The sequence below is a fragment of the Streptomyces sp. NPDC058685 genome, from assembly GCF_042714725.1.
Classification (GTDB): domain Bacteria; phylum Actinomycetota; class Actinomycetes; order Streptomycetales; family Streptomycetaceae; genus Streptomyces.
In genome coordinates, this window is sequence record NZ_JBHXSL010000024.1 from 57154 (window position 1) to 104459 (window position 47306).

General features: G+C 69.8%; 37 protein-coding genes (1 of these 37 running past the window's edge). 11 read left to right on the forward strand and 26 right to left on the reverse strand.

All coding sequences use genetic code 11. The features are described from left to right. A protein-coding gene (locus tag ACFWU3_RS20445) for a DNA topoisomerase IV subunit B (protein ID WP_327679460.1) crosses the window boundary here: on the reverse strand, positions 1-393 show its 5' end (the start). It extends 1725 nt beyond the left edge of the window; the window shows 393 of its 2118 coding nt (coding positions 1-393); its start codon is at positions 391-393; its stop codon lies beyond the left edge, outside the window. 433 nt (positions 394-826) lie between these two features. On the opposite strand from ACFWU3_RS20445, the gene ACFWU3_RS20450 reads away from it, so the two are divergent. Then, positions 827-1057 (forward strand): hypothetical protein, encoded by a 231-nt coding sequence (locus ACFWU3_RS20450; protein WP_313943672.1) that lies wholly within the window; start codon positions 827-829, stop codon positions 1055-1057. A 130-nt stretch (positions 1058-1187) separates the two neighbouring features. Here the strand turns inward: ACFWU3_RS20450 and ACFWU3_RS20455 are convergent, their stop codons facing one another. The 6 genes from ACFWU3_RS20455 to ACFWU3_RS20480 all read right to left on the reverse strand — a co-directional run bounded on the left by ACFWU3_RS20455 (position 1188) and on the right by ACFWU3_RS20480 (position 10208). Beyond that, positions 1188-2003 carry a S1 family peptidase gene (locus tag ACFWU3_RS20455; RefSeq protein WP_384439242.1) on the reverse strand — a complete coding sequence of 272 codons (816 nt, stop codon included), beginning with the start codon at positions 2001-2003 and terminating at the stop codon, positions 1188-1190. A 137-nt stretch (positions 2004-2140) separates the two neighbouring features. Beyond that, a complete protein-coding gene (locus ACFWU3_RS20460; RefSeq protein WP_352205091.1) occupies positions 2141-3700 on the reverse strand; it encodes an RNA polymerase sigma factor in 1560 nt (519 codons plus the stop codon). A 333-nt stretch (positions 3701-4033) separates the two neighbouring features. Next, positions 4034-4921: a FadR/GntR family transcriptional regulator gene (locus ACFWU3_RS20465; protein ID WP_384439245.1), complete on the reverse strand. Its 888-nt coding sequence runs from the start codon at positions 4919-4921 to the stop codon at positions 4034-4036. Between the two features lie 159 nt (positions 4922-5080). Next, the gene (locus ACFWU3_RS20470; RefSeq protein WP_384439248.1) at positions 5081-6817 is read right to left on the reverse strand and encodes an ATP-binding cassette domain-containing protein; all 1737 of its coding nucleotides are present in this window, start codon (positions 6815-6817) and stop codon (positions 5081-5083) included. 426 nt (positions 6818-7243) lie between these two features. Then, positions 7244-8008, reverse strand: coding sequence for an NUDIX domain-containing protein (locus tag ACFWU3_RS20475; RefSeq protein ID WP_384439251.1), 765 nt, complete (start codon positions 8006-8008; stop codon positions 7244-7246). Between the two features lie 817 nt (positions 8009-8825). Then, a complete protein-coding gene (locus tag ACFWU3_RS20480; RefSeq protein ID WP_384439254.1) occupies positions 8826-10208 on the reverse strand; it encodes a DUF4192 family protein in 1383 nt (460 codons plus the stop codon). A gap of 109 nt (positions 10209-10317) precedes the next feature. Here ACFWU3_RS20480 and ACFWU3_RS20485 point away from each other — a divergent pair, with 109 nt between their 5' ends. Together ACFWU3_RS20485 and ACFWU3_RS20490 are read left to right on the forward strand one after the other, a co-directional pair. Beyond that, positions 10318-12498 carry a RecQ family ATP-dependent DNA helicase gene (locus ACFWU3_RS20485; RefSeq protein ID WP_384439257.1) on the forward strand — a complete coding sequence of 727 codons (2181 nt, stop codon included), beginning with the start codon at positions 10318-10320 and terminating at the stop codon, positions 12496-12498. 217 nt (positions 12499-12715) lie between these two features. Beyond that, a complete protein-coding gene (locus ACFWU3_RS20490; RefSeq protein WP_384439260.1) occupies positions 12716-13345 on the forward strand; it encodes a hypothetical protein in 630 nt (209 codons plus the stop codon). Between the two features lie 365 nt (positions 13346-13710). Here ACFWU3_RS20490 and ACFWU3_RS20495 read toward each other — a convergent pair whose 3' ends face one another. The 3 genes from ACFWU3_RS20495 to ACFWU3_RS20505 all read right to left on the reverse strand — a co-directional run bounded on the left by ACFWU3_RS20495 (position 13711) and on the right by ACFWU3_RS20505 (position 15834). Further along, on the reverse strand, positions 13711-14328 hold the full coding sequence (locus tag ACFWU3_RS20495; protein WP_384439263.1) for a hypothetical protein: 618 nt from the start codon (positions 14326-14328) through the stop codon (positions 13711-13713). 82 nt (positions 14329-14410) lie between these two features. Further along, complete coding sequence (locus tag ACFWU3_RS20500) at positions 14411-15112, reverse strand: ribonuclease HII (RefSeq protein ID WP_384439266.1); 702 nt, start codon at positions 15110-15112, stop codon at positions 14411-14413. A 95-nt stretch (positions 15113-15207) separates the two neighbouring features. Further along, positions 15208-15834, reverse strand: coding sequence for a TetR/AcrR family transcriptional regulator (locus tag ACFWU3_RS20505; RefSeq protein WP_384439337.1), 627 nt, complete (start codon positions 15832-15834; stop codon positions 15208-15210). A gap of 118 nt (positions 15835-15952) precedes the next feature. Between ACFWU3_RS20505 and ACFWU3_RS20510 the strand changes: the two genes are divergently transcribed. Beyond that, positions 15953-17506 carry an MFS transporter gene (locus ACFWU3_RS20510; RefSeq protein ID WP_384439269.1) on the forward strand — a complete coding sequence of 518 codons (1554 nt, stop codon included), beginning with the start codon at positions 15953-15955 and terminating at the stop codon, positions 17504-17506. A gap of 187 nt (positions 17507-17693) precedes the next feature. On the opposite strand, the gene ACFWU3_RS20515 is transcribed toward ACFWU3_RS20510, so the two are convergent. The 3 genes from ACFWU3_RS20515 to ACFWU3_RS20525 form a co-directional block, all read right to left on the reverse strand. Continuing rightward, entirely contained in the window at positions 17694-18602 is a 909-nt protein-coding gene (locus tag ACFWU3_RS20515; RefSeq protein ID WP_384439272.1) for an ADP-ribosylglycohydrolase family protein, read from the reverse strand. Between the two features lie 12 nt (positions 18603-18614). Then, complete coding sequence (locus ACFWU3_RS20520; protein WP_384439275.1) at positions 18615-19274, reverse strand: histidine phosphatase family protein; 660 nt, start codon at positions 19272-19274, stop codon at positions 18615-18617. A gap of 113 nt (positions 19275-19387) precedes the next feature. Next, a complete protein-coding gene (locus ACFWU3_RS20525; RefSeq protein ID WP_327679486.1) occupies positions 19388-19993 on the reverse strand; it encodes a YdbC family protein in 606 nt (201 codons plus the stop codon). A 244-nt stretch (positions 19994-20237) separates the two neighbouring features. Here ACFWU3_RS20525 and ACFWU3_RS20530 point away from each other — a divergent pair, with 244 nt between their 5' ends. From ACFWU3_RS20530 to ACFWU3_RS20540, 3 genes are read left to right on the forward strand one after another with little or no spacing between them, the layout of a single operon-like run. Next, positions 20238-21206, forward strand: a complete 969-nt coding sequence (locus ACFWU3_RS20530) for a DUF1152 domain-containing protein (protein WP_384439278.1) — start codon at positions 20238-20240, stop codon at positions 21204-21206. Between the two features lie 54 nt (positions 21207-21260). Beyond that, positions 21261-21785, forward strand: coding sequence for a TerD family protein (locus ACFWU3_RS20535; protein WP_384439281.1), 525 nt, complete (start codon positions 21261-21263; stop codon positions 21783-21785). Positions 21786-21797: 12 nt separating this feature from the next. Beyond that, on the forward strand, positions 21798-22502 hold the full coding sequence (locus tag ACFWU3_RS20540) for an RraA family protein (protein ID WP_384439284.1): 705 nt from the start codon (positions 21798-21800) through the stop codon (positions 22500-22502). A 92-nt stretch (positions 22503-22594) separates the two neighbouring features. Here ACFWU3_RS20540 and ACFWU3_RS20545 read toward each other — a convergent pair whose 3' ends face one another. Both ACFWU3_RS20545 and nrdR read right to left on the reverse strand, forming a co-directional pair. Further along, positions 22595-25477, reverse strand: a complete 2883-nt coding sequence (locus ACFWU3_RS20545; protein WP_384439287.1) for a vitamin B12-dependent ribonucleotide reductase — start codon at positions 25475-25477, stop codon at positions 22595-22597. 166 nt (positions 25478-25643) lie between these two features. Then, complete coding sequence (gene nrdR, locus ACFWU3_RS20550) at positions 25644-26156, reverse strand: transcriptional regulator NrdR (protein ID WP_384439290.1); 513 nt, start codon at positions 26154-26156, stop codon at positions 25644-25646. 576 nt (positions 26157-26732) lie between these two features. Here nrdR and lexA point away from each other — a divergent pair. Beyond that, on the forward strand, positions 26733-27518 hold the full coding sequence (gene lexA / locus ACFWU3_RS20555) for a transcriptional repressor LexA (RefSeq protein ID WP_313943692.1): 786 nt from the start codon (positions 26733-26735) through the stop codon (positions 27516-27518). 110 nt (positions 27519-27628) lie between these two features. Here lexA and ACFWU3_RS20560 read toward each other — a convergent pair whose 3' ends face one another. The 5 genes from ACFWU3_RS20560 to ACFWU3_RS20580 are packed head-to-tail and all read right to left on the reverse strand — an operon-like array spanning position 27629 to position 35679. Next, entirely contained in the window at positions 27629-29596 is a 1968-nt protein-coding gene (locus ACFWU3_RS20560; RefSeq protein ID WP_384439294.1) for an ATP-dependent DNA helicase, read from the reverse strand. A gap of 43 nt (positions 29597-29639) precedes the next feature. Then, positions 29640-31547 carry an IucA/IucC family protein gene (locus ACFWU3_RS20565; RefSeq protein ID WP_384439297.1) on the reverse strand — a complete coding sequence of 636 codons (1908 nt, stop codon included), beginning with the start codon at positions 31545-31547 and terminating at the stop codon, positions 29640-29642. A 59-nt stretch (positions 31548-31606) separates the two neighbouring features. Beyond that, positions 31607-32344 (reverse strand): GNAT family N-acetyltransferase, encoded by a 738-nt coding sequence (locus ACFWU3_RS20570; RefSeq protein WP_384439300.1) that lies wholly within the window; start codon positions 32342-32344, stop codon positions 31607-31609. Positions 32345-32386: 42 nt separating this feature from the next. Next, positions 32387-34279 carry an IucA/IucC family protein gene (locus tag ACFWU3_RS20575; protein ID WP_384439303.1) on the reverse strand — a complete coding sequence of 631 codons (1893 nt, stop codon included), beginning with the start codon at positions 34277-34279 and terminating at the stop codon, positions 32387-32389. 26 nt (positions 34280-34305) lie between these two features. Further along, entirely contained in the window at positions 34306-35679 is a 1374-nt protein-coding gene (locus tag ACFWU3_RS20580; protein ID WP_384439306.1) for a diaminobutyrate--2-oxoglutarate transaminase family protein, read from the reverse strand. A gap of 316 nt (positions 35680-35995) precedes the next feature. Here ACFWU3_RS20580 and ACFWU3_RS20585 point away from each other — a divergent pair, with 316 nt between their 5' ends. After that, positions 35996-37171: a trypsin-like serine peptidase gene (locus tag ACFWU3_RS20585; RefSeq protein ID WP_384439309.1), complete on the forward strand. Its 1176-nt coding sequence runs from the start codon at positions 35996-35998 to the stop codon at positions 37169-37171. Positions 37172-37522: 351 nt separating this feature from the next. Then, complete coding sequence (locus tag ACFWU3_RS20590; protein WP_384439312.1) at positions 37523-38692, forward strand: trypsin-like serine peptidase; 1170 nt, start codon at positions 37523-37525, stop codon at positions 38690-38692. Positions 38693-38817: 125 nt separating this feature from the next. On the opposite strand, the gene hflX is transcribed toward ACFWU3_RS20590, so the two are convergent. From hflX to miaA, 6 genes are all read right to left on the reverse strand, one after another. Further along, on the reverse strand, positions 38818-40308 hold the full coding sequence (gene hflX, locus ACFWU3_RS20595) for a GTPase HflX (protein ID WP_384439315.1): 1491 nt from the start codon (positions 40306-40308) through the stop codon (positions 38818-38820). A 171-nt stretch (positions 40309-40479) separates the two neighbouring features. Beyond that, positions 40480-41943, reverse strand: a complete 1464-nt coding sequence (locus tag ACFWU3_RS20600) for a M1 family metallopeptidase (protein WP_384439318.1) — start codon at positions 41941-41943, stop codon at positions 40480-40482. Positions 41944-42008: 65 nt separating this feature from the next. Then, positions 42009-44087 (reverse strand): RelA/SpoT family protein, encoded by a 2079-nt coding sequence (locus ACFWU3_RS20605; protein WP_384439321.1) that lies wholly within the window; start codon positions 44085-44087, stop codon positions 42009-42011. 141 nt (positions 44088-44228) lie between these two features. After that, complete coding sequence (gene dapF, locus ACFWU3_RS20610) at positions 44229-45152, reverse strand: diaminopimelate epimerase (RefSeq protein ID WP_384439324.1); 924 nt, start codon at positions 45150-45152, stop codon at positions 44229-44231. Between the two features lie 74 nt (positions 45153-45226). Then, complete coding sequence (locus ACFWU3_RS20615) at positions 45227-45667, reverse strand: hypothetical protein (protein WP_384439340.1); 441 nt, start codon at positions 45665-45667, stop codon at positions 45227-45229. Between the two features lie 105 nt (positions 45668-45772). After that, complete coding sequence (gene miaA / locus ACFWU3_RS20620) at positions 45773-46711, reverse strand: tRNA (adenosine(37)-N6)-dimethylallyltransferase MiaA (RefSeq protein ID WP_384439327.1); 939 nt, start codon at positions 46709-46711, stop codon at positions 45773-45775. A 182-nt stretch (positions 46712-46893) separates the two neighbouring features. On the opposite strand from miaA, the gene ACFWU3_RS20625 reads away from it, so the two are divergent. After that, the gene (locus ACFWU3_RS20625) at positions 46894-47193 is read left to right on the forward strand and encodes a hypothetical protein (protein WP_384439330.1); all 300 of its coding nucleotides are present in this window, start codon (positions 46894-46896) and stop codon (positions 47191-47193) included. Positions 47194-47306 lie beyond the last annotated feature (113 nt).

A 47306-nucleotide genomic window follows, 5' to 3' on the forward strand; every position in this document is an offset into this window, starting at 1 on the left:
CAGACCGCCGGAGGCGGCGTAGGAGCCACCGCCGAACTTGCCGCCGGCGTGCAGCTTGGTCATGACGACCTCGATGCCGGACAGGCCGGTCTTGGGCTCCACGTCGACCGGGATGCCCCGGCCGTTGTCCCGGACCTCCACGGAGCTGTCGTCGTGCAGGATCACTTCGATGTGGTCGCAATAGCCACCGAGAGCCTCGTCGACGGAGTTGTCGATGATCTCCCAGAGGCAGTGCATCAGACCGCGACTGTCGGTCGACCCGATGTACATGCCGGGGCGCTTGCGGACCGCTTCGAGCCCTTCGAGGACGAGCAGGTGCCGCGCGGTGTAGTTGGACCCGTCACGGTCTGCGGTCAGTACCGCACTGGACGGCACGGACGTTTCGGCGGTCACGCGGTTCGCTCCTCGCTGAATTTCAGATGTGGCCAAGTGGGGTAAAGGCCCGGCGTCGGTCGCCGGTCAGAGGGTACCGAGGCCTGGTAGAGCCGATGTAACGCCACCCACCAGATTTTTCATGCTAGTCCAGCCTCGCATACTTGTTCGATCCCTCGATGGAGTGACGCGTACATCACGTTCCCTTCGAGGCATGAACCATTTAGGCTCCGGGCACGTCCTCATCAACAACCGGCAACCCAGCCGGGAGGGCCCATCGAGACAAGCAACGCGAAATCCGTAGAGCGAAGCAATACGGCTCATTCGCCGCCAACCGGCAGCAGACAGCCACCTCGATAAGAAGTTTCGAGGAAAAGCCCCGAGCGGGAACGTTTTCGGGCTGGTTGGATGTTGACCCTGGTACGACAGCTCGTCGAGCTAGAGAAGAGGCGACGTGACTACTGTTCTGACCCCCGCGAGCCCGCTGACGGCTGGTGACCGCTGTGACCGCTGCGGTGCGCAGGCCTATCTGCGTGTCGTCCTGACCAGCGGCGGTGAACTGCTCTTCTGCGCCCACCATGGACGCAAGTTCGAGCCGGAACTCAAGAAGATCGCCGCGGAAATACAGGATGAGACCGACCGACTCACGGCCGTACCGGCCGCCGTCGGTGAAGAGGATCACTGATACCTCACATCCACGACGAGCCAAGGTCGGTCCAGGACCGGCTGACGGGCGGCAACCCCTGAACACCAGGGGCGGCCGCCCGCTCTCGTACCGTGACCGCGTCAGCGGTCCGTTCTGATCCAGGGCCCCTTCAGGACTCGGACACCGCGGAAACCCGCGTGTACACCCCCGGACTGTCGGCCCGCCCACAGCCGCTCCCCCAGGACACCAGCCCGATGAGGCGCCCCTGGGCCACCAGCGGCCCTCCACTGTCCCCCTGGCAGGCGTCGCGGCCCCCTCGCGGGTCTCCGGCGCACAGCATCGTGGAAGCCTCGTAGCGGCCCCCCAGACCGCCGGGATAGGCCTGCTCGCAGGTCCCGTCCGACAGGACGGTCACCGGGGCGGCTCGCAGCGACGAGGCGTAGTGGCCGCTGCCGCTCATGTCGCCCCATCCGTAGACGGTGGCGCTGGTACCGGGCGCGTACGCGGCGTCACCGGCACCCGCCAGCGGCAGGACGAACGACGCCGGGAGGGCCTTCGCCAGCGTCAGCACCGCCATATCCGCACTGTTGGTCGCCGGGTCATAACGGGGCGAGACCCAGCTGCCACTGACGGCGATCTCCTGCCCGCCCGCGCCGGCCAGTGCCGACCGTCCGGCGATGACCCGCAGGTCCGCGACGTCGCTCACCTTCTGGCCCAGCACGGTCCGGCTCAGGCAGTGGGCCGCGGTCATCACCTTGGTCGGCGCCACCACGACGCCGCCGCAGAACTGACCCGCGCGGGTTCCTCCGAACCGGTCACGGCTGGAGAGGGCCACCACCCAGGGACTGTCGGCGGCGCGTACCGGGGAGCCACCCACGACCACGCCGTCGGCGGCTGCCGGGACGGACGCCACCAGGGGCGCGAGGGCAGCCGTGGAAATCAGGGCCAGCGCCCCTGTCAAGGCTCGGACGAGGGGACGACGCATACGGCCTCCTGACTCTCTGTGAATTGAGTCCACTCAGAGTCACGCAGGTCGGCCGCAGCCGCACCCTCACACATGCCGAGGGCCCGGATCCCTGACGGGATCCGGGCCCTCGAACGGCCGAAAATCGACGGTGCCGACTAGTCGAGGTAGTCGCGCAGGACCTGCGAACGCGACGGGTGACGCAGCTTCGACATCGTCTTCGACTCGATCTGGCGAATCCGCTCACGCGTCACGCCGTAGACCTTGCCGATCTCGTCCAGCGTCTTCGGCTGACCGTCGGTGAGACCGAAGCGCATGGAGACCACGCCGGCCTCACGCTCGGAGAGGGTGTCGAGCACCGAGTGGAGCTGCTCCTGCAGCAGGGTGAAGCTGACCGCGTCGGCCGGGACGACCGCCTCGGAGTCCTCGATGAGGTCACCGAACTCGCTGTCGCCGTCCTCGCCCAGCGGGGTGTGCAGGGAGATCGGCTCACGGCCGTACTTCTGGACCTCGATGACCTTCTCGGGGGTCATGTCGAGTTCCTTGGCCAGCTCCTCCGGGGTGGGCTCGCGGCCCAGGTCCTGGAGCATCTGACGCTGCACACGCGCGAGCTTGTTGATGACCTCGACCATGTGCACCGGGATACGGATGGTGCGGGCCTGGTCGGCCATGGCGCGGGTGATCGCCTGACGGATCCACCAGGTGGCGTACGTGGAGAACTTGTAGCCCTTGGTGTAGTCGAACTTCTCGACCGCGCGGATCAGACCGAGGTTGCCCTCCTGGATCAGGTCCAGGAAGAGCATGCCGCGGCCGGTGTAGCGCTTGGCCAGCGAGACGACCAGACGGAGGTTGGCCTCCAGCAGGTGATTCTTGGCGCGGCGGCCGTCCTCGGCGATGATCTCCAGCTCGCGCTTGAGCTTCGGCGCCAGCTTGTCGGAGTTCGCCAGCTTGTCCTCGGCGAACAGGCCGGCCTCGATGCGCTTGGCGAGCTCGACCTCCTGCTCGGCGTTGAGGAGGGGAACCTTGCCGATCTGCTTCAGATAGTCCTTGACCGGGTCGGCGGTGGCGCCGGCGACCGCGACCTGCTGCGCGGGCGCGTCGTCCTCGTCGTCGTCGGACAGGACGAAGCCCTTGCTCTCGCCCTCGGTCTCTTCCTCTTCGCCCTTGGCACCGGGCTGCGCGTCGTCGACGAGCTCCTCGCCCTCGGCGGGCTCGTCGGAGTCCTTCTTCGACGTGGCCTTCTTCGCCACGGTCTTCTTGGCGGCGGTCTTCTTGGCCGCCGTCTTCTTCGCGACCGTCTTCTTGGCGGCCGCCTTCTTGGCAGGCGCGGCCTCCGAGACCTCGTCGTCGGCCTGGACGTCGACGGACTCGGCCGTCGGCGCCGCGGAGGCCGCGACGGTTTTCGCCGTGGCGGTCTTGGCCGCGACGGTCTTGGTGGCGGTGCGCTTTGCCGGGCTCTTCGCAGCGACGCTCTTGCGGGCGCGCTTCGGCGACTCCGCGGCACTGACCATCAGCGTCACACCCTCTTCCTCGAGGATCTGGTTGAGGCTGCGCAGAACATTCTTCCACTGGGTTGGCGGAATCTGGTCAGCCTCGAAGGCCCGACGCACGTCATCGCCGGCGATCTGCCCATCAGCCTTTCCCCGCTCGATGAGCGCCATCACAGACTCGGACTCGGCGATCTCCGGCGGGAGCGTACGGGATGTGCTGGCCGACACGAACAACCTCTCGGAACGATGGAAACGGCTTCCGGCCCCGCCCATGATCGGGCCGGAGCCGACGACCACCTGGCTGCGGATGTGCCGGTGGCGCGGGCGGAACCTTGGAACTGCACAGCGCCGTGAACGGGTGCTGTATTCCTCCTCGGCTGTCACCTCTTAGGTCATCGCACTGTTTCGAGGAGTGTTACGCCCAATCCGCGTGGCCCGAGTCACACCCCATTCTCCGCGAAACGACCAGAACAGGCGTTCACCACACAATCGTGCCGCCGGACCCCCGTGGAATCCGGCGACACGCGGTGCGTACGCCTCTGCGTTCCGGCCGTGACCGGATCAGTGCTCGCGGGGGGCGGGCACGACGCGCTCCACCTCCGGGTGAACCGTCAACAGTTGACGCATGGCGGACTCGGCGGCAGGCGCGTCCCCGGCCGCGAGGGCCTCGACGATACGGCCGTGGTGCGCCAGGGAGGCCTCGTTCGGGCGGTCACAGCCCGTGACCGGACCGCCGGAGACCTGGAGGGCCGCCGAGACGATGCCGGACAGGTGCTCCAGCATCCGGTTCCCGGCGAGCTGGATGAGCAGGGCATGGAATTCGGAGTCGGCCCGCGAGAACGTGATGCCGTCACCCTGAGTAAGGGCATGGCCCATGATCTCGACCATGTCGGAGAGTCGCTGCTGGATGTCCTCACGGCCGTGGCCGGCGGCGAGACGGGCGGCGAGGGGCTCGATGGTCCAGCGCAGCTCGGAGAGCTCGCGACGCTGATCGTCGCGCTGCGGACCGAAAGCGCGCCACTCGATGATGTCGGCGTCCAGAAGATTCCAGTCACTGACGGGCCGGACCCGGGTGCCGACATTGGGGCGGGCGCTGACGAGGCCCTTGGCCTCGAGGACGCGCAGCGACTCACGGACGACGGTGCGGGAGACCTCGAAACGCTGGCCGATCTCCTCGGGGACGAGCGGGCGGTCGGCACCCAGATCCCCGGAAACAATCATCTGGCCGAGCTGTTGCACGAGTTGGCCGTGCAGCCCGCGGCCCCGATTGCCTGCCGCGCGGCGGCCGACGCGGCCCAACTCCGTTTCCGAACCCTCCCAGGAGGGCGGGCCGACCCGGTCGACACCCGGGGACTCCGGGTAGGGGTAGCGGTCGAGTTCGCCCGGTCCTGCGAGGCCAGAATCGGCGGGGCGGGCGGCGGTCATCATGGTGTGCGCAAGGGTACTCACGCATCCTTTGTCGGCGAGGCTCCGGCAGCCCTTGAGGTCTTTGGTGAAAAGCACACGAAAGGGTGATCGGCGCTCGCCCCGCAATTGACGCCTTATCGGAAGGAAACGGGCGCACTCAAGGGAGTTGTGAGCAGAAGACCGCTCCCTGCTCGCTCATGATCACCAAGGAGCCCTACGGCGAAGGCCGGTGACCATATATGCGCAGATCAGGACCGACAACGACAAGACCAGTGCGGCTCCGACGGGTTGGGCGAGGACGCGCATCCCGGCCATGACCAGGTCGTCGGCCTGCCGGGGAAGCCGCACCCAGGTCAGTTCGCGAAGTCTCCCGGAGATTCCGGCGATCGAACGCACAGACGGTCCGATGATCGCCTTCTGCACCAGCGGGGCAATGATGATCGGCACGGCGAGCACGGCGGCCACTCCGGCGGCCGTGACACGGAAGACTCCCGCCGCCAGCAGACCGGCCCAGGCGCAGCCGACGGAGAGGCCGCCCCAACCTGCCGCCAGCGCGGGCCAGTTCCGTGGCAGGTCGGTCGCGTCGCTTCCGTAGACGACGCGCAGAGCCTGTGCGTCGGCCACGACGACGACCAGCGCCAGCAGCAGGGCGGCACCGGCGGTGACCGCGAGTTTGGCGATCAGCAGCCCGAGTCGGCGCGGGACGGTGCCTCGAGCGGTGGCGAGCGCGGGGTGACGGAACTCCTCACCGAAGGACAGGGCGCCGATCAGCCCGGCACCGAAGGCCGCGGGCGGCAGCGGGAAGAACGGCGGCCAGGCGGCGAGCACGACCGGCAGCGGCATGGTCCGGAAACGGGCGAGCAGGATGCAGACCGCGAGGGAGGCAAGGAGGACGACGGCGAGGATGACGGCGGGAGTACGCACGCCGAGGAGCCGCAGCAGCTCGTAACGCAGCGGCCTGACAGGGCTGGTGGCGGGACGGGCGAGTGGCGCAGGGCCCGCGGCGGACGGCGTGGGCCGCGCGCCTGCGGCGACTTCGGCGTCCTCGGCGGCCGGGGACGTGAGACCTGTGTCGCCGATCTCGTCGGTGAGCCGGTGTACGAGTACGCCGTGCCGGAAGGCCGTTTCACCGATCTCGGCGCAGCTGCTGCCGTAGACCGAGAGCCGGTTGCCGGCCTCGGTCACCACCTCGACCGACCGCCGGGCGGCACGCGCCTCGCGCTGCACGACGGCGGCGAGGCGCGCCATGTGCGGGGTGTGGACGGCAACCCGGGGGCGCAGCCGTGTGCGGGAGAACTCGCCGGCGTCCTGGTCGCCGACGAGCCGCCCGGCGTCGATGGTGACGACATGATCCGCGAGGCGGGCAGCCTCCCGGGGGTCGCTCGTCGTGCAGAGCACGGTTCCGCCGTCTTCGGCGTGCTCGCGCAGCAGCGCGTACAGCCAGCCCGTCTCGCGCGGGGCGAGGCCCTTGCCCGGCTCGTCGAGGATGAGGGTCTGCGGGTCGCCCAACAGGGCGGAGGCGAGGCCGAGTCTGCGGTCCATGCCGCGCGAGAGCGTGCCGAGCTGCTGGGCGCCGAGACCCGCGAGTCCGACGACGTCGAGCATCTCGTCGGCGCGGGCCACCGGCACCCCGGCGGCGGCGCAGAGCATTCGGAGCTGGCCCCGGGCGGTGCGCGCGGGGTGGCCGGGCACATCGCCGAGGAGTACCCCGACCTCGCGGGCGGGGTGGGCGATGCGGTGCAGGGGGTTGCCGCGGAAGTAGGTGATGCCGCGGCCGGGTTCGAGTTCGAGCATCAGGCGCAGCGCGGTCGACTTGCCGGAACCGTCCGCGCCGAGAAGGGCCGTGACCTGGCCGGGCCGCGCCTCGAAGGTGAGGTCGTCGACGGCGGGCGGGAGATCCCGCCGATGGGCGCTGGTCAGTCCGATGGCCTGGAGCATCTGTTCTCTCGCGGAGGAGCGGTGGACCGCTCGGCGGCGTGGGCGTGAGGGCTACCGCAGCAAGATAACGCGACATTTTGGACTTTTGGCGCAGGGTGGTGGATCGGCTCGGCGGGTGTCAGACGGCGCGCGGGCGGGACGACGGGGCGGGGGTATGGGGGTGGGGCAGGCTGGGGCGCCCGCCGGTGACCTCGGGGGGCGGCCGCGGGGGCGAGCGCTCGGGGACGGGTCGTCGGGGCGGGCGAGGCGTCAGGCGGTGAGGGGCCCTCGGGGGTGCGGGAAGGGCGTGCGGGAAGGCGTGCGGATCGGGCCAGGGAGGTGCCGGAGCGGGGCTGCAGGAGGGGCGCTCTGACCGGGGGTGCTCAGCCCGCGGGCGTGGGCGGGCGACCCGGGCCGCGCGCGGCGGCTCGGGCGGACGCGTCGTTGTCAGACTTCCGGGCGCAGCATCGGCGGGTTCAGCACGGTGGCTCCGCCCGCCCGGAAGAGCTGCGCGGGCCGGCCGCCCTGACGGGTGGTCGTACCGCCGGCCGGGACCAGGAACCCCGGTGTGCCGGTCACCTTCCGGTGGAAGTTCCTCGGGTCCAGAGCGACACCCCACACCGCCTCGTACACCCTCCGCAGCTCACCGACGGTGAACTCGGGCGGGCAGAAGGCCGTGGCCAGCGACGAGTACTCGATCTTGGAGCGTGCCCGCTCCACCCCGTCGCCCAGAATCCGCGCATGGTCGAACGCCAGCGGAGCCACCGACTCACCCTCGCGCGCGAACCCGCTCTCCTGGCCGAGAAGGTCTTCGACCGGCGTCCATCGCGCGCTGTTCGCGTCCCCGCCGGCCCGGGGTGCCGGCAGGTCGGGAGCCAGCACCAGATGGGCGACGCTGACGACCCGCATCCGCGGGTCCCGCTTCGGATCGCCGTAGGTGGCGAGCTGCTCGAGGTGCGCACCATTGCCGGGGGCCGGCGACAAGGGGTCGTGGACGCACAGGCCGGTTTCCTCGGAGAGCTCACGCGCCGCGGCTGCCGACAGATCCTCGTCCCCGCGGACGAAGCCTCCGGGCAGCGCCCACCGGCCCTGGAACGGCGGCTCACCGCGGCGAACGACCAGTGCGCAGAGCGCATGCCGACGCACGGTGAGCACGACCAGGTCGACGGTGACAGCAAAAGGGGGGTAGGCCGACGGGTCGTAGGGAGGCATGCCGTGATCATAGTCGTCTGCCTGACGATAAACACTCGATTCCTCGGGGAGGTGGCGTGCTTTCTTCCCCCCTCCCCCACCCACCCCGCCTACCCGCTCACACCTCCAGTTGGAGGCCCGGCGCTGCCTCTTCGATCATGCCGAGACCCAGCCTGCTGACGCATACGGCGACGGGCTGACCGGGCCACGCTCAGCCCCGCGATTCCGATCGCGCCGAGCGGAGCGCAATACACCGGGCGCACGGCCACCGTCCGAGCGAGAGCCTCGGGGGGATGGCGGCCGGCATCCGCAGGACCCGTATCCCTGCCGCGGCCGCCACCGCTGCCAGACCTGCAGTTGGCCCGATACGCACGGGTCGGCCGCACCCCGAACACGGCCCGCCCGTTCGCTCCAGTCATGGGCTCCCGGCGGCCGCAGGCCGCCATGGGGTCGGCGTCGAGCACCGCGGCCGGGTGCGCGCGCTTGGGTCTCGGCATGCTGTTGCACGGCGGGGCCGGGTCGGCCAGAAGTCCGTCGCTTCCTGCGGCCTGCCTCAGCAGGTGTGGCAGCGCTCCGCGACCGGCAGCAACCCGGTCGGCTCCTGCTCGGGCAGCCCCAGCGCCAGGCGGCCTCGGCACGAACCGCCCGGAAGGCGGGCGCGGGGCGGTGGGTGCCATGGTCGCTGTGGGGAGCCTTCCGTGGGCTCCCGGGCAGCGGCTCCGGGCAGCCGCTGGCGCGAGGGCACGGGTCGGCTCCGGGCAGCGCTGCGTGCGCGAGGGCGCGGGTCGTACGACCGCGCCCCGGCGGTGAACGGCCGCACAGAGACGGGTCACGGCTGTCATGGTTCGCTCCGCGAGTCCTGCCGGTTGTCGCGCCGACTGTCCGGGCTGCGCTGACCCCCTGCCTTGCTGGGGTGTGTCGGCACGGAAGCCGTCTTCGGCGGGGCGGGTCGGCGGGGCCGGGTACCGATCGGGGCCCGTGCCTGCCGGGTGCGCGGGCGGCCGCGCCTCCCCGCAGGGTCGGGTGTCTGCGGTTGGTCGGGGGTCTCGTGGATACGCCGGCTTTCGCCGTCAGCGGCGTACTTCAGCTCGTCTCGTGAAGTGCGCTCCTTGCGGAGGCAGTTGCGCAGGGTCTCCGGGTCCAGTCCCTCGTTGCAGGCCTGGTGGAGAAGGCGGGCGAAGACGTACTGATCGTCGAGGCGCAGGGCGAGTCCGAGGGCGACACGGGCACTGGGCTCGTCACCGGTGGACCACGCGACCCAGCCCGCGAGGGTGAGGGGTGCTGTGGCGTGCTCCGCATAGGGAGCGACGCATCGCCGGCACAGGGCCCGCCAGAGGCGCAGGGCTGGTTCCGCCTCCGGCCCCTCCATCCATTCCGCCGCGCGGTCCCGGGTCTCCCGGTCCTGAAGCCCGAGAATCATGGCGGCGGCTTCGTCGTGGCCGAGGAGTGCGTCGTCGATGGTGTCCGCCTCCGACCTGCTGGGGGTCCAGGGTGTCTCGGCGATACGCGCCATGAGCGTGCGCGCCAGGGTGAGCGTCTCTGTGGCCACCCGCTTGCGTCCCAATTCATCGAGGATCCTCGGCACGAGTGCCGCTCCCGCCCTGTCGAGGGCTTCGGCCTGGGCGCCGGCCGACGGTCCCGTCGTGGGCGCGAGCCGCGCTTCCATCTCCCGCAGTGATCCGCGCACATGGACCCCGGCGTACGCCGCGGCGGCCGCCATCACCGATGTGCCGGGGATGGCGAGCCCCTTCCCTTCCGGCGGGCAGCAGCGTTCATCGGGGCAGCAGTAGGACCAGAAACGTCCGTCGGAGATGCACAACGCCTCATACACGGGCACGTCGAGGGAGCCGCATGCGGTCCGCAGTCGCTGGGCGAGCGGGCGCAGTCGCTCCATCACGCTTCGGCTCGTCTCGCCTTCGGCCGGATCCTGGCAGAGGTAGACGACGAAGCCGTCGGGACGCGACCCCCGCCGCTCGCTCCCCTCGATCAGGCATTCCGCGAGCTGCTGGGCCACGGGTGACCATTCACGCCGCGAGCGGGGAATCCCGAGCCTCACCCGGCCTCCGAAGCGGCCGCGGCTGCCGTGGAGCGCGACGATCACGATGGAGTCGGTCGGGTGAAACCCCATCATGTACGGGAGTGCGTCGGCCAGTTCGGCTGGGCCGCGCAGGGTGATCTGCTGGTCGTCGGTGCGGTGGACGGGTTCGTGGTGCTTGTTCATGGCATGACGGTCTCGCGGGAGATCACCGTCCGCGACCCCTGTGGATAACGTTATCCACAGGCTGGCAGCCCATTCGCGGTTTGTCGGTGCCATCAGGTTGCATGGGGTCATGACCAACGCAGACCTCGCGGATTCCGCGGACCTCAGGGCCACGGCCGACGCCGTGCTTGCCCGCCTTGTCTCGGACAGCTCAGGCACGGCCCGGCTGCGCGAGGACCAGTGGCGGGCGATCGAGGCGCTCGTCGCCGACAAGCGCCGGGCTCTTGTGGTGCAGCGGACAGGCTGGGGCAAGTCGGCGGTGTATTTCGTCGCCACAGCGCTGCTGCGCGGTCAGGGCAGCGGCCCCACCGTGATCGTCTCTCCGCTGCTCGCCCTCATGCGCAACCAGGTCGACGCGGCGGCCCGGGCGGGCATCCGCGCCCGGACGATCAATTCGTCCAACACGGAGGAGTGGGACACCGTCCAGGAGGAGGTGGCCGCGGGCGAGGTCGACGTGCTGCTCGTCAGCCCCGAGCGGCTCAACAACCCTGACTTCCGCGACCAGGTGCTGCCCAAGCTCGCCGCGGCCACCGGCCTCCTGGTGGTGGACGAAGCCCACTGCATCTCCGACTGGGGCCATGACTTCCGGCCCGACTACCGGCGGCTGCGGACCATGCTGGCGGACCTACCGGCCGGAGTGCCGGTGCTGGCGACCACCGCGACGGCCAATGCCCGGGTGACGGCGGACGTGGCGGAGCAGCTGGGTACGGGCGCGGGGACGGACGCTCTGGTGCTGCGGGGTCCACTGGACCGGGAGAGCCTCAGCCTGAGTGTGCTCCAGCTCCCCGATGCCGCCACCCGTCTTGCGTGGCTGGCCGATCATCTCGGCGAGCTGCCGGGGTCGGGGATCATCTACACCCTCACGGTCGCGGCGGCCGAGGAAGTCACGGCGTATCTGCGCCAGTGCGGGCACACGGTGGCCTCCTACACGGGTCGTACGGAGAACGCGGATCGCCAGCAGGCCGAGGAGGATCTCCTCGCCAACCGCGTCAAGGCCCTGGTGGCCACCTCCGCGCTGGGGATGGGGTTCGACAAACCCGACCTCGGATTCGTGGTCCACCTGGGCTCGCCGTCGTCGCCCATCGCCTACTACCAGCAGGTGGGCCGTGCGGGCCGTGGGGTGCAGCACGCGGAAGTGCTGCTGCTGCCGGGCAAGGAGGACGAGGCGATCTGGCAGTACTTCGCTTCTGTCGCCTTCCCGCCGGAGGAGCTGGTGCGGCGCACGCTCGATGTGCTGGCGCAGGCGGACAGGCCGCTCTCGCTGCCGGCGCTGGAGCCGTTGGTGGAGCTGCGGCGTACGAGGCTGGAGACCATGCTCAAGGTCCTCGACGTGGACGGTGCCGTGCGCCGGGTGAAGGGCGGCTGGACGACCACGGGCCGGCCCTGGCAGTACGACGCCGACCGCTATGCGTGGGTGGCCCGTCAGAGGGACGCCGAGCAGCAGGCGATGCGGGAGTACGCGCGGTCGACGGGTTGCAGGATGGAGTTCCTGCGGCGGCAGCTGGACGACGAGGAAGCCGTACCGTGCGGCCGCTGTGACAACTGTGCGGGCGGCCGGTTCAGCGACAAGGTCTCCGACACGGCGCTGGACGCCGCTCGCGGAGAGTTGAGCAGGCCCGGGGTTGAGCTCGATCCCCGCAAGATGTGGCCGACGGGTCTGTCGGCGGTGGGCATCAATCTCAAGGGTCGGATTCCGGAGGGCGAGCAGGCCTTCACCGGGCGGGCGCTGGGCAGGCTCTCCGACATCGGCTGGGGGAACCGGCTGCGGCCGATGCTGACCGCGCAGGCGCCGGACGCTCCGGTGACGGACGACGTGGTGAACGCGGTGGTGACGGTCCTCGCCGACTGGGCGAAGGGTCCCGGTGGCTGGGCATCGGGGGCGCCGGACGCATCGGCGCGGCCCGTCGGCATCGTGACCGTCGCATCGCGGAGCAGGCCCCAGCTGGTCGGTTCCCTCGGCACCAGGATCGCCGAGGTGGGCCGGATGCCGCTGCTGGGCTCCGTCGAGTACGCGCCCGAGGCCACGGACACCCACATCTCGCGTACGAACAGCGCTCAGCGGGTGCGCGCGCTGCACGAGGCGTTCACCGTGTCGGCCGAGCTGGCCGAAACGCTGACGGCGGCCGACGGGCCCGTGCTGCTGATCGATGATCTTTCGGACAGCGGCTGGACGCTGGCTGTGGCGGCGCGGTTGCTGCGCAGAGCCGGTGCCAAGGGGGTGTTCCCGCTGGTCCTTGCAGTCCAGGCGTGACCTCAGGGGTCAAAGAAGCTGTTGATGGGCAGGGATATCTGAGTCATACCCGCCGAATCCCGCCGGTGGCGTCAAATTGCTCGTTGCCGCATGCCGACACGCCAGCGAGAATTGGAACGCTCCCCGCACGGCCCGTTCGCGGTCCGGAAGAGCCGTGCCGCGGTGCGCCTTCACCCGATCCTGCCCGCACTGTGGGCGCGTATGCGAAGGGAGTTTCGTGACCTTCGGATTCGCTTCGTCCGCAGCCACTTCGATCAACAGCTCGGGCAGCTCCGCCAACCGCCTCGCCAGGCTGCTCGAGCCCGCGGAGTGGGCGGCAGCGGGAATCCCGTTGCTGCGCAATCCGCGAGAAGTGGTGAGCGGTCTGCACGCCCGGCACCGTCCTGCGCCCACGACAGCGGTCGTCGCCGTCCTCGATCACGAGGAACGGCTCGCCGCCAGCGCCTCGTTCGCGCGGCGCTCGGCACCGGTCGACGGCTGGGAGTTCCGGAACGTCCTGCTGGCCCATCTGCGCCGGGTCATCCCGCACGACCTCCGCCGTCGCACACCGGTGCGGACAGCCGTGCTGCTCTATTGCCGGGAGGGCGACGAGCGATGGACGGAGGAGGACGGTGCGTGGATGTGGGGGCTGCGAGACGCCTGCACCCTCCACGGGCTGCGCTGTGGTGCGTACATCACGCTGACCCGAGGCGGTTGGCAGGTCCTCGGCGAGGGCCGGGGTGGCCGCCGGCCGAGTTCCACGTCGACTCCCGGTGATCTGGCGGAGATGGCGGCGGCGGGCGAGCCCTTGGAGCTGCGCACCGCCAGTGGCGCAGTGGACGTCCTGCGCCGCACGGCCGCCCGCTGACATACCTGAGCTGCCGGCGCGGGAAGCCGACGTCAGCCGCCACGGATGTTGTCCACCAGGGGGCATCGGGCGCCCCGCGATGCTGCGAAGACTGGGGCCATAGCCCGATGCCGGACAGGCCGGCCCGGTGGCGTGCCGCGTGTCGGAGACCGGCTCAGGCTCCGCGACGTGCCCCCAACTCACCGTGCGGCCGGCCAACTGACAAGGCCTCATGGAGATGGAGAAGCGCAGAGATACACGCTGCGGCTCCGTCATCGGGCGACGCGCGCACACCGAAGCGCCCTCTGTGCCTTGCCCTTGTCCGGCTGTCCTTCGTCAGGGCAGCCGGACAACGGCACACCGGGAGGTTCCGGGAAGGCTCGCGGTCAGGCCGCCGCACCGAGTGCGGCGTTGATCCACTTCGGGTCACCGCACACGATGAGCAGTGCGCCGGCCTTGGCCATCGCCGCCGGGAGTGCAGTGGCGGCTTCCTCCTCGGTACCACCGTTGAGCGCGACGACTACCACGGAACGGGTGGAGGCCCGGCCCACGGCGGTGGCGGCGGCGTAGAACACGTCGTCGCCGGCGTCGTGCTGGGCCCAATAGGTGGCTTCGCCGAAGGACAGCTCGTGCGCGGCCCACGGGTGCTGTTCGCCCGTGGTGAGCAGCAGGACGTCGCCCGGTGCCCTGCCTGTGTCGAGCAGAAGGTCGATCGCCTCCTCGGCGGCGTCGAGTGCGCCGTCCGCGGGGGCGGGAATCAACTGGATCTGCGGCTGGGAACGGTTCTCCGACCGGGTGGCCTGCGGCTGTCCGGTGGAGGCATGCGTACGCGGCGTCGTCGCGGGCCGGGTGGAACCCGGGCCCGGATGTCCGGGACGCGGCGAGGCCATGGAACGCGGACCGGGTACGGGACGGGGGGTCGGCGCGGTGCGGCCGGCGGCCGGTGTAGCGCGGGGACCCTGGGCGCTCTCGTGAATCTGAGGCTCCTCGGGAATGAGAGGCATGGGTGGATGTCTATCAAATGCCGGTTCGAACGGCATAGGCGGGTGGGCACATGAGTGCGACTGCCCTGCCGGCAGGGCTGGTTCAGAATTCGAAGCCGAGCTGGCCTCCACTCTCCAGTTCCGCCGCCTCCGGAGAGAGTCGAATCTTCTTCAGGTGCCGCCAGGCGGGCAGCGCGTCGAGATAGGCCCACGAGAGCCGGTGGTACGGCGTGGGGCCGAGCTCCCTGAGAGCGGCCTTGTGGACGGGCGAGGGGTAGCCGGCGTTGTCCGCGAAGGCGAAGTCGAGGAACTCCCCCTGCAGTTCGGCCATCATCGCGTCCCTGCGCACCTTGGCGAGCACCGAGGCCGCGGCGACCGCGACACACGACTGGTCTCCCTTGATGACCGTGCGGACGCGCCACGGATCCCCGAGGTAGTCGTGCTTGCCGTCGAGGATGACCGCGTCCGGGCGTACCGGCAGCGCGTCCAACGCGCGGGTGGCCGCCAGCCGAAGGGCCGCGGTCATGCCGAGCTCGTCGATCTCCTCCGGCGAGGCATGCCCCAGGGAGTGGGCCGTGACCCACTTCTCCAGCTGGACCGCCAGCTCCTCGCGGCGCTTCTGGCTCAGCAGCTTGGAATCGGTGAGCCCGACAGGCGGCCGGCGCAGTCCGGTGATCGCGGCGCACACCGTGACGGGACCGGCCCAGGCACCTCGTCCGACCTCGTCGACACCGGCAATGATCTTGGCGCCGGTGGTCGCCCGGATCGAGCGCTCGACTGTGTGGGTGGGTGGTTCGTACGGCATGGCGCCAGCAAGCCTACGCCGACCGACCCCGCCCGGAACAACCGGATTCCCGTCACGGTTCGACCGCAACGGAAGACCTCGTCCGGGAGAGACCGTCAGCCCTTGTGCGGACGGAGCAGCGGCACCATCACCTGGTCGATCATTTCGGCGATGTCTCCGTCAGGCCATTCGCTTCCGCACACCTTGGAGCGGTACATCATCAGGCCCGGAATGACATCGATGACGAGGTCGTGAGCGGCATCGGGACGGACGTCTCCCCGGACCATTCCGCGGCGTACGACGTCACGGAAGAGCTGCGTGGACGGTTCGATCACCTGGCGGACGATCACTGCGAGGAACCGCTCAGCAGCAGCCGAGTCGCACTCGTGAAGCACTGAACGGAGCGCGAAGCCGGATCGCGAGTACATCGCGTCCCGCACTCGACGGCACAGCTGGAAAAGATCCTCACGGATGCTTCCGTGATCATCGGCCTCGACCAACTGAGGCAGGGCGGCCTGCAGGGCATCGGCGACAAGGTCCTCCTTCGAGGGCCAGCGCCGATAGACAGCCGCTTTCCCGGTCTGCGCACCGGCGGCGACCCCTTCCATGGTGAGTCCGCTCCAGCCGACCGTGCTCAGCTGCTCCAGCGCAGCATCGAGGATCGCACGTTCCAGCACCGGCCCTCGACGGCGCAGCGAGACCGGGGATGTCTCGGCAGCGACCGTCCAGCGCGAATTGGCCATCATCTTCTCTCCGTTGGGGACTGGAGTTCAGTGAACGCTTGCGTTCACTGATGGGGACTCTCTACGGTTGACAACAGTGAACGACCGCGTTCACTAACACACTTGTGGGGGGACACCAGTGACAACTTCCGAACTAGCAGCTCCCAGTACGCCCGGGGCCGCTCGCCGACCAGGCCGCCCCGGGATTGCCCTCACTGTCATCGCCGCCCTCCAGCTCATGGTGGTACTCGACACCACGATTGTGAATATCGCGCTCCCCCACATCCAGGGGACACTCGAGTTCACCACGACCCAGCTGTCCTGGGTGGTCAACGCCTACACACTCACCTTCGGCGGACTGCTGCTGCTCGGCGGCAGGGCGGGCGACATACTCGGCCGCCGAAGGGTCTTCATCTTCGGCGTGCTGCTGTTCACCTTCGCCTCGCTGCTGTGCGGCGTCGCCCAGGAGGCATGGCAGATGCTCGCCGCTCGCGCACTCCAGGGTGTCGGTGGCGCGATCGCCTCGCCCACGGCGCTCGCACTCATCACCACCACTTTCCGCGAAGGCCCGGAGCGCAACCGTGCGTTCGGCATCTTCGCGGCCGTCTCGGCCAGCGGCGCGGCCATCGGTCTGCTCGCCGGCGGCATGCTCACCGAGTGGCTGGACTGGCGCTGGGTGTTCTACGTCAACCTGCCGATCGGCATCCTCATCGCTGTAACCGCGCCGATGTTCATCAACGAGTCCGACCGGCACTCCGGGCGCTTCGACATCACGGGTGCGCTCACCTCGACCGTGGGCATGGCGTCCTTGGTCTATGGGTTCATCAGGGCCTCCGAGGACGGCTGGAGCGACGGACTCACGCTCGGCGCCTTCGCCGCGGCGATCGTCCTGCTCACCGCCTTCGTCTTGATCGAACGCAAGGCACGCGAACCGATCACTCCGCTGCGCATGTTCGCCGACCGCAATCGCTCGGGCACGTATCTGATCATGATGAGCCTGGCCGCAGCCATGTTCGGCATGTTCTTCTTCATCGTCCTGTTCGTGCAGAATGTGCTGGACTACAGCCCCATCACCTCCGGTCTCGCGTTCCTGCCGGTCACCGTCATGATCGTGACTGCGGCCGGGCTCTCGTCGAAGCTGCTCCCCGTGCTCGGCCCCAAGCCGTTCCTGGTGGCCGGCGCACTGTTCACGGGAAGCGGTATGGCGTGGCTGACCGCGCTCTCCCCGGAGAGCTCCTACCTGGGCGGCGTGCTGGGACCGATGCTCCTCTTCGGTTTCGGCATGGGCCTGGTCTTCGTGACCGCGACCCTCACCGCGGTCTCCGGGGTTTCGCAGCACGAATCGGGGGCGGCCTCCAGCCTGCTCAACGCCACCCAGATGGTCGGCGGTTCACTGGGTCTGTCCATCCTCATGACCATCTTCAGCACCGCCAGCCGCGACGAGGCCGAGCGACAGCTGCCGTCGTTCCTCGCCGAGTCCACTCCGGCGCAGAAGGCCGTGTTCGAGAAGACGCACGAATTGCCGCCGCCCTGGGGACACCAGGTGCTCGCCGAGGGCATCGCGACATCGTTCTGGGCGGGTGTCGGCCTGGTCGGACTGGCCGCGCTGATCGCGCTGTTCGTCATTCGGGTCCGCAAGAGCGACCTGGAGGCACTCAGCGGGACCGCGGGCCCGGGAGGGCACGCCGCGTAGCGCCGGGGTGCGGGCCGCGTCGGCGATCGACGCGGCCCGCACACATGCCCCTGCCGTCGACGCGGCTCGTAGCAAGGCGCCGTGAGCGGCGCTGAGAGACAGACTCCGAGCAGCTCGGAGCCGCGCACTCACGCAGTCACGCAGTCACGCAGTCACGCAGAGTGAAACGACGATCAGTGGCAGAGTCTCAGTGAGCCGCTGCGGGGAGCCAGCCCGGCAACGTCTCCGTACGCTCCAGCCACGCGGCCGGCGGCTGTCCGGCCTTCCCCGCGGCGACCACCCCGCAGGCGATGGCACACGTCGTGTCGACATCGCCTCCGACCTGCGCGGTCGTCCAGAACGTCCGCTCGAAGTCGTCGAGCGACCGAGCGGCCGACCAGAGCGCGAACGGCACCGTGTCGTGCGCGCTCGTGCGTCGTCCGCTGCCCAGGACCGCGGCGACGGTCCCGGCATCGTTGTAGTCGAGCATGTCCCGCGCTCGGCGCAATCCCGCTCCCACCGCACTGCGCGGCACGAGCGCGATGACGCCGTCGAGCAGATCCGTGGGCTGGGGCGGTCCCGCCGGATTCGCCGCGATCGCTGCTGCCGCCGCCACAGCCATGGCGCCGACCACAGCCTCACGGTGCTGGTGCGTGGTGTACGACGAGATCTCGGCCTGGTGCGTGGCCTGCTCCGGGTCGTCCGCGTACCAGGCGCCGAGGGGCGCGATCCGCATCGCAGATCCATTTCCCCACGAACCCTGGCCCTTGAACAGCCCTGTGGCCAGTTCTCGCCAGTCGCCGCCTTCGCGGATCAGCCGGAGCATGCGGTTGACGGCGGGGCCGTACCCGCGGTCGAAGTCATGATGCTCGGCGAAGGAGCCGGCGAGCGCGTCCTGGTCGATGCGGCCGTGATCCGCCAGCACGGCGAGCACCGAGGAGGCCATTTCCGTGTCGTCGGTCCACTGCCAGGTGCCCGGGGGCACCTCGCGCCGCTTCAGCAACGGGTAGTTCGACGGTACGAAGTACTGGGAGCCAAGAGCGTCTCCCACGGACAGTCCGCGCAGGCTGTCCAGGGCGCGTGCGAAGCGCCGGTCACGAGAGGAATCAGCGGTCATCTTCCTGCCACTCTATCCGGTGACGCCGTACGGCTCAGGGGTGCGCCAGCGCTCGAACGGCCGGTCAAGGGTGTAGCGGCCGTCCTCACCGAGCTCCAGCACCCGCATGTCCCCGTTGCAGGGATTGGCCAGCGACTCGAAGTCCGCGACGGTCCAGTGGAACCAGCGCATGCAGAAGAGCCGCATGGTCAGTCCGTGCGTCACGAGAAGCACGTTCGGCGGGTGGTCGGGCGACTCGAAACTGCGGTGAAGGCTCTCCAGGAAGGCGCCGACCCGGTCGTACACGTCCGCTCCGGACTCGCCCTGGGCGAAGCGGTAGAAGAAGTGCCCATAGGCGTCTCGATAGGCCTTCTGCAGCCGCACGTCGTCCCTGTCCTGCCAGTTTCCCCAGTCCTGCTCCCGCAGCCGCGGCTCCTCGCGGACCCGGACGAGTTCGGGGTCGAGGTCGAAGGCGCGGAAGGTCTGGTGCGTGCGGCGATAGGGCGACACATAGACGCTCACCTGCTCGCGGCCGAACAGCTCACGCACCCGGCGGCCCGTCTCCTCGGACTGGGCCCAGCCCTTGCCGGTCAGCCCCAGCGCATGGTCGGGCTCGCGCTCGTACACGGTGTCGTCGGCGTTCCCTTCCGACTCACCGTGTCGGACGAGAACGATGCGATGCGGTCTTGCCATGTCTCGACCCTAGATCGCCCTGGGGCCTGCTGAGCGGCGGGACAGGATCCAGGCTGCCGATCCGGCCCGTGAGGTGTGGCACATCAGGCGCCGCACCCGAGGGCAGCAGGCCGTCAGACGGTCCAGGACGGTTCGAGCTGGACGACATCCCCGCTGAGCGCCGCCACATCCGCCTCGGTCTGTGCGCGCAGGAGCAGCCTCTCGACCCGCTCCCTGCGGTACTTCCCGTGCTCGGCGGCCGACTGCCACATCGACATCACCAGGAACTCGTTCTCCGGAGCCTCACCGAACAGCCCCCGGACCATTCCGGGCGAGCCCGCCATGGCCGGGTTCCACACCTTCTCCTGCATGAGCGCATAGTGCTCGACCCGGTCCTCGCGGACCTTGCAGTGCGCGACCCGTACCACGTCGGCCCCGGTGAACCGCGGCTCGAAGCCGGTCTTCACATCGAAGCGGTGGTCGAACAGCTTGGCCTGGCTGTCCTTGTACGTGCCGGACTGGCCGGACGCCAGCCGGTCGTGGGAGCGCGCCATGAACGAGTCGTAGAACGCCCGGCTCTCCCAGAAGGCGAACACATGGGCCACATGCGGCCGCCCCTTGCTCCACCCACCACCCTGTCCCCGGAATCCCGGCTCACCCAGCAGCCCCGCCCACTTCCGCTGTCCCCGCTCGAACCCACGACGGTCCACCACGGTGCAGCGAATCCACTTGACCAGCACCGCGCCATCGTACGGCCCGGAACGTGGCGCCGGTCACTCTCCCGAGGAGTGCACTCCTTCCAGATCGACACAGGTATCGGCCGCCAGTTCGATCTCGGGCCCGTCGGTGAGAATCCGGCGCACACCGGCCCTCAGGAATGATCAATTCCGAGTGGCGCGCCGCTCGGAGGCGGGGCGGGACCGGCCTCGGTCATCCACGGAAAAGCCGGCCGCACTGTCAGACCCGCGCTGCACAATGATCGTCATGACGGCGTTGCACACCAATCCCCTGTTCGACCGGCTGGAGTCGGCCGAGCGCGTCCTCGTCGCGGGCGCGGGCGGCGGGTTCGACGTGTACGCCGGTCTGCCGGTGGCGCTGTCGCTGCATCACCGGGGCAAGGAGGTCCATCTCGCGAATCTGTCGTTCAGCGCCCTCGAAGGTCTGCCGATGGACGCCTGGCTCGCACCCGACGTCGCCGTCGTCACCCCGACGACATCTCTTCATCAGACCTACTTCCCCGAGCGCACCCTTGCCCAGTGGCTCGACCTCCACGGCTACCCGAGCGCGGTCCACGCCTTCTCCCGCGTGGGAGTCCAGCCGTTGCGCGCCGCGTACACGGCCCTTCTGGAGCAGTACGACATCGACGCAGTGGTCCTGGTGGACGGCGGCACGGACATCCTGATGCGCGGCGACGAATCGGGGCTCGGCACCCCCGAGGAAGATCTGACGAGTGTGGCCGCGCTCCACGGAATCCCGAAGGAGCTCGCGCCGGAGCGGCTGGTCGTCTCTCTCGGTTTCGGTGTCGACGCCCACCACGGGGTGAGTCACGGCCTGGTGCTGGAGAACATCGCCGCGCTGGATGCCGACGGTGCGTATCTCGGCGCCTTCTCGGTGCCGCGCACCACCCGTGAGGGTGCGCTCTTCCTGGACGCCGTGGCCCATGCGCAGGCACACACCTCGGATCACCCGAGCATCGTCAACGGCTCGATCGCCGCCGCGGTCCGGGGCGATTTCGGCAACGTCCAGTTCACCACCCGCACCCGGGGCAGCGAACTCTTCATCAACCCTCTGATGTCCCTCTGCTTCTCCTTCGAGCTGGACGGAGTGGCCCGGCGTTGCCTCTACCTGGACCGTATCGAGCACACGCATCTCATACGCCAGGTCAGCAGCGCGATCGAGGCGTTCCGCGACGAGGTCGTTCGTCAGCGACCGCCTCGCCGCATCCCGCACTGAGCCGATAACGTCAACCGACCGTGAAATCCCGACAGTTACGGGAAGGGCAATCTGGTGAGCAGCCTCAACAAGGGCGTCGGCAAGGTCGAGGTGTCCCTCCGATGGGATCCGAGTCCCCTGGGCGAGGCGCCCCACGACCTGGACATAGTCGCAGCGACCTACACCGCGCAAGCGCCCCACGGTGAACCGGCGTACGTCGTCCACTTCGACAGCCGGTCACCCGACGGCACCATCAATCTCACCCGGGACAGCAAGACGGGGCAGGGCTTCGGGTCCGACGAGGTCTTGACGCTGGAGTTCGACAGGCTGGCCCCCACGTACGGACGGGTCCTGGTGGGTGTGGTCATACAGCAGCGGGACGGTCACCGGGTGTTCGGCGATGTGGCGAACACCGTGGTGAAAGTCGCCGAGGGCCATACCGAACTCGGGCAGAACGACTTCTCGGGCCTCCCGACGGCCACGGCGGCCGTCGTCGCCGAGTTCGTCCGCGGCGACACGGGCGAGTGGCAGTTCCACGAGGTCATGCGCGGCTACGACACCGAGCCGCAGGACTTCATCTCGCTGATGGGCAGCGACTGAGGGGACATCCGGATGGATCAAGAACTTCGGAAGCGTTTCGCGACGCTGACGACCGCCCATCTCGCGGACGCCTGTATCCGCGCCCGGCTGCCGGTGCGCTGCGCGCCGGCGGCCACGCGGGCCGTGGTGCCGGGCAGCCGACTGGCCGGACGGGCCCTGCCCGCGCGGCATGTCGGCAGCGTCGACATCTTCCTCGAGGCGCTCGAAGGGGCGCGGCCCGGTGACGTGCTCGTGGTCGACAACGGGGGCCGTACGGACGAGGCATGCGTCGGTGACCTCGTGGCCCTGGAAGGACTGGCCGCGGGTCTGGACGGCCTTGTGATCTGGGGCCTTCACCGCGACACGGCCGACATCCGGGACATCGGCCTGCCGGTGTTCAGTCTGGGAGCCATCCCGACGGGCCCGCTGAGTCTCGATGCCCGTCCGGAGGGCGCCCTGGAATCGGCCATGGTCGGCGAGTGGACGGTGGGCCGTGCGGATCTGGTCCTGGGCGACGAGGACGGCGTCCTGTTCATCCCCGCGGAGCGTGCGGATGAGCTGTTCACTCTGGCGGAGACGATCCGGGACACGGAGCGCCGCCAGGCGGAACGCATCGGCGCGGGTGAGTCGCTGCGCAGCCAGGTCGGGTTCGAGGCCTATCTGACCGCGCGGGAGCAGACGCCGTCGCTGACGTTCCGCGACCATCTGCGCGCCGTGGGCGGGGCGATCGAGGAGTAGCCCCGCCCCGGGATCGGACGAAGGGGCGGGGGGCCGGGAGAAAACGGGGCCCCGCCCCGACAGGGTGGTTCACCCCCGAGGGGTGCCCGGGATCAGCTGCAGCCGCTCGTCGAGCCGCAGCCCTCGCAGATGTAGCAGGAGCCGGCCCGCTGCATCTTCGTGCCGCAGGAGAAGCACAGCGGCGCGTCGGCGCTGATGCCCAGCTGCATCTCCACCAGCTCCGCAGAGGTGTGCGCCTGCTGCGGGGCCGGGATCGCCGCCTCCGGAGTGGCGACCGCCTTCAGTTCCTGCTGCCGCGGAGCGGACTGGGCCAGGCCCTCGACGTCCAGCTCCTCGTCGGTCGGCTCGTAGGAACCGGTCTCGAGATGACGCTGACGCTCGTCGGCCGAGTGGATGCCGAGCGCCGAGCGGGTCTCGAAAGGCAGGAAGTCGAGCGCCAGACGACGGAAGATGTAGTCGACGATCGACTGCGCCATCCGCACGTCCGGGTCGTCCGTCATACCGGCCGGCTCGAAGCGCATGTTGGTGAACTTCGAGACGTACGTCTCCAGCGGAACGCCGTACTGCAGACCGACCGAGACGGCGATGGAGAAGGCGTCCATCATGCCCGCGAGGGTGGAACCCTGCTTGGACATCTTCAGGAAGACCTCACCCAGGCCGTCGTCCGGGTAGGAGTTGGCGGTCATGTAGCCCTCGGCGCCACCCACCGTGAAGGAGGTGGTGATGCCGGGACGGCCCTTCGGAAGGCGCTTGCGGACCGGGCGGTACTCGACGACCTTCTCGACCGCCGTCCGGATCGTCTCCTCCGCCTTCGCGGTGACCTCGGCCTTCTCCTTGTCCTTGGTCTTGGCGGAGAGCGGCTGGCCGACCTTGCAGTTGTCGCGGTAGATCGCGAGCGCCTTGACGCCCATCTTCCACGCCTCGAAGTAGACCTCTTCGACGTCCTCGACGGTGGCGGTCTCCGGCAGGTTGACCGTCTTGGACAGGGCGCCGGAGATCCACGGCTGGATGGCCGCCATCATGCGGACGTGTCCCATCGCGGAGATGGAACGCTCGCCCATGGCGCAGTCGAAGACCTCGTAGTGCTCGGTCTTGAGGCCGGGGGCGTCGATCACATTGCCGTGGTCGGCGATGTGGGCGACGATCGCCTCGATCTGCTCCTCCTGGTAGCCCAGGCGGCGCAGGGCCTGCGGGACGGTGCCGTTGACGATCTGCATCGAGCCGCCGCCGACGAGCTTCTTGAACTTGACCAGGGCGAGGTCGGGCTCGAGACCGGTGGTGTCGCAGGACATCGCGAGACCGATGGTGCCGGTGGGCGCGATGACCGAGGCCTGCGCGTTGCGGAAGCCGTTCTTCTCACCGAGGCGGACGACGTCCTGCCAGGCCTCCGTCGCGGCGGCCCAGATCGGCGAGTCCAGGTCGTCCACGCGAACGGCCGCGGTGTTGGCGTCGGCGTGCTGCTTCATGACGCGCTGGTGCGGGGTCGCGTTGCGGGCGTATCCGTCGTACGGGCCGACGACAGCGGCGAGTTCGGCGGAGCGCCGGTACGACGTACCGGTCATCAGCGAGGTGATGGCGCCGGCGAGCGCGCGGCCACCGTCGGAGTCGTACGCGTGTCCCGTCGCCATCAGCAGGGCGCCGAGGTTGGCGTAGCCGATGCCGAGCTGGCGGTAGGCGCGGGTGTTCTCGCCGATCTTCTGCGTCGGGAAGTCCGCGAAGCAGATGGAGATGTCCATCGCGGTGATGACCAGCTCGACGACCTTGGCGAAGCGCTCGACGTCGAAGGACTGGTTGCCCTTGTCGTCGTCCTTGAGGAACTTCATCAGGTTCAACGAGGCGAGGTTGCACGAGGTGTTGTCCAGGTGCATGTACTCGCTGCACGGGTTCGAGCCGTTGATACGGCCGGACTCCGGGCAGGTGTGCCAGTTGTTGATGGTGTCGTCGTACTGGATGCCGGGGTCGGCGCAGGCCCAGGCCGCCTCGGCCATCTTGCGGAAGAGCGACTTGGCGTCGACCTCCTCGATGACGTCACCGGTCATTCGGGCGCGCAGACCGAACTTGTCACCGGCCTCGACGGCCCGCATGAACGCGTCGTTCACCCGCACCGAGTTGTTGGCGTTCTGGTACTGGACGGACGTGATGTCGTCGCCGCCCAGGTCCATGTCGAAGCCCGCGTCGCGCAGGGCGCGGATCTTCTCCTCTTCCTTCACCTTGGTCTCGATGAAGTTCTCGATGTCGGGGTGGTCGACGTCGAGGATGACCATCTTGGCCGCGCGACGGGTGGCGCCGCCCGACTTGATCGTTCCTGCAGAGGCGTCCGCACCGCGCATGAAGGAGACCGGACCGGAGGCGTTGCCGCCGGAGGACAGCAGTTCCTTGGAGGAACGGATCCGGGAGAGGTTCAGGCCGGCACCCGAGCCGCCCTTGAAGATCATTCCCTCTTCCTTGTACCAGTCGAGGATCGACTCCATGGAGTCGTCGACGGACAGGATGAAGCAGGCGGAGACCTGCTGGGGCTGAGGCGTGCCGACGTTGAACCACACCGGCGAGTTGAAGCTGAAGATCTGGTGCAGGAGGGCGTACGCCAGCTCGTGCTCGAAGATCTCGGCGTCGGCGGGCGAGGCGAAGTAGTTGTAGTCCTCACCGGCCTTCCGGTACGTCTTCACGATCCGGTCGATCAGCTGCCGCAGACCGGTTTCGCGCTGCGGGGTGCCGACGGCCCCGCGGAAGTACTTGCTGGTGACGATGTTGACCGCGTTGACCGACCAGAAGTCGGGAAACTCGACGCCCCGCTGCTCGAAGTTGACCGAGCCGTCGCGCCAGTTGGTCATGACGACGTCACGGCGCTCCCAGACCACCTCGTCGTACGGATGCACTCCGGGGGTGGTGTGGATTCGCTCGATGCGCAGACCCTTGCTCGCCTTGGACCCCTTGGCGCGGGATCCTCGTGCCGGGCCGCTCGTCGTCTCTGTCATGCCGCCTCCCATACATGGGCAAAAACGCCCTGATGTGCCCAGATCTTCCCGAGGCACAGTTCTTGTCCGATGCCGCGAACGCCGCAGGGCGCCGTGGCAGGTTCTGGTGCCGCCCGACTGTGGTTCGGCGGGCGGTCGGAGGTCCGACCGCTCCAGCCGGCGTCGCTCAGTCGGCGGCGGTGGCGGGCACGGGGACCTCGAGGGTCTCTCCCGTACCGCCTTCCTCTGTGGGCGGCCGGTGCACGCGGAGCTCCGCGATGGCCGCCTCGAAGTCTTCGAGCGAGTCGAATGCCCGGTAGACGGACGCGAAGCGCAGGTAGGCGACGAGGTCGAGCTCCTGCAGGGGGCCGAGTATGGCCAGACCCACGTCGTGGGTGGTCAGCTCGGCGCTTCCGGTGGCGCGCACCGCCTCCTCGACCCGCTGGCCGAGCTGGGCGAGGGCGTCCTCGGTGACCGGCCGCCCCTGGCACGCCTTGCGCACGCCGGAGATGACCTTGTTGCGACTGAAGGGCTCGGTCACACCGCTGCGCTTGATCACCATCAGCGAGGCGGATTCCACCGTCGTGAAGCGGCGGGAGCAGTCCGGACACTGCCGACGGCGCCGGATCGACGTCCCGTCGTCGGTGGTGCGACTGTCGACGACACGGCTGTCGGGGTGCCTGCAGAAGGGGCAGTGCATGGTTCCCAACCCTCCTTCGCAGCACGACTGAATAGCCTCGACAGGCGGTCGAAGCCCTTTCGAAGCAGTCCCAAGCATAGGCGATGACCACGGTCTTGGAGCACCGGGGACCACAACTTGTGGGCGGCGGACACAATCCAACCACTAGATCTGGGGTTGGGTCGCTTTTTTCGCCGCTAGAGCGTGTCGCGTGGCGAGCGCGGATCGCGGACGGCGTACGGGCGGTGACGCCCCGGCACCGACGGCGCCCGACTGGTGGCCGAACCCCGCCGCGAAGTCGCTGCGGCGTTCAGCGCGGCCACGCTCACGGAGACCGGCCACGAGGGTACGTGAGGGGCGCGGCGCCACCGCTTTCCGGGGCCCGGATGCAAGACTGCGGGCACCGCCCTGCCGTTCCCCGGCGCGGGTGGTTACCGTAATGACCCGAATTGCTCGCTGAGCGTTCGTTCGCACATACACCCAGCCGCATGCCTGCGTCAGCCAATCTGCCATATTTCACTCGAACGTGTGTTTGGCGCAACCTTTCGAAAGCAACTACCGTTGTCCAGCTAGGGAGACCATTCGAGAGGGGCCGACGTGACCACCACCGCAGACAGTGCCACCATCACTGCCCAGGACCGCTCCCAGAACCGATTCGAGCCGGTGCATGCCATGAATGACGCAGCCACGACCCCCGAGGGTCCCAAGCCGACGCGTTCACTGCCCGGCCGGCCCCCAGGGATCAGGGCGGACAGCTCCGGGCTCACGGATCGGCAGCGGCGTGTCATCGAGGTGATCCGTGACTCCGTCCAGCGACGGGGGTACCCGCCGTCGATGCGCGAGATCGGCCAGGCCGTGGGCCTGTCCAGCACATCCTCGGTCGCCCATCAACTGATGGCGCTCGAGCGCAAGGGCTTCCTGCGCCGGGACCCCCATCGGCCGAGGGCGTACGAGGTGCGCGGCTCCGACCAGCCCAGCACCCAGCCGACGGACACCAGCGGCAAGCCCGCCGCGTCGTACGTCCCGCTGGTCGGCCGGATCGCGGCCGGTGGCCCGATCCTGGCCGAGGAGTCGGTCGAGGACGTCTTCCCGCTCCCCCGGCAGCTGGTCGGCGACGGCGAGCTGTTCGTCCTCAAGGTCGTCGGTGACTCGATGATCGAGGCCGCCATCTGTGACGGCGACTGGGTGACCGTGCGCCGCCAGCCCGTCGCGGAGAACGGCGACATCGTGGCAGCCATGCTCGACGGCGAGGCCACGGTGAAGCGGTTCAAGCGCGAGAACGGCCACGTCTGGCTGCTTCCGCACAATGCGGCGTACCAGCCGATCCCCGGCGACGAAGCGACCATCCTCGGCAAGGTGGTGGCTGTGCTTCGGCGGGTGTGACACCACCCGCCGGCTCCGACCGGGCCCCGGGACCCACTGCGCCGGTCCCGGGGCCCTGCCATGTCCGCAGGGCCCCGCGCCTCCACCGCGTCGCGCGCCGTACCCCGGCGTCAGGCTCCTGCCTTCGCTGCGGCGTCGATCGCGGACAGCGAGCGACGCACCTGGTTGCGGTCGGTGGTGTACCAGAAGTCCGGCAACGACGCTCGCAGGTAGCTCCCGTACCGGGCGTTGGCCAGCCGAGGGTCGAGCACGGCGACGACGCCGCGGTCGCCCGTGGCCCGTACGAGGCGTCCGGCGCCCTGCGCCATCAGCAGCGCGGCATGCGTCGCCGCGACGGCCATGAAGCCATTGCCGCCCGCCTCTTCCACTGCCTTCTGGCGGGCGCTCATCAGCGGGTCGTCGGGCCGCGGGAACGGAATGCGGTCCATCACGACCAGCTGACAGCTGGGTCCCGGCACATCGACGCCCTGCCAGAGCGACAGGGTGCCGAAGAGACAGGTCTCCGGGTCGGCGGCGAAGGCCTTGATCAGCTCGCCGAGTGTCTCCTCGCCCTGCAGGAGGATCCGGTTGTCGAGTCGTCCGCGCAGCTCCTCGGCCGCCGCCTGGGCGGCCCGCATGGAGGAGAACAGTCCCAGCGTGCGGCCGCCCGCCGCCTCCACCAGCTCGGAGAGCTCGTCCATCATGTCGCCGCGGGACCCCTCGCGACCCGGCGTCGCCAGATGGCGCGCGACATACAGAATGCCCTGCTTGGGATAGTCGAAGGGCGAGCCGACGTCGAGGCCTTTCCACTGCGGGACGTCCTCCCCGGCGATCCCCTCGGGGGACAGGCCGAGCGACGCGCCCACACCGTTGAAGTCGCCCCCGAGCTTGAGGGTCGCGGACGTCAGCACCACCGACCGCTCGGCGAACAGCTTCTCCCGCAGCAGCCCCGAGACGGTCAGCGGAGCGACCCGCAAGGAGGCACCGAACCGGTCGTGGCGCTCGTACCAGACGACGTCGTACTCGGAGCCCTGCGTGATGCGTTCCGCGACACCGTGGATGTTCTCGACGGCGGCCAGAGCCTGCTTGCGAACCGCGTCCTCGTCCTGGACGGACTTGTCACGGGTGGAGCCGAGCGCCGAGATGACATTGCGCGATGCGTCGCGCAGCGCCAGCAAGGCATATCCGAGATCCTCGGGGATCTCCTCCAGCCGGCCGGGAAGAGCGAGCTCCATGAGCCGCTCGAAGGTCTCGGCGGCTGTCTGCAGGGCATCCGCCGCCTTCTCGTTGACGAGCTTGGCCGCGCGTCGCACCGCCCGGTTGACCTGGCCCGGTGTGAGCTCCCCGGTCGCCGCACCCGTCACCCGGGAGACGAGCTCGTGCGCCTCGTCGATGATCAGGACCTCATGGCTGGGCAGCACAGGCGCGCCCTCGATCGCGTCGATGGCCAGCAGCGCGTGATTGGTGACGACGACGTCCGAGAGCTTGGCCCGCTCCCGCGCCATCTCGGCGAAGCACTCGGCGCCGTAGGCACATTTGCTGGCGCCCAGGCACTCGCGGGAGGAGACGGAGATCTGTCCCCACGCCCGGTCGGAGACACCGGGCGTGAGGTCGTCCCGGTCGCCGGTCTCCGTCTCGTCGGCCCAGTCCCGCATACGGAGCAGGTCCTGGCCCAGCTTGCTGGTGGGGGCGGCCGCCTCGAAGGGATCGAACAGCCCGTCCTCCTCTTCCTGCGGCACGCCTTCGTGCAGGCGGTGCAGACAGAGGTAGTTGGACCGGCCCTTGAGCATGGCGAACTCGGGCCGGCGGCGCAGCAGGGGATGCAGTGCGTCCACCGTGCGCGGCAGGTCCCGCTCGACGAGCTGCCGCTGGAGAGCCAGGGTGGCCGTGGCGATGACGACGCGCTCCCCGTGCGCCAGCGCGGGCACCAGATAGCCCAAGGACTTTCCGGTGCCGGTACCGGCCTGGACCAACAGATGCGAACCGTCGTCGACGGCGGTGGCCACGGCCTCGGCCATGGTGACCTGGCCAGGCCTTTCCACACCACCGACGGCGGTGACGGCGGCGTGGAGTAGTTCGGGGAGGGATGGCTTCGTCATAGGCCGACCACCCTACGGCTCACCACTGACAACTCCGATCCGATCACGCCAGAGGGTTGGGGACGGTGCCGTGGACGGCGGCGTGGGGGCGCTGCGGCCGGTCCCGGTAGCCGTCCAGATGGAGCCGGTTGCGGTTGAGACAGAGACGTTCGATACGGGGAGTGAGCAGGTCGAACGCTTCGTAGCGGTCCTTGAGCTCCGGGAACCGGCCCTGATGACGCAGGATCTCCGCTCTGACCAGCGCCCAGAACTCGGCTTCCGGCACGCCCAACTGGTCTTCGCACAGAGGCGCGAGGTAGCGGAAGACGCCGATGAAGAGCCCGGAGTGGATGAACTGGGTGAGAAACGACGGCTCCTCGGTGAGCAGCACGGAACGAACGTCCTGGGGCATCGAGTCGTGCTCGGGCAGCGGCTGTGCGCTGACGTTGACGTCGTCGACGAAGTCCTTGATCGCGAGGCGTACGGGAACGTCCTGGCCGTCGCAGACGACAATGGCGTTCTCGCCGTGCGGGGAGAAAGCCGTTCCGTAGCGGTAGAGGAAGTGCAGCAGCGGCGGAAGAAGTGCGGCGAACAGGCGCTGCAGCCAGATGGCGGGGTCGAGACCGGAGCGGGTGACGAGCTCGGCGGTGAACGAGCGGCCCTGCGGATCGGTGTGCAGCAGCGACGCGAGCGTCCTCGCCCGCTCGCCGGGCGCCAGGCGCGGCTGCAGGGGCTCGCGCCAGATCGCACCGAGCAGTTCCTTGTACTGGTACGGCACCTCGGGAAGCCGGTCGTAGAGCGGATGCTCGACGCTGACCGACGCGACTTCGCCCAGAAGGATCACGCCGCACTCGTCCCGCAGGAAGGGGTCCTCGTCGCGCAGTCCGTGCACCCATGCGGTGACGGCGGGGGCGGCGAGCGTGCGCTCGGTCGGCAGGCCGCGCCAGACGAGGGTGTTGAGGATGGACAGCGGCAGCTTGACGGTGTGCCGGTGGGCGCGGTCCAGGTTCACAAAGGTGCGGATGGACTGCTGCGGCAGCCGCAGATCACCGTCGGTCGGCAGTGGCACGATCTCGCCACGCGCGATAGCCGGCGCGTAGAGGGGAAGGATCACCTCGTCCCACTGCCAGGGGTGCACCGGCAGGAAGAGGTACGAGTCCGGGTCGAACCCTCTGGCGCGCAGGGCGTCGACGAAGGACTCGTGTACGGGGGCGTCGAGTTCGCAGGCGTACAGATCGCCGGCGGTGGCGAGGGAGGAGACTCCGCGAAAGGAGGCGAGCGATGTACTGACGGCGATCCAGGGCAGCCGTGCCGGCCTCCGGGCCTCGGGCGCCCACGCGGCGGTGTCGGTGGCGGAGAAGCCGATGCGGCCCTTGTTGAGCACAAGCCAGGGGTGGCCGGTCTGGTGACCTTCGAGTTCGGCGTAGCCGAGATCGGCGAGTTCGGCGGCGGACGGCGCTGCGTGGTCGAGACCCGTGTCGGCGACAAGGGTGACGCTGAGCTCACGGAGCAGGTGGCCGAGGGTGGCGCCGTCGAGGTCGATGAGGTGGCGGGCCCGGACGAGGAAGTCGAGCGGGTCGGCGTACGGCCTGTCGTCGCACCGGATGGAGTCGGCGTCCACACGCCAGCTTCCGTAGGCACCACGGCGGGCGCGGAAGGACAGGCAGCTGGCGGCGTCGAGATCAAGGGTGTAGCGAGCGGTTCGGGGCCGGCCGTTCCCGCTCGGAGCTATGCCCGGTGCCTGTGGGTGTTGGGCATCGGCCTCCCGGTTCCGGTGGCCACCGGCCGACGCGGGTACCTCACCGGCCTCGTCCCGTACCGGCTCGATGATCTCCTCGTACGCGAACTCGCCGAGCATCTTGGCGAGAAGGCGGCCACCCGCCCGGTCCCAGCGCTGGGCGGTCAGGCCGGGTGGGCTGAAAGGTGTCGCGGCCGGGCGCTCGGAGTCGGAACTGGCAGGAGGCTTGGGCACGGGGACTCCTCGAGTGGAACCGATGCGGGGCGAGCGGTGTATGCAAGGCAGCGGATCGTTCACAGCAGGTTGCGGAGCGCGCGGTCGCGAACCATGAGAGCGGCCCGCTTGCGGGGAAGGTCGATCTCCGCGGAGTAGCGGAAACCACCGCTGAGGAAAGCGGAGACGGAGGGGGTGTTGCGGAGGTCGGGTTCTGCGATGACGCGTGTGCACCTGGGGCGCTTGTCGAGGATGAGATCGGCGACGGCTCTGAGCAGCGTGGAGCCGACGCCGTGGCCGCGGTCGGCGACCCCGCCGACGAGGAGGTGAAGGCCGGTGTCATGAGGACGAGCCGGATAGTGCCGCGCCAGGGGATCCAGGTCGGCCCGGTAGATCTCGAAGTAGCTCATGGGCACGCCCTCGAGCACACCCACGCAGGGGAGGCTGCGGCCGTCGCCGTCGAGCTGGGTGCGCAGATGGGCGGCGGTGACGGAATCGGGTCCCGCCAGCTCCCAGAACGCGGCGACAGCAGGGTCGTTCATCCAGCGGCTGATCAGGACGAGGTCCCGCTCGATGCGCACGGGGACGAGCTGGAAGGAGCCGTGGGACGTGGTCGTCGGCCCCCATTCGGCGAGGTGGTCGAGCAGATCGCCGGCACAGCCGTCGGCCTGCTCGGGGTCGGCGTCGGGCTCGCCCTCCCGGAACAGCGCCAGGAGCTCGTCCGGGATCCGTAGGTCAAGGGTGTCCTCGACGCTCTCGGCGAGCCGGGGTGCGGCGGCACCGGCTTCGGTTCCGTTGCTCGCATCGATGGGAGGCATTGCGGCGCTCTCCTCTCGCAGGTCGGTCAGGGATGTACTTCCTCAAGAACGAAGGGGGTTGGCGATGGTGACGTAGACGGACTGGGTGTCGACGGGGCCCACGAGCTCGTCGAGGCCGCGCAGACGGGTCAGCAGATTGGCCTTGGAGCGCAGGGTCGGGGACTCCAGGAGCTGCGCGGGCAGCGGGGAGCCGAGGCCGGTGGCCGCCGCGAGGAAGCGGCGCAGGCCGGCGATGAGGAGCCGCTCGTCGGCGAGTCGCTGTGCTCCGAAGGCACCGATCAGGCCGAGGACGTTGTTGATGCCGAGGTAGTAGGCGAAGCGCTCGTCGGTGACCGCGTCGGAGACGAAGGTGTCGCTGAGGGTGCCGATGCCGGGGAGGCGGCGCTGGAGTTCGTCGCGGTGCGACTCACGGAAGTAGTAGCCCTGGTTGTCCCGGTAGCGGCCGCCGACGGGCCAGCCTTCGGGGTCGAGGATCACGAGAGTGTTCTGCTGGTGGGCTTCGAGGGCGATACCCGCGGTGCCGTCCAGCCAGAGCACCGGGCGGACGACACGGTCGAGGTAGCGCAGGAACCACTCGGCGGCCACGGCTCCGACGGGTCTGCCGGTCCGCACGGCCAGCCGGCCCACGAGCTCGGCGAGGCGCGAGTGCATTCCCGGGCGTCCGGGCCAGGGCCGGAGAGCGGTCAGTCCCGCCATGCAGGCGGCGTCGTCCCCGGGACCGAACGGGTTGTGCCGGAGCAGGACGTCGAGCCCCGGCACCGGTTGGCCGTCGTCGGTGTCCACGGCCAGCCAGGCGGGGTCGCGGACGATGTCGAAACCGGGGTGAGCCGCCCGCCACTGCTTGGCGAGGCCGGTGCGCAGCAGACGGTGGACCTCGACCCCACGGTGGAATTCCTTGCGGAGGTTCTCACGACGGGAGTTGGTGATGCGCAGGCCGAGGGAGAGCTTCAGCATGGCCGGGGCGCCGGGACGGTGCACGGTCCGGATCGAGGAGGTGGGGTGCCAGGGGTCTCCGTGGACGCCGAGGTCGTGGAGGAGACCGGCGTCGAGGAGTGCGGCGACGGCGGGGCGGTTCCGCAGCTCTCGTGCCTGCCAGGGGTGCAGAGGCAGGGCGACGCACCTGTCGGGGAGTGTCAGGTCGCCGCTGAGACGGGCCGTGAGCTGCTCGGCGGGCAGCGCGCGACCCTGCTCGGTCCACGCGGAGTCGGTGGCGAGGACGGACCGGTCCACAGCCATCCAGTGCAGGGGGAAGCAGCCGTACAACTCCGGTGAGTAACTTCGGATTTCGCTCTCGGAGAGCCCTTCACGGCTTTTGGGTGTCGGGTGCAGGGGGTGGCCGAGCAGCAGGGACTGCTCGGCGTTGAGGAAGAGATCCGCCTCGGCCGCGGGAGTGGGGCGGACGCGCCGGTCGGCGATGAAGTCCGCTGTGCGGCGTACGGAGTCGGCGACACGGCCGACCAGGTCGGTCGCTTCGCTCTGGCCCGCTTCCCGGCTGAGGAGGGCGGCGACGGTCACGGCGTCGACGGGCTGCGCGTCGCGCAGCGCGCCCTCCATCGCCGGAGCGCCGAAGCGGTGCCAGCCCGCGGCCGACCAGTAGCGCACGGGGACGAGCAGCGCGGTGCCGCTGGAGTGCAGCGGGATACGCAGGGCGGGTCCTTCGGGCTTGTCGAGGTTGTTCTCCCGCACCCAGCAGCGGAGAAGGCTCTCGACCGCTGCCGCGTCCGCCGCGCGGTGGGGGTCGGGGTGGTCGAGAAGTTCGGTGGTCAGGGTCCCGGAGGGCAGCGCCGCGGGATGCGGTTCACCGTGGCTCCCCTGCTGGCGCGGCACCGTCGCCGACTCGGCCGTGAGGGGGCCGTGGTCACCGTCCGGTCGGCGGTCGGCGGCGGTGGAACGGCCGTCGGCCTCGGGGGCTTCGGGAGCGGGAATGGGGTTCACGGAAGCTTCCTTGCGTTCTGTCCGGATCAGTAGGACTGCCTGCTGTCGTTGCGTCCATGCAGTGACCGCTCGGCCGCGGCCAGGGCGTCGGCGAATCGGTCGAGGACGGCCATCGCCTGTTCGTCGGTGAGGGTGAGAGGAGGAAGAAGCCGTACGACGGCGGAGTGCCGGCCGCCGAGTTCGACGATGAGCCCGCGGTCGAGGCACTGCTGCTGGACGGCCGAGGCGAGTTCGGGGGCGGGCGGGGGCACCATTGCGTCCGGGGCCGCGGAGTCCGGGTCGACGAGTTCGACACCGATCATCAGGCCCCGCCCCCGGACGTCCCCGATGCAGGGGTGCGCCGTCGCCAGGCCCTGGAGGCGGCTGAGCATGCGGGCGCCCAGGGTGGCAGCGCGGTCGGCCAGCCGGTTCTCGCGTACGAAGGCGAGAGTGGCCGCACCGGCAGCCATGGCGAGCTGGTTGCCACGGAAGGTGCCTGCGTGGGCGCCCGGTTGCCATGCGTCGAGCTCGGAGCGGTAGACGATCACGGCCAGGGGGAGGGAGCCGCCGATCGCCTTGGAGAGAACCATGACATCGGGGACGACTCCGCTGTGTTCGACGGCCCAGAAGGTACCGGTCCGCCCGACTCCGGTCTGCACCTCGTCAGCGATCAGCGGGATGCCGCGGTCGGCGGTGATCTCCCGCATTCTGCGCATCCAGTTGTCGGGGGCCGGGTTCACCCCGCCCTCCCCCTGGACGGGTTCGAGGATCATCCCGGCCGGCGTCGGCACACCGCTCTTGGGATCGTCGAGGAGGCTCTCGGTCCATCGCGCGCCCAGTTCGGCGCCGCGCTCACCGCCGACGCCGTAGGGGCAGCGGTAGTTCTGCGGGAACGGCAGCCGGCTCACCCGGACGTCGTTCGCTCCGCCGGAGGCGTCGAGGGCTCCGGCCGTCATGCCGTGATACGCGCCCGTGAAGGCGAGAAGTCCGGAGCGGCCGGTCGCCGTGCGGACGAGCTTGAGGGCGGCTTCGACGGCGTCGGTACCCGCGGGACCGCAGAACTGGATGCGCGCGTCCTCGGCCAACTCCCTTGGCAGCGTGGCGAAGAGCTCGGTGGTGAAGGCGTCCTTGACCGGGGTCGCGAGGTCCAGGATGTGGAGGGGTGCGCCGGAGTCGAGGACCTTCCTGATGGCTTCGAGCACCACCGGGTGGTTGTGACCGAGCGCCAGGGTGCCCGCGCCGGAGAGACAGTCCAGGTAGCGCCGGCCGTCCGCTCCCTCGATGGTGAGCCCTCGTGCGCGGACGGGAACGATGGGCAGCGAGCGCGCGTAGGTCCTGGCCGCGGATTCGCGCAGCGACTGCCGACGGAGAATTCCCTCGTGCGCGGCCGGCGGCGCCGGAGCGGGTTCGGTCACGGCCACGGCTGTTGGTCCTCCAGCTGTAACAGTTGCGTTGCACATCGGTACGGCGTCCGTACGCCGTCCACCTGGGATGAACGCTGTCCTGGTGTCCCCCGTACGTACCAACGACGCCGGAAGCCGGAGATCACGGGCAATCGGAAGATCCTTGGGGTGGCGGAACCGCGAACCTGCCGCGAGCCGTCCCCATCGGCACCGGCATAGTGGGGGACGTCTTCCGGCTCCGGGCATCACGGCCGGGAGCAGGGGCCCTTGTAGGGTTCCGGCAGTTCGACGGTTCACTAGCTCATCAGTTCTGAAGTCCCAGGGGGATCACGACATGCGACCCATTCGCCCGAAGCTGGCAGCGGCATCCTTCGCCGCCGTGCTCGCGCTGGCTGCCACTGCCTGCGGTCCGAGCGAGGACAACGCGGGCGACAAGCCGAGCGCCGCCGCCAGCGAGTCCACCGACGGCAAGATCACTATTCCGGACGATCTCAAGGACCGGCTCAAGGAGCACGGGATCGACCTGGACAAGTGGAGGAACGGCGAGTGGAAGAACTGGGACCGGGACAAGTGGCTGCGCGAGGCCCAGGACTTCGTCAACCCGATCATCGAGGACCTGTGGGACCCGGACCGGATGCGCGAGGCGGAGAAGCCGCCGGAGAAGCCGGTCGACCCCGACATCTCCGGTGACGAGGGTGTCACCGACCCGACGCCGGACCCGGTGAAGGCGCAGGCGGTGAAGGCCACTTACCACTCCAACGAGCCCGAGGCGGGCAAGCTCCTCTTCGACGGCCCCGACGGTTCCATGGTCTGTTCCGCGACCGTCGTGAAGGACCCGGCGCACCCCGGCAAGTCCAACATGGTGTGGACCGCGGGGCACTGTGTGCACGCCGGCAAGAACGGCGGCTGGTACCGCAACATCGCGTTCGTGCCGTCGTACAACGACAGCGCCAAGTCCACCGCCGAGCTGTCGAAGGCACCGAGGGAAGAGATCGCTCCCTACGGTGTGTGGTGGGGCGACTGGGCCCAGACGTCCGAGCAGTGGATCAACCAGGGCGCGGCGACCGGCGGTCAGGGCGCTCCGTACGACTACGCCGTGATCCATGTGACCCCGGAGAAGGGCAGCACGGGCAAGTCGCTGGAGGAGACGGTCAGTTCCGCGCTCCCGGTCGACTTCAACGCGCCGGCCGCGACGGACATCGCCAAGATGACCGCCACGGGTTACCCGGCGGCGCCTCCGTTCGACGGCGAGAAGATGTTCCAGTGCGCCGACAAGCCGGGCCGTCTCTCCATCAAGGCCGATGAGCCGACGATGCACCGCATCGGGTGCACCATGACCGGCGGTTCGTCCGGCGGCGGCTGGGTGGCCGAGGGCCAGGACGGCAAGCCCGCGCTGGTGTCCAACACCTCGATCGGCCCGGTCACGGCCGGCTGGCTGGCCGGCCCGCGCCTGGGTGACGGGGCGAAGGCCATCTACGACGCCGTGAGCAAGAAGTTCGCGGGCCAGTAGGCACGCGGTTCGCGGAAAAGAGGGCAGGGGCCCGTGGCCGGGCGGTCGCGGGCCCCTGCCCTTCTCCCTGCGGACACCCGGCGTCGAGCGTTCGCCCGGCGTTCCGAACCGGGGTTCGCCGTAGCTCCGGCACCCGGTGATGTCCCGCCTCGTGGAGACTCCGTGCAGGTGAGGGTCTGCCCCAACTCAGCGGCCTGCCACCGTCATAGAGTGGCGCCGCGGTAGCGGGCGGCCCCGGAAGGCCGCCCTTTCGCATGACCGGTACACGACCTATTACGTGACACGTTCATGACGCATTCCGCAGCACGTCAGAAGCATCTACAGAAAGCACCTTCAGGGGGAATCGTTTCCATGCGATCCATACGTCCGCTGGTGGCCGCCATCGGCACCGCCGCGGCGCTCGCGCTGACGGCCACCGCATGTGGCCCGGGTGAGGACAAGGCCGCCGACAAGCCCGCTTCTTCCAGCTCCGCCGCCGATCAGGGCGGCGCCGAGATTCCCGCGGATCTGGCCGACCGGCTCAAGGAGCACGGCGTCGACCCGGAGAAGTGGAAGAACGGCGAGTGGAAGAACTGGAACAAGGACAAGTGGCTGCGTGAGGCCAAGGACTTCGTCAACCCGGTGATCGAGGGGCTCTGGAAGCCCGAGCGGATGACGACGGCCAAGGCGCCGGCGAAGACGCTCGCCGCCGGCGACATCACCGGCGATCAGGACGTCACCGACCCGGAGCCGCGCCCGGTGACGGCCGTCCCGGAAAAGAAGCCGTACCACCAGAACGCCGCACCGGTCGGCAAGGTCTTCTTCGACTCCCCGCAGGGCTCGATGGTCTGCTCGGCCACCGTCGTCAAGGACCCGAAGAACCCGGGCAAGTCCAACCTCGTCTGGACCGCGGGCCACTGTGTCCACGCCGGTCAGGCGGGCGGCTGGTACCGCAACATCGCCTTCGTCCCCGCCTACAACGACAAGGGCCAGTCCCCCGCGGCGCTGGAGTCCGCGCAGCCGCAGGACGTCGCCCCGTACGGCGTGTACTGGGCGGACTGGGTCTCCACCTCCGGCGAGTGGATCAGCCAGGGCGGCCCCACCGGCGGCACGGGCGCTCCGTACGACTACGCCGTGATGCATGTGAAGCCGGAGCGGGGCGGCAAGTCGCTGGAGGAGACCGTCGGAGTCGCGCTCGACGTGAACTTCGCCGCTCCCGAGGCACGGAACATCAGCTCGATGGGCGCGTGGGGCTACCCGGCCGCGCCGCCGTACGACGGCGCGATCATGCACAAGTGCATCGACCGTCCCGGCCGTCTCTCCATCGCCCCGGGCACGCCCACGATGTGGCGGATCGGCTGCACGATGACCGGCGGTTCGTCCGGCGGCGGATGGTTCGCCACCCAGCCGAACGGCAAGCTCGCGCTCGTGTCCAACACGTCCATCGGTCCGGTCACCTCGGGCTGGCTGGCGGGTCCGCGCCTGGGCGAGGGCGCGCAGCAGATCTACACGACGATGAGCGACAAGTTCGCGAACCGGTAGTCCCGGCGCGGGCCGCCACCTCCGGGTGAGCGCGGGCCGCGACCGCCGGACGGTCCGCGCACAACGCGACAGCGCCCGCCCCTCTCGACGAGGGGCGGGCGCTGTCGGCTGTGATCAGTGCGCGATCAGTGAGGCACCGGTACATAGGGGGCCAGCGCCGCGGCCAGCTCCTCGTGCACCCGTGCCTTGAGCAGGGTGCCGTCCGTGGTGTGCTCCTCGGAGAGGACCTCACCGTCGGCGTGCACCCGCGAGACCAGGCTGCCCTGCGTGTACGGAACGAGTGCCTCGATCTCGACCTCGGGCCGCGGCAGTTCGATGTCGATGAGCGCCAGCAGCTCGTCGATGCCCTTGCCGGTCCGGGCCGACACCGCGATCGCGTGCCGCTCGATGCGCAGCAGTCGCTGCAGCACGAGCGGGTCGGCCGCGTCCGCCTTGTTGATCACCACGATCTCGGGTACGTCGACCGCACCCACGTCGCGGATCACCTCGCGCACGGCAGCCAGCTGCTCCTCCGGTGCGGGGTGCGAGCCGTCCACCACGTGCAGGATCAGGTCGGCGTCACCGACCTCTTCCATCGTGGAGCGGAACGCCTCGACGAGGTGGTGCGGCAGGTGCCGCACGAACCCGACGGTGTCGGCCAGCGTGTAGAGCCGGCCGCTCGGCGTCTCGGCCCGGCGGACGGTCGGGTCCAGGGTGGCGAACAGGGAGTTCTCCACCAGGACACCGGCGCCCGTGAGGCGGTTGAGCAGGGACGACTTTCCGGCGTTGGTGTAACCGGCGATCGCGACGGAGGGCACCTTGTTGCGTCGGCGCTCCTGCCGCTTGATCTCGCGGCCGGTCTTCATCTCCGCGATCTCCCGGCGCATCTTCGCCATCTTCTCGCGGATCCGACGACGGTCCGTCTCGATCTTGGTCTCACCGGGGCCACGGGTGGCCATGCCGCCACCGCCGCCGCCACCCATCTGCCGGGACAGCGACTGACCCCAGCCGCGGAGCCTCGGCAGCATGTACTGCATCTGTGCCAGGGCCACCTGCGCCTTGCCCTCTCGGGACTTGGCGTGCTGGGCGAAGATGTCGAGGATCAGTGCGGTCCGGTCGACCACCTTGACCTTGACGACGTCTTCCAGGTGGATCAGCTGGCCGGGGCTCAGCTCACCGTCGCAGACGACGGTGTCGGCGCCGGTCTCGAGCACGATGTCCCGAAGCTCCTGCGCCTTGCCGGAGCCGATGTAGGTGGCCGGGTCCGGCTTGTCGCGGCGCTGGATGACACCGTCGAGGACCAGGGCGCCCGCCGTCTCGGCGAGGGCCGCAAGCTCTGCGAGGGAGTTCTCCGAGTCCTGCACCGTCCCCGTGGTCCAGACACCGACGAGCACCACACGCTCCAGGCGCAGCTGCCGGTACTCGACCTCGGTGACGTCCTCGAGCTCGGTGGAGAGGCCCGCCACACGCCGCAGCGCGGCACGCTCGGAACGGTCGAACTGGTCGCCGTCCCGGTCTCCGTCGATCTCGTGGCTCCAGGCGACGTCCTCTTCCATCAGGGCATCGGCCCGAAGGCTCTCGGTGCGCGTCTCCGCGAAACTCTGCTCGTCCTGGGAAGGGGATGAAGAGGAGGTCATTGGATCCTTTGCGTCGAAGAGAAAATGCCGTGACGTGCCGGAGAACTCCGGTACGTATGTCAGTGACAACGTGTGACGGGCCCGGATCATTCCCGTGGGGGAATTCCGGCCCCGGCCGCGTCGCCGACCTGCTGATGGTCGCACGGTGCCTCCGGGGCCGTCACCCTTATTTCACCGGGCCGCGGCCTTCTTCGGGGCCGTGGTCCGCCAGTCCGGGTGGCCCGGCATCGCCGGGGTCCGCTGCCCGTAGAGCCACTCACGGAAGAACACCGAGAGGTCACGCCCCGCGATCTCGGAGGCGAGAGCGGTGAAGTCCTCGGTGGTCGCGGTGCCGTCCCGGTGCTCGCTGACCCAGGTCCGCTCCAGCTGCTCGAATGCCTCCTTGCCGATGGTCTGCCTCAGTGCGTAGAGGGCGAGCGCGCTGCCGTCGTAGACCACCGGGCGGAAGAGGCTGATCTTCTTCCCCGGGGCGGGCGGCTTCGGCGCCGCCGGCGGGCCGCCGTCGGTCCGCCACTGGTCGGAGTGCTTGTACGCCTCGCGCATCCGGCTCTCGACGGTGTGGCCGGACTTCTCCTCCGCGTAGAGGGCTTCGTACCAGGTGGCATGGCCTTCGTTGAGCCACAGATCGGACCAGGTGCGGGGCGAGACGCTGTTGCCGAACCACTGGTGGGCCAGCTCGTGCACCATGATCGAATCGACGTACCACTCCGGGTAGGCGGGGTTGGTGAAGAGAGCGCGCTCGAACAGCGAGAGGGTCTGGGTCTCCAGCTCGTACCCGGTGTCGGCGTCGGCCACCAGCACGCCGTAGGTCTCGAAGGGGTAGCGGCCGGCCTTCTCCTCCATCCACTCGAGCTGGCCGGGCGTCTTCGCCAGCCACTTCTCCAGCCGGTCCCGGTCCTTCGCGGGGACCACGTCGCGCACGGGCAGCCCGCCCGGGCCGTGGCGGTTCACCACGGCCGAGGAGCCGATGGAGACCTGGGCCAGCTCGGTGGCCATGGGGTGGGCAGTGCGGTAGGACCAGGTGGTGGTGGTGCCGTTCCGGCGCTTCGACTCGGCGAGCCCGTTGGCCACCGCCGTGAGCGCGCTGGGGGCGGTGATGCGGAAGGTGAAGAACGCCTTGTCGGCGGGGTGGTCGTTGGACGGGAACACCCGGTGCGCGGCGTCGGCCTGGTTGGCCATGGCCAGCCCGTCCCCGGTGCGCACCCAGCCGCCCGCACTGGCCGCGCCCCGCGGGTCACTGGTGTGCGCGACGGTGATGCGCACCTGGGAGCCGCGCTGGAGGGCGACGGCCGGTTCCACGACAAGGTCCTCGCCCGCGGTGGCGAACTCGGCCGGGAGGCCGTTCACCACCACCTCGCTCACCGTGCCGTGGGTGAAGTCGAGGTTGATGCGGTCGAGCCGCTGGGTGGCGACGGCGTCGATCCTGGTGACGGCGTCCAGCGGCGCGGTGTTGGTGCCGTTGTACGTGAGGGCGATGTCGTAGGCGACCACGTCGTAGCCGGGGTTGCCGAGGTGCGGGAACAGCGGGTCGCCGATGCCGAGCGGCGTCGGTGACGGCAGGGCGGCGGCGACGAGGGTGGCCGACGCGGCGGCCAGCAGGGCGGCACGCAGGCGGCGCCGGGAAGAGAGCAGCATGCCCTACGGCTACCAGCGCGTACGGCGGCCGCGGTGACGACGCGCGCCATGCCACCCGAACGAGGTCAGGTGGTGGCCGCCGGATGCTGGGTGCGGCTCACGTCGTACACCCCCGGCACATCGCGCATGGCCCGCATCAGGGCGGGAAGCCCGGCGGCATCGGGGAGTTGCAGGGTGTACGTGTGCCGGACGCGGGACTGGCTCGGCGGCTCGACGGTCGCGGAGACGATGGCGGCGCCCTCGGTGGCGATGGCTTCGGTGAGGTCGGCGAGGAGCCGGGGGCGGCCGAAGGACTCGGCGACCAGGGTCACCCGGCATGAGGCGGCGTCGCCCCAGCTGACCTTGATCGGCTCGCGCTCCAGGGACCTCATCCGTGCGACGGCGGAGCACTCCTCGCGGTGGACGGTGACCACTCCGCCGCGTACGGCGAAGCCGGTGACGGCGTCGGGCGGTACGGGCGTACAGCACCCGGCGAGCCGTACGGTCGCGTCGGGCAGATCGACGACCGCGTTCGCGTCGGTGGGCCGCTCGGTGGTGACGGGTGCGGGCCGGCGAGGGGCCGCCGCCGCGTCCTTCGTCTCCTCGGGGTTGGCCTGGAGCCAGGTGGTGATGGCGATGCGCGCCGCGGGTGTGCGGGCGTGGTCGAGCCATTCGGGCGAGGGTCCCGAGGCGGAGTCGTGGGCGAGCAGCAGATGCACCGTGTCGCCGTCGCTGAGCACCGTACTCAGCGTCGCCAGACGGCCGTTGACGCGCGCGCCGATGCAGGCGTGGGCCTCCTCGCCGTACTGCGCGTAGGCAGCGTCGACACAGCTCGCGCCGGCGGGCAGGCCGAGCATCCGCCCGTCGGCACGGAAGACCGTGATCTCGCGGTCCTGTGCCAGATCGGCGTGCAGCGACGTCCAGAAGGTGTCGGGGTCCGGAGTGGACTCCTGCCACTCCAGCAGCCGGGAGAGCCAGCCCGGCCGTGTGGGGTCGGCGCGCTCACCGTCGGCCGGTTCCGCGCCTTCCAGGGGTACGTACGGGTTGCCGAGCGCGATGACGCCGGCTTCGGCGACCTTGTGCATCTGGTGCGTACGGATGAGGACTTCGGCGACGGCGCCGTCCGGGCCCGCGACGGCGGTGTGCAGCGACTGGTACAGGTTGAACTTGGGGGCGGCGATGAAGTCCTTGAACTCGGAGATCACCGGCGTGAAGCAGGTGTGCAGTTCGCCGAGGACCGCGTAGCAGTCGGCGTCCTCGCCGACGAGTACCAACAGGCGCCCGAAGTCCGTGCCGCGCAGATCGCCGCGCTTGAGGCTGACCCGGTGGACGGAGACGAAGTGCCGGGGTCTGATGAGGACTTCGGCGGTGATGTCCGCCTCCCGGAGCACCGCGCCGAAGCGCTCCGCCATGGCGTCGAGCAGCTCTCCGGCGGCGGTGTTCTCGGCGATCAGGGCGCGGGTCTGCTCGTACTCCTCCGGGTGGAGGATGGCGAAGACGAGGTCCTCCAGCTCGGTCTTGAGCGCCTGGACGCCGAGCCGTTCGGCGAGCGGGATGAGGACGTCGCGGGTGACCTTGGCGATGCGGGCCTGTTTCTCGGGGCGCATCACGCCGAGCGTGCGCATGTTGTGCAGCCGGTCCGCGAGTTTGATGGACATGACGCGGACGTCGTTACCGGTGGCGACGAGCATCTTGCGGAAGGTCTCGGGTTCGGCGGCGGCGCCGTAGTCGACCTTCTCCAACTTGGTGACACCGTCCACCAGATAGGCGACTTCGGCGCCGAACTCCGCCTTCACCTGTTCCAGGGTCACATCGGTGTCCTCGACGGTGTCGTGGAGCAGAGATGCCGTCAAAGTCGTGGTCTCCGCGCCGAGTTCGGCGAGGATCAGGGTGACTGCGAGCGGATGGGTGATGTAGGGCTCGCCGCTCTTGCGGAACTGTCCGCGGTGCGAGGTCTCCGCCAGGACGTATGCCTTGTGCAGGATGGCGAGGTCCGCGTCGGGGTGGTGGGCACGGTGCGCTTCGGCGACATGCCCGATGGCGTCGGGCAGCCGGTCACGCCCGGCGGGTCCGAGGAGCGCGGCACGCCCCAGCCGGCGGAGGTCGATCCTGGGACGGCCGCGTCTGCGGCTGTGGGCACCAGGGTTGGCGGCCTCTGCACTCATGGGGGCACCTCCGGCAACAATCGACCGGCGGTGGAAGAGCAGGCGTGCCCTCCGGGCCGGTGCTTGATGCTACCGAGCCCACCACGTGGCGCAGTCCGGCTCTCGCTGAGCGTGAACCGGATCACCCATTCGAGCGAAGCTCTATCCGAGCGGGGTTTCGGTCTGTGCGAGGAGCGCGGGCTCGATGTACCCCTCGGCGACGATGACGGCGGGCCCGGTCATCTCGACCTCTCCGTCGGGACGCTCCGTGATCACCAGCCGTCCGCCCGGGAGATCCACGGTGTACGTCACGGGCACACCGGTGACCGCGGGGTCGATGCCGTCCCTGCGGGCCGCCGCGACGGCGACGGCGCAGGCGCCGGTGCCGCAGGAGCGGGTCTCGCCGGAGCCGCGTTCGTGCACCCGCATGGCGACATGGCGTTCACCGCGGTCGACGACGAACTCGACGTTCACGCCGTCCGGGTAGACCGCGGCCGGAGAGAAGGACGGTTCGGTGTACAGGTTGCCCGCGTCGTCGAGATGCCCGACGAAGGCGACGGCGTGCGGATTGCCCATGTTCACGTTCCGCGTGGGCCAACTGTGGTCCCGCACCGTGACGGTGACGGTCTGTCCGGGCAGGGCCGCCCGGCCCATCGACACGGTGATGTCGCCCGTGTCGGTTCCGCTGTCGGGCGCGGCCTTCGCGATGTGCACCGTCTTGACGCCGCCGCGGGTCGCCACGGCGAGGTCGCCGGACTCGACATGGCCCGCCCGCTGGAGGTAGCGGGCGAAGACACGCACGCCGTTGCCGCACATCTCGGCGATGGAGCCGTCGGCATTGCGGTAGTCCATGAACCATTCGGCCTCGTCCGCCATGGACCGTGCCTCGGGATGGGCCGCGGAGCGCACGACGTGCAGCAGCCCGTCGCCGCCGATGCCGGCCCGGCGGTCGCACAGCCGCCCGACGACGGACGCGGGCAGGTCGATGGCATTGTCCGGGTCGGGGACGATCACGAAGTCGTTCTCGGTCCCGTGACCCTTGAGGAAGGGGACCGCCGAGGTCTGCGAGGTGCTCACGCCGTCCATCGTACGAGGAGGGTGCGACAACAGTGATCCGAGGCGGCTCGCCGGGGCGACTCCCGTGCGCTGCGGCCAGGGAGTCAGCGGAGGCGGGCCACGCGCCAGACGGCGAGCGTGACGATGACGACACCCACACCGACGTAGAGGGCGATGACACGCCAGTCGGGGCGTTCGCCGGAGCCGCGGGGCGGCAGACCGGGCCAGATGTGGCCGACCCGGCGGGCGGCCATCAGGCCCCAGCCCGCGGCGCAGCAGCTGATCAGAAGGCCCAGCATGGCGACGACCGCGCCGCCGTCCCCGGTGCCGAAGGCGAGGGGAAAGGCGAACATCAGCGAGCCGAGGGCCGCGAGCATCACGATGGGGGCGAGCTGCCAGATCCGCAGCCGGCGCGGCGGCCGGAGTTCGACCTCGACCTCGTCCACGAGGACGTCCTGCTCGTCGGGTCCGTCAGGGCTCAACCGGGACGCGCTGTCCGTCGCGCCCAGCGGTTGTCGCTCTGTGTCGTGAGGGCCGGCCTCCATCGCCACGCGCCCTCCCAACTCGGACTCACCGTCGATCGATGCTCGATGATGGCACGGTCCGGGGCGCCGGAATGACGGGCAGGGCGTCCCGATGCCATCACGTGATCAGGCTGTAACCGCTCGTTCGACCAACGTCAGCGCCTGATGCGGAAGTTCCTCCCGGTGGGCGGCGGCCCCGCTCAGCCAGTGCACGCGCGGGTCCCTGCGGAACCACGAATCCTGACGGCGCGCGAAGCGTTTGGTGGCGCGTACGGTCTCCGCGCGCGCCTCCTGATCGGTGCACTCCCCCGCGAGCGCCGTGAGGACCTGCTGGTAGCCGAGCGCACGTGAGGCCGTGCGCCCCTCCCGCAGTCCCCGCGCCTCCAGCGCGCGCACCTCGTCGACGAGCCCCGCCTCCCACATCCGGTCGACACGCAGCGCGATGCGTTCGTCGAGCTCGGGCCGCTCGACGTCGACGCCGATCTGCACGGTGTCGTAGACGGCGTCATGGCCCGGCAGGTTGGCGGTGAAGGGCCGGCCGGTGATCTCGATCACTTCGAGGGCGCGGACGATGCGGCGGCCGTTGCTGGGGAGGATCGCCTTTCCAGCGCCGGGGTCGGCGGCGGCGAGCCGGGCGTGCAGGGCGCCGGGGCCGAGCTCCGTGAGTTCGGCCTCCAGGCGGGCGCGGATCGCCGGGTCGGTGCCGGGGAATTCGAGGGCGTCGATGGCGCCGCGTACGTAGAGCCCGGAGCCGCCGACGAGGACCGGGGTGCGGCCCGCGGCGAGCAGCCGGTCGATCTCCGCGCGGGCCAGCCGCTGGTACTCGGCGACGCTCGCGGCCTCGGTGACGTCCCAGATGTCGAGGAGGTGGTGGGGGACGCCGCCGCGCTCCTCGGGCGTCAGTTTGGCGGTGCCGATGTCCATCCCCCGGTAGAGCTGCATGGAGTCGGCGTTGACGACCTCGCCCCCGAGCTGCCGGGCGAGGAAGACACCCAGATCGGACTTTCCGGCCGCGGTGGGACCGACGACGGCGATGACCCGCGGTGCGGGAGCTGCAGTTCTCACCGCCCCAGTTTCGCAAACATGCGGAGGAGTCCCCGAACGAGCGAGGTGACGGTACGGCCGGGGGTTCGTTGCCTGTTGCGAGGTTCCGAACGCCGGTTTACCGACCGGTGCCCGCGGGCGGCGCAAGGAGACGCTCCGGGCGGTACGGAACTTCGCCCACACGAGTAGGTTTTGGAGTAGATATGGGCGTTTTTTCACGTTTCCGTCGTAAGGCGACACCCGAGGCTCCTTCCGAGGAGACGAACGCCGCGCCGGTGACGGCGGAGGCCCCGGCCGAGGCAGTCTCCGACGCGGCCTCGGAGACCGCCCGCCAGGCCGCCCCCGAGGCGGAGGCGTCCCCGGAGTCGTCGGAGCGGGAACCGGAGACTGCCGCGGCCGACGAGCCGGAAGCCGCGGAGGCCCCCGCCGCCGTGGAGATCCCGAAGCAGCAGTCGGCCGAGGAGGCGGCGGAGACGACAGCGGGCGACGGCGCCCGCAACTGAGCCGGCTCGGCACCCACTGCACCGCCGGCTCCCGACGCAGGCGGTACTGAACGGCGGCGGGCCCCCGCGCAGTTGGGTGGCGGGCGGGCGCCCGGGGTTGGACCAGACGCGGC

Bases quoted from the DNA above. Each gene is read 5' to 3' on its own strand.
- ACFWU3_RS20505 (WP_384439337.1), bottom strand. From the start codon at position 15,834: ATGGCCAATTCGCGCTGGACGGTCGCTGCCGAGACATCCCCGGTCTCG.
- ACFWU3_RS20515 (WP_384439272.1), bottom strand. From the start codon at position 18,602: ATGACCGCTGATTCCTCTCGTGACCGGCGCTTCGCACGCGCCCTGGAC.
- ACFWU3_RS20615 (WP_384439340.1), bottom strand. From the start codon at position 45,667: ATGGAGGCCGGCCCTCACGACACAGAGCGACAACCGCTGGGCGCGACG.
- ACFWU3_RS20520 (WP_384439275.1), bottom strand. From the start codon at position 19,274: ATGGCAAGACCGCATCGCATCGTTCTCGTCCGACACGGTGAGTCGGAA.
- nrdR (WP_384439290.1), bottom strand. From the start codon at position 26,156: ATGCACTGCCCCTTCTGCAGGCACCCCGACAGCCGTGTCGTCGACAGT.
- ACFWU3_RS20625 (WP_384439330.1), top strand. From the start codon at position 46,894: ATGGGCGTTTTTTCACGTTTCCGTCGTAAGGCGACACCCGAGGCTCCT.
- ACFWU3_RS20570 (WP_384439300.1), bottom strand. From the start codon at position 32,344: ATGCCTCCCATCGATGCGAGCAACGGAACCGAAGCCGGTGCCGCCGCA.
- ACFWU3_RS20470 (WP_384439248.1), bottom strand. From the start codon at position 6,817: ATGCTCCAGGCCATCGGACTGACCAGCGCCCATCGGCGGGATCTCCCG.
- hflX (WP_384439315.1), bottom strand. From the start codon at position 40,308: ATGACCTCCTCTTCATCCCCTTCCCAGGACGAGCAGAGTTTCGCGGAG.
- dapF (WP_384439324.1), bottom strand. From the start codon at position 45,152: ATGGACGGCGTGAGCACCTCGCAGACCTCGGCGGTCCCCTTCCTCAAG.
- ACFWU3_RS20590 (WP_384439312.1), top strand. From the start codon at position 37,523: ATGCGATCCATACGTCCGCTGGTGGCCGCCATCGGCACCGCCGCGGCG.
- ACFWU3_RS20600 (WP_384439318.1), bottom strand. From the start codon at position 41,943: ATGCTGCTCTCTTCCCGGCGCCGCCTGCGTGCCGCCCTGCTGGCCGCC.
- ACFWU3_RS20530 (WP_384439278.1), top strand. From the start codon at position 20,238: ATGACGGCGTTGCACACCAATCCCCTGTTCGACCGGCTGGAGTCGGCC.
- ACFWU3_RS20585 (WP_384439309.1), top strand. From the start codon at position 35,996: ATGCGACCCATTCGCCCGAAGCTGGCAGCGGCATCCTTCGCCGCCGTG.
- ACFWU3_RS20605 (WP_384439321.1), bottom strand. From the start codon at position 44,087: ATGAGTGCAGAGGCCGCCAACCCTGGTGCCCACAGCCGCAGACGCGGC.
- ACFWU3_RS20560 (WP_384439294.1), bottom strand. From the start codon at position 29,596: ATGACGAAGCCATCCCTCCCCGAACTACTCCACGCCGCCGTCACCGCC.
- ACFWU3_RS20540 (WP_384439284.1), top strand. From the start codon at position 21,798: ATGGATCAAGAACTTCGGAAGCGTTTCGCGACGCTGACGACCGCCCAT.
- ACFWU3_RS20475 (WP_384439251.1), bottom strand. From the start codon at position 8,008: ATGCCTCCCTACGACCCGTCGGCCTACCCCCCTTTTGCTGTCACCGTC.
- ACFWU3_RS20500 (WP_384439266.1), bottom strand. From the start codon at position 15,112: ATGCCGTACGAACCACCCACCCACACAGTCGAGCGCTCGATCCGGGCG.
- ACFWU3_RS20480 (WP_384439254.1), bottom strand. From the start codon at position 10,208: ATGAACAAGCACCACGAACCCGTCCACCGCACCGACGACCAGCAGATC.
- ACFWU3_RS20495 (WP_384439263.1), bottom strand. From the start codon at position 14,328: ATGCCTCTCATTCCCGAGGAGCCTCAGATTCACGAGAGCGCCCAGGGT.
- ACFWU3_RS20485 (WP_384439257.1), top strand. From the start codon at position 10,318: ATGACCAACGCAGACCTCGCGGATTCCGCGGACCTCAGGGCCACGGCC.
- ACFWU3_RS20455 (WP_384439242.1), bottom strand. From the start codon at position 2,003: ATGCGTCGTCCCCTCGTCCGAGCCTTGACAGGGGCGCTGGCCCTGATT.
- ACFWU3_RS20545 (WP_384439287.1), bottom strand. From the start codon at position 25,477: ATGACAGAGACGACGAGCGGCCCGGCACGAGGATCCCGCGCCAAGGGG.